This window comes from Rhodococcus sp. WY5, assembly GCF_018588185.1.
GTDB lineage: Bacteria > Actinomycetota > Actinomycetes > Mycobacteriales > Mycobacteriaceae > Rhodococcus_F > Rhodococcus_F qingshengii.
In genome coordinates, this window is record NZ_JAAMPR010000001.1 from 3,494,480 (window position 1) to 3,552,150 (window position 57,671).

Annotated in this window: 49 protein-coding genes and 2 tRNA genes (2 of these 51 running past the window's edge); 30 read left to right on the forward strand and 21 right to left on the reverse strand. The window is 63.2% G+C overall.

Going from position 1 to position 57,671, the window contains the following annotated elements:
- The 3 genes from G4D79_RS16320 to G4D79_RS16330 form a co-directional block, all read left to right on the forward strand.
- On the forward strand, position 1 holds a 1-nt sliver of the coding sequence (locus tag G4D79_RS16320) for an HNH endonuclease (protein WP_003944465.1). Its footprint begins 698 nt before the window's first position; a 1-nt sliver of its 699-nt coding sequence is all that appears in the window; the start codon falls outside the window, past its left edge; the stop codon is cut by the window's left edge — 1 of its three bases falls inside, at position 1.
- Positions 2–119: 118 nt separating this feature from the next.
- The gene (locus tag G4D79_RS16325; RefSeq protein WP_007730943.1) at positions 120–383 is read left to right on the forward strand and encodes a hypothetical protein; all 264 of its coding nucleotides are present in this window, start codon (positions 120–122) and stop codon (positions 381–383) included.
- On the forward strand, positions 370–849 hold the full coding sequence (locus tag G4D79_RS16330; RefSeq protein WP_003944512.1) for a DUF5130 domain-containing protein: 480 nt from the start codon (positions 370–372) through the stop codon (positions 847–849). Before G4D79_RS16325 ends, G4D79_RS16330 begins: the two co-directional genes overlap by 14 nt.
- Positions 850–920: 71 nt before the next feature.
- Here G4D79_RS16330 and pepN read toward each other — a convergent pair whose 3' ends face one another.
- Together pepN and G4D79_RS16340 are read right to left on the reverse strand one after the other, a co-directional pair.
- Positions 921–3,500 carry an aminopeptidase N gene (gene pepN, locus G4D79_RS16335; protein WP_099698199.1) on the reverse strand — a complete coding sequence of 860 codons (2,580 nt, stop codon included), beginning with the start codon at positions 3,498–3,500 and terminating at the stop codon, positions 921–923.
- Between the two features lie 65 nt (positions 3,501–3,565).
- Complete coding sequence (locus G4D79_RS16340) at positions 3,566–4,801, reverse strand: NAD(P)/FAD-dependent oxidoreductase (RefSeq protein ID WP_099698200.1); 1,236 nt, start codon at positions 4,799–4,801, stop codon at positions 3,566–3,568.
- Positions 4,802–4,967: 166 nt separating this feature from the next.
- On the opposite strand from G4D79_RS16340, the gene G4D79_RS16345 reads away from it, so the two are divergent.
- Entirely contained in the window at positions 4,968–5,591 is a 624-nt protein-coding gene (locus G4D79_RS16345; RefSeq protein WP_003944541.1) for a DsbA family protein, read from the forward strand.
- Here G4D79_RS16345 and G4D79_RS16350 read toward each other — a convergent pair.
- Positions 5,579–6,415 carry a M48 family metallopeptidase gene (locus tag G4D79_RS16350; protein ID WP_228232720.1) on the reverse strand — a complete coding sequence of 279 codons (837 nt, stop codon included), beginning with the start codon at positions 6,413–6,415 and terminating at the stop codon, positions 5,579–5,581. The two genes, G4D79_RS16345 and G4D79_RS16350, sit on opposite strands and share 13 nt — an antisense overlap.
- Before the next feature lie 142 nt (positions 6,416–6,557).
- Between G4D79_RS16350 and G4D79_RS16355 the strand changes: the two genes are divergently transcribed.
- Both G4D79_RS16355 and G4D79_RS16360 read left to right on the forward strand, forming a co-directional pair.
- Complete coding sequence (locus G4D79_RS16355; RefSeq protein WP_003944571.1) at positions 6,558–7,031, forward strand: ribose-5-phosphate isomerase; 474 nt, start codon at positions 6,558–6,560, stop codon at positions 7,029–7,031.
- 15 nt (positions 7,032–7,046) lie between these two features.
- On the forward strand, positions 7,047–7,844 hold the full coding sequence (locus tag G4D79_RS16360) for an Fpg/Nei family DNA glycosylase (RefSeq protein ID WP_050654623.1): 798 nt from the start codon (positions 7,047–7,049) through the stop codon (positions 7,842–7,844).
- Here G4D79_RS16360 and G4D79_RS16365 read toward each other — a convergent pair.
- The gene (locus tag G4D79_RS16365; protein ID WP_050654637.1) at positions 7,841–8,617 is read right to left on the reverse strand and encodes a hypothetical protein; all 777 of its coding nucleotides are present in this window, start codon (positions 8,615–8,617) and stop codon (positions 7,841–7,843) included. The two genes, G4D79_RS16360 and G4D79_RS16365, sit on opposite strands and share 4 nt — an antisense overlap.
- Positions 8,618–8,811: 194 nt before the next feature.
- Positions 8,812–8,885 (reverse strand) — tRNA-Gly (locus tag G4D79_RS16370).
- A 408-nt stretch (positions 8,886–9,293) separates the two neighbouring features.
- Between G4D79_RS16370 and G4D79_RS16375 the strand changes: the two genes are divergently transcribed.
- The 5 genes from G4D79_RS16375 to clpX all read left to right on the forward strand — a co-directional run bounded on the left by G4D79_RS16375 (position 9,294) and on the right by clpX (position 14,001).
- Positions 9,294–9,367 (forward strand) — tRNA-Pro (locus G4D79_RS16375).
- 132 nt (positions 9,368–9,499) lie between these two features.
- The gene (tig, locus tag G4D79_RS16380; RefSeq protein ID WP_007730958.1) at positions 9,500–10,873 is read left to right on the forward strand and encodes a trigger factor; all 1,374 of its coding nucleotides are present in this window, start codon (positions 9,500–9,502) and stop codon (positions 10,871–10,873) included.
- Positions 10,874–11,089: 216 nt separating this feature from the next.
- Positions 11,090–11,677 (forward strand): ATP-dependent Clp protease proteolytic subunit, encoded by a 588-nt coding sequence (locus tag G4D79_RS16385; RefSeq protein WP_007730960.1) that lies wholly within the window; start codon positions 11,090–11,092, stop codon positions 11,675–11,677.
- Between the two features lie 48 nt (positions 11,678–11,725).
- Complete coding sequence (locus G4D79_RS16390) at positions 11,726–12,388, forward strand: ATP-dependent Clp protease proteolytic subunit (RefSeq protein ID WP_003944539.1); 663 nt, start codon at positions 11,726–11,728, stop codon at positions 12,386–12,388.
- 332 nt (positions 12,389–12,720) lie between these two features.
- Positions 12,721–14,001: an ATP-dependent Clp protease ATP-binding subunit ClpX gene (gene clpX / locus G4D79_RS16395; protein WP_003944582.1), complete on the forward strand. Its 1,281-nt coding sequence runs from the start codon at positions 12,721–12,723 to the stop codon at positions 13,999–14,001.
- A 117-nt stretch (positions 14,002–14,118) separates the two neighbouring features.
- Here clpX and G4D79_RS16400 read toward each other — a convergent pair whose 3' ends face one another.
- The 3 genes from G4D79_RS16400 to G4D79_RS16410 form a co-directional block, all read right to left on the reverse strand.
- On the reverse strand, positions 14,119–15,456 hold the full coding sequence (locus tag G4D79_RS16400; protein ID WP_003944496.1) for an MFS transporter: 1,338 nt from the start codon (positions 15,454–15,456) through the stop codon (positions 14,119–14,121).
- A gap of 190 nt (positions 15,457–15,646) precedes the next feature.
- Positions 15,647–17,869 carry a glycoside hydrolase family 3 C-terminal domain-containing protein gene (locus G4D79_RS16405; RefSeq protein ID WP_099698215.1) on the reverse strand — a complete coding sequence of 741 codons (2,223 nt, stop codon included), beginning with the start codon at positions 17,867–17,869 and terminating at the stop codon, positions 15,647–15,649.
- Positions 17,870–17,940: 71 nt separating this feature from the next.
- Positions 17,941–18,615, reverse strand: coding sequence for a TetR family transcriptional regulator (locus G4D79_RS16410; RefSeq protein ID WP_007730968.1), 675 nt, complete (start codon positions 18,613–18,615; stop codon positions 17,941–17,943).
- Between the two features lie 127 nt (positions 18,616–18,742).
- Here G4D79_RS16410 and aroQ point away from each other — a divergent pair, with 127 nt between their 5' ends.
- Genes aroQ through G4D79_RS16425 form a run of 3 tightly spaced genes read left to right on the forward strand, consistent with a single transcriptional unit; the run spans position 18,743 to position 21,980 of the window.
- Positions 18,743–19,192, forward strand: coding sequence for a type II 3-dehydroquinate dehydratase (gene aroQ / locus G4D79_RS16415; protein ID WP_007730969.1), 450 nt, complete (start codon positions 18,743–18,745; stop codon positions 19,190–19,192).
- Positions 19,192–20,070: a shikimate dehydrogenase gene (locus G4D79_RS16420; protein WP_054187687.1), complete on the forward strand. Its 879-nt coding sequence runs from the start codon at positions 19,192–19,194 to the stop codon at positions 20,068–20,070. The genes aroQ and G4D79_RS16420 overlap by 1 nt, the downstream gene beginning before the upstream one ends.
- Positions 20,067–21,980, forward strand: a complete 1,914-nt coding sequence (locus tag G4D79_RS16425) for a sugar phosphate isomerase/epimerase and 4-hydroxyphenylpyruvate domain-containing protein (protein WP_073512179.1) — start codon at positions 20,067–20,069, stop codon at positions 21,978–21,980. The genes G4D79_RS16420 and G4D79_RS16425 overlap by 4 nt, the downstream gene beginning before the upstream one ends.
- Here the strand turns inward: G4D79_RS16425 and fdhD are convergent.
- Together fdhD and G4D79_RS16435 are read right to left on the reverse strand one after the other, a co-directional pair.
- Positions 21,931–22,800: a formate dehydrogenase accessory sulfurtransferase FdhD gene (gene fdhD / locus G4D79_RS16430; protein ID WP_054826986.1), complete on the reverse strand. Its 870-nt coding sequence runs from the start codon at positions 22,798–22,800 to the stop codon at positions 21,931–21,933. The genes G4D79_RS16425 and fdhD overlap by 50 nt on opposite strands.
- 1 nt (position 22,801) lies before the next feature.
- On the reverse strand, positions 22,802–25,111 hold the full coding sequence (locus G4D79_RS16435; protein WP_030536640.1) for an FdhF/YdeP family oxidoreductase: 2,310 nt from the start codon (positions 25,109–25,111) through the stop codon (positions 22,802–22,804).
- Between the two features lie 121 nt (positions 25,112–25,232).
- Between G4D79_RS16435 and G4D79_RS16440 the strand changes: the two genes are divergently transcribed.
- From G4D79_RS16440 to G4D79_RS16450, 3 genes are all read left to right on the forward strand, one after another.
- Positions 25,233–26,240, forward strand: a complete 1,008-nt coding sequence (locus G4D79_RS16440) for an iron-siderophore ABC transporter substrate-binding protein (protein WP_030536639.1) — start codon at positions 25,233–25,235, stop codon at positions 26,238–26,240.
- A 63-nt stretch (positions 26,241–26,303) separates the two neighbouring features.
- Positions 26,304–26,918: a GNAT family N-acetyltransferase gene (locus tag G4D79_RS16445; protein ID WP_030536638.1), complete on the forward strand. Its 615-nt coding sequence runs from the start codon at positions 26,304–26,306 to the stop codon at positions 26,916–26,918.
- A 12-nt stretch (positions 26,919–26,930) separates the two neighbouring features.
- Positions 26,931–28,964 carry a S9 family peptidase gene (locus tag G4D79_RS16450; protein WP_214514247.1) on the forward strand — a complete coding sequence of 678 codons (2,034 nt, stop codon included), beginning with the start codon at positions 26,931–26,933 and terminating at the stop codon, positions 28,962–28,964.
- Between the two features lie 71 nt (positions 28,965–29,035).
- Here G4D79_RS16450 and G4D79_RS16455 read toward each other — a convergent pair whose 3' ends face one another.
- Positions 29,036–29,737 carry a hypothetical protein gene (locus G4D79_RS16455; RefSeq protein WP_019749074.1) on the reverse strand — a complete coding sequence of 234 codons (702 nt, stop codon included), beginning with the start codon at positions 29,735–29,737 and terminating at the stop codon, positions 29,036–29,038.
- 172 nt (positions 29,738–29,909) lie between these two features.
- Between G4D79_RS16455 and G4D79_RS16460 the strand changes: the two genes are divergently transcribed.
- The 9 genes from G4D79_RS16460 (at position 29,910) to proB (ending at position 42,370) form a co-directional block, all read left to right on the forward strand.
- A complete protein-coding gene (locus G4D79_RS16460) occupies positions 29,910–32,591 on the forward strand; it encodes a valine--tRNA ligase (RefSeq protein ID WP_099698216.1) in 2,682 nt (893 codons plus the stop codon).
- Positions 32,588–34,027, forward strand: a complete 1,440-nt coding sequence (locus G4D79_RS16465; protein WP_030536635.1) for a folylpolyglutamate synthase/dihydrofolate synthase family protein — start codon at positions 32,588–32,590, stop codon at positions 34,025–34,027. The genes G4D79_RS16460 and G4D79_RS16465 overlap by 4 nt, the downstream gene beginning before the upstream one ends.
- Positions 34,024–34,464: a DUF4233 domain-containing protein gene (locus G4D79_RS16470; RefSeq protein ID WP_003944448.1), complete on the forward strand. Its 441-nt coding sequence runs from the start codon at positions 34,024–34,026 to the stop codon at positions 34,462–34,464. Before G4D79_RS16465 ends, G4D79_RS16470 begins: the two co-directional genes overlap by 4 nt.
- An 18-nt stretch (positions 34,465–34,482) precedes the next feature.
- Positions 34,483–34,902, forward strand: a complete 420-nt coding sequence (gene ndk / locus G4D79_RS16475; RefSeq protein WP_003944527.1) for a nucleoside-diphosphate kinase — start codon at positions 34,483–34,485, stop codon at positions 34,900–34,902.
- Between the two features lie 448 nt (positions 34,903–35,350).
- Complete coding sequence (locus tag G4D79_RS16480; protein ID WP_099698201.1) at positions 35,351–38,596, forward strand: translation initiation factor IF-2 N-terminal domain-containing protein; 3,246 nt, start codon at positions 35,351–35,353, stop codon at positions 38,594–38,596.
- A 319-nt stretch (positions 38,597–38,915) separates the two neighbouring features.
- On the forward strand, positions 38,916–39,227 hold the full coding sequence (gene rplU / locus G4D79_RS16485; RefSeq protein WP_003944533.1) for a 50S ribosomal protein L21: 312 nt from the start codon (positions 38,916–38,918) through the stop codon (positions 39,225–39,227).
- A gap of 42 nt (positions 39,228–39,269) precedes the next feature.
- The gene (rpmA, locus tag G4D79_RS16490; protein WP_003944532.1) at positions 39,270–39,539 is read left to right on the forward strand and encodes a 50S ribosomal protein L27; all 270 of its coding nucleotides are present in this window, start codon (positions 39,270–39,272) and stop codon (positions 39,537–39,539) included.
- Positions 39,540–39,770: 231 nt separating this feature from the next.
- Complete coding sequence (gene obgE, locus G4D79_RS16495; protein WP_099698202.1) at positions 39,771–41,222, forward strand: GTPase ObgE; 1,452 nt, start codon at positions 39,771–39,773, stop codon at positions 41,220–41,222.
- A 44-nt stretch (positions 41,223–41,266) separates the two neighbouring features.
- Positions 41,267–42,370: a glutamate 5-kinase gene (proB, locus tag G4D79_RS16500; RefSeq protein ID WP_003944552.1), complete on the forward strand. Its 1,104-nt coding sequence runs from the start codon at positions 41,267–41,269 to the stop codon at positions 42,368–42,370.
- On the opposite strand, the gene G4D79_RS16505 is transcribed toward proB, so the two are convergent.
- Positions 42,343–43,200: an NAD-dependent protein deacetylase gene (locus G4D79_RS16505; protein WP_099698203.1), complete on the reverse strand. Its 858-nt coding sequence runs from the start codon at positions 43,198–43,200 to the stop codon at positions 42,343–42,345. The genes proB and G4D79_RS16505 overlap by 28 nt on opposite strands.
- A gap of 50 nt (positions 43,201–43,250) precedes the next feature.
- Here G4D79_RS16505 and G4D79_RS16510 point away from each other — a divergent pair, with 50 nt between their 5' ends.
- Complete coding sequence (locus G4D79_RS16510) at positions 43,251–43,772, forward strand: VOC family protein (RefSeq protein ID WP_081305478.1); 522 nt, start codon at positions 43,251–43,253, stop codon at positions 43,770–43,772.
- A 44-nt stretch (positions 43,773–43,816) separates the two neighbouring features.
- On the opposite strand, the gene G4D79_RS16515 is transcribed toward G4D79_RS16510, so the two are convergent.
- From G4D79_RS16515 to G4D79_RS16555, 9 genes are all read right to left on the reverse strand, one after another.
- Positions 43,817–44,749 carry a D-isomer specific 2-hydroxyacid dehydrogenase family protein gene (locus G4D79_RS16515; protein ID WP_099698204.1) on the reverse strand — a complete coding sequence of 311 codons (933 nt, stop codon included), beginning with the start codon at positions 44,747–44,749 and terminating at the stop codon, positions 43,817–43,819.
- 9 nt (positions 44,750–44,758) lie between these two features.
- The gene (locus tag G4D79_RS16520) at positions 44,759–45,157 is read right to left on the reverse strand and encodes an ectoine synthase (protein WP_003944463.1); all 399 of its coding nucleotides are present in this window, start codon (positions 45,155–45,157) and stop codon (positions 44,759–44,761) included.
- Between the two features lie 15 nt (positions 45,158–45,172).
- Complete coding sequence (gene ectB / locus G4D79_RS16525; RefSeq protein ID WP_099698205.1) at positions 45,173–46,435, reverse strand: diaminobutyrate--2-oxoglutarate transaminase; 1,263 nt, start codon at positions 46,433–46,435, stop codon at positions 45,173–45,175.
- A 48-nt stretch (positions 46,436–46,483) separates the two neighbouring features.
- Entirely contained in the window at positions 46,484–46,999 is a 516-nt protein-coding gene (gene ectA / locus G4D79_RS16530; protein ID WP_003944572.1) for a diaminobutyrate acetyltransferase, read from the reverse strand.
- 160 nt (positions 47,000–47,159) lie between these two features.
- Positions 47,160–49,259, reverse strand: coding sequence for a DEAD/DEAH box helicase (locus G4D79_RS16535; RefSeq protein WP_099698206.1), 2,100 nt, complete (start codon positions 49,257–49,259; stop codon positions 47,160–47,162).
- Between the two features lie 39 nt (positions 49,260–49,298).
- Positions 49,299–50,120: a MerR family transcriptional regulator gene (locus G4D79_RS16540; RefSeq protein ID WP_064113179.1), complete on the reverse strand. Its 822-nt coding sequence runs from the start codon at positions 50,118–50,120 to the stop codon at positions 49,299–49,301.
- A gap of 53 nt (positions 50,121–50,173) precedes the next feature.
- The gene (locus tag G4D79_RS16545) at positions 50,174–51,055 is read right to left on the reverse strand and encodes a ribokinase (RefSeq protein WP_063316234.1); all 882 of its coding nucleotides are present in this window, start codon (positions 51,053–51,055) and stop codon (positions 50,174–50,176) included.
- Positions 51,052–52,494 (reverse strand): MFS transporter, encoded by a 1,443-nt coding sequence (locus G4D79_RS16550; protein WP_099698207.1) that lies wholly within the window; start codon positions 52,492–52,494, stop codon positions 51,052–51,054. The genes G4D79_RS16545 and G4D79_RS16550 overlap by 4 nt, the downstream gene beginning before the upstream one ends.
- Before the next feature lie 243 nt (positions 52,495–52,737).
- The gene (locus G4D79_RS16555) at positions 52,738–53,841 is read right to left on the reverse strand and encodes an NADH:flavin oxidoreductase/NADH oxidase (protein ID WP_063316233.1); all 1,104 of its coding nucleotides are present in this window, start codon (positions 53,839–53,841) and stop codon (positions 52,738–52,740) included.
- Positions 53,842–53,990: 149 nt separating this feature from the next.
- Here G4D79_RS16555 and G4D79_RS16560 point away from each other — a divergent pair, with 149 nt between their 5' ends.
- The 3 genes in view from G4D79_RS16560 to G4D79_RS16570 are tightly spaced (at most 40 nt apart) and all read left to right on the forward strand, a layout consistent with a single transcriptional unit that may run on beyond the window.
- Positions 53,991–55,277, forward strand: coding sequence for a glutamate-5-semialdehyde dehydrogenase (locus G4D79_RS16560; RefSeq protein WP_063316232.1), 1,287 nt, complete (start codon positions 53,991–53,993; stop codon positions 55,275–55,277).
- A gap of 40 nt (positions 55,278–55,317) precedes the next feature.
- Entirely contained in the window at positions 55,318–56,229 is a 912-nt protein-coding gene (locus G4D79_RS16565) for a MoxR family ATPase (RefSeq protein ID WP_003944506.1), read from the forward strand.
- An 8-nt stretch (positions 56,230–56,237) separates the two neighbouring features.
- On the forward strand, positions 56,238–57,671 hold the 5' portion of the coding sequence (locus G4D79_RS16570; RefSeq protein ID WP_064689238.1) for a VWA domain-containing protein. 30 nt of this gene lie beyond the right edge of the window; 1,434 of the gene's 1,464 nt are visible here — the first part of the coding sequence; it begins with the start codon at positions 56,238–56,240; the stop codon falls past the right edge of the window.

Genomic DNA, 57,671 nt, shown 5'->3' on the forward strand with positions numbered 1-57,671 from the left:
AGCAATGTGTCGGCGTGGGCGCAGCCTGAATTGATTTCTAGCGTCACCGAAACGAAATTGCCCGAGAATTTGTGGCCCTGACGCTTTCCTTCCTGGCGTTCTGGGCTACGTTATCTGGTGTGAGCATTCTCGAGGTAGTACTGATATACGTTGGGATTCCGGCCTTGATCACCGCGTTCTTCGCGGCTGCGTCCTTCCTCGGGAAGAAGACGCCGGGACCGGTTCCGCCGGCGTTCCATCTCGGTGAGTCGTGGGATCACGCTCCCGTGCTGTGGAGTGCTGTCGACGAGGTCACCGTTCGCGGTGGCCATCACGGCAGTGCACACGCAATCGAAGCCGGTTCGGCTGATCTGATCGGAGGGTCCGCAAGTGGCAAGTGGTGATCATTCGACCGCGCTCGCAGTAGCGCCCGAGGACCTGCCCGTCGGCAGCGTCGTCACGTCCAGTGGACGCGTATCCGGTGTGCATCGCATTGGCGAGCCGTTCACCGACGATCTTCCGTTCGAGACCATGGATCTGGTCGCGCTCGACGTCGCGATGACCGAAGCGACGCGGGCCACCAAGGTGCGGTTCAACGCGTACGTCGGTGATCTCGGTTCTGATCCGGCAGCGGGTGCCGACGCATTGTTCCCGACCACGCCCGAAGCCGAGCGTTCCGTCCTGATCGCCGTTTCGCCCAACCAGCGCACCGTCGAGGTTCGCAGCGGTCGGGCAATCGCCGATCGGGTCACCGATCGTGTTACCCAGCTCGGAGCAACGGCAGCTGTTGCATCCTTCAGTGAAGGCAACCTGATCGACGGACTGATCAGTGCCATCCGCGTTATGGCAGCCGCAATTTCAGCGCCGTAACTGTTTGTCAGACACAGGCCGGTGCCCGCGTCGATTCGTGAGAATCGACGCGGGCACCGGCCTTTCGCATGTCAGCTCGCGTCGAACTTTCGTGCTGCGAGTGAACGAACCACGCCGGCCTGGCCTTCGACGACCAGGCGACGCAACGCGGGAGGGATGTCGCCTTCGAGGAACCGGTCTGCTGCCGCTACGGATTCGTCCGAGATCGACCACGACGGGTACAGCCCGATGACGACCGTCTGTGCCACTTCGCTCGAGCGTCGTTCCCACACCGCCGCGATATCGGCGAAGTAGCGGGAGACGAAGGGCTCGAGCAATTCGTCCTGGCCTTCGCGAGCGAACCCGCCGATGATCGATCGCGCGGTGATGTTGGGCACGGAGTCGTCGCCGATGACCTTCGCCCAGACCTCTTCCTTGACAGCGGCCTGCGGACGTCCGGCCGCGGCCGCCGCGGCTTGACGAGCGCCCGCAGCGGTCGGGTCACGCTGAGCTTCGGCGTCGATGAACGGAGTTGTGGTTCCTTCGGCGTCGATCTCACCGGCGGCCGCGAGTGCCCCGACGATGCGCCAGCGCAGGTCCGTGTCGACGATCAGGCCGTCGAGCCCAACGGTGGAGGGATCGGCGTCGAGCAATTCGCGCAGTACCTCGGTGTGCCACGGGGAGAGTGCTGCGCCGGTGAGTGCGTTGACGAATGCCAGCTGGTGGTCGGACCCGGCCTCTGCCTCACGTGCGAGTTCGAGCAACCGATTGGCGAAGCTCGCCGCGCCTTCGGCCTCGGCCCAGGCCGGATCTGCGTAGGAGCCGATGGCGGTTTGGGCTTGGAGCAAGAGACGTTGCACCACACCGACTTCGGTCTCCGAACTGATGCCGCGCTCGACCAGCGCGACGAAGTCGCGTGCCTTCAGTTCGGCTTGACGGGTCATTTCCCACGCTGCCGACCAGACCAGGGTGCGGGGGAGTGAGTCGGTGATGTCGCCGACCCGCTCGATCGCCGTCGCCAACGATTCGGGATCGAGTCGCACGGAGCCGTAGGTGAGATCGTCGTCGTTGACCAACACGAGTGCACCGCGGGCGACGCCGACAAGTTCGGGGACATCCGTGCTTTCCACGGCATCGAGGTCGAGTTCGACGCGATGGCTTCGCACCAACTTGCCGTCGACGTCGTCGTAGATTCCGATGGCGATCCGGTGGATTCGACGCTCCCCGGCGCCTGGTGCAGCACCGTCCTGCAGGACGGCGAAGCGGGTGAACTTTCCGTCTGCGTCGACATCGAAGTCGGGGCGCAGGATGTTCAAACCGGTGGTCTTGAGCCACTGCCGACCCCAGTCGGAAAGGTCACGGCCCGAGGACTTTTCGAGTGAGCCCAGCAGATCGTCGAAGGTTGCGTTTCCGAATGCGTGCTCACGGAAGTACTCACGCAGTCCGGCGAGGAACGGCTCGAGTCCGACGTATGCCACCAACTGCTTGAGGACGCTGGCGCCCTTCGCGTACGTGATGCCGTCGAAGTTCACCTCGACGGCGGCCAGGTCCGGAATGTCCGCGGCAATCGGGTGCGTCGACGGCAACTGGTCCTGGCGGTACGCCCACGACTTCTCGACGTTGGCGAACGTCGTCCAGGCGTTCGCGTACTCCGTGGCCTCGGTCTGGCACAGGACCGAAGCGAAGGTCGCGAACGACTCGTTGAGCCACAGGTCGTCCCACCACGCCATCGTGACGAGGTCGCCGAACCACATGTGCGCCATTTCGTGCAGGACCGTTTCGGCACGACGCTCGTACGAGTAGCGGGTCACCTTGGAACGGAAGACGTAGTCCTCGAGGAATGTCACGGCGCCGGCATTCTCCATCGCGCCCGCATTGAATTCGGGGACGAAGAGCTGGTCGTACTTGCCGAAAGCATAGGGAACACCGAAGTTGCGGTGGTAGAAGTCGAATCCCTGCTTGGTCTCGGTGAACAGTCGCTCCTCGTCCATGAACTCGGCCAGCGAAGCGCGGCAGAAGATTCCGAGCGGGATGTCGCCGTGCTCGTCGGAGTAGTTGTCGGTCCACTGCGCGTAGGGACCGGCGATGAGCGCCACCAGGTACGTGCTCATCTTCGGGGTGGTCCTGAAGACGTGCTTGCCTGGATCGGCGGCAAGGGTCTCGACGACCGCGGAGTTGGAGATGACCTTCCACGACGTGGGAGCGGTGACGCGGACGTCGAACGTGGCCTTGAGATCAGGCTGATCGAAGCACGCGAACATGCGCTTGGCGTCGGCCGTCTCGAACTGTGAATAGAGGTAGACGGAGTCATCGGTCGGGTCGACGAATCGGTGCAGTCCCTCGCCGGTGTGGGAGTAGATGCAATCGGCCTCGATGACCAACTCGTTGTCGGCAGCGAGGTCGGGCAGGCTGATGCCCGTCGACTCGTCGTAGCCGGAGACGTCGAGCGCGGTGCCGTTGAGGACCGCGGAATGGACTCTGGCCGCGACGATGTCGATGAAGCTGCTTGCTCCGGCCGTGGCGGTGAACGTGACGGTGGTCTTCGAGGAGAACGTCTCCTCGCCGGGTGCGTCTTTGCCGTCGGTGAGATCGAGTTCGATCAGGTAGTTCTCGACGGTCAGGATTGCTGACCGTTGCGCTGCGGTTTCGCGTGTCAGGTTCGGTGCGACCACAAAGATCTCCTCGTAGATGGTGCGGATCTATTACGTCCATCCCATCACGAAGAGAACGACTTCACTCAAGCGGACACTTCTGCCAGCGGAATCTCCGGGTCGGCCAACCGCTCCGGATCGACGGGACGCGAAGACGCGACCAATTCCTTGATGGCGTCACCGGCATCCCAGATGTTCACGTTCATGCCGGCGAGCACCTTGTTCGCGGAATCGAGCCAGAATGCCAGGAACTCGCGCTTGTCGACGTCGCCGCGAGTGACGACACGGGAGTAGCCGCCGTGCGGTGCGTGACCTACGTATTCCATTCCGAGGTCGTACTGATCGGTGAAGAAATACGGCATGCGTACGTACTCGGCGGGCCGTCCCAACATGGTCTCTGCGGCCGTCTCGGGTTGGTTGAGTGCGTTTGCCCAGTGCTCCACCCGAATTCGTGCATTCAGAATCGGATGCTGTGCGGCCGCGATGTCACCCACTGCGACCACGTCGGGGTCGCTGCTCTGCAGACCGGCGTCGACGAGAACCCCGTTCTCGACGTCGATACCCGCCTCCGATGCCAACTCGGTGTTCGGCAATGCGCCGACAGCGATCAACACGGCGTCGGCCGGAATCACGGTTCCATCGATCAAAGTGACGCCCGAGGCGTGACCGCCGTCGACAGCGATTGCGGTGACGTCCGTGCCGGTGCGTAAGTCCACCCCGTTCTGGCGGTGCAGTGCGGCGAAGACCTCACCCATTTCCGGGCCGAGGGTCGATTCGAGCGGAAGTCCGGCATGCTCGAGCACGGTGACGTCGACGTCGAAACCGCGAGCCGACGCGGCAATTTCGAGGCCGATCCAGCCGGCACCGATCACGACGAGCTTCTTGTCGGCGGCCAGGGTGCGCAGCAGCGCGGCGGCCTGATCGACTGTTCGCACGTAGTGAACGCCCTCGGCGTCGGATCCCGGGATGTCGAGGCGCCGCGACCGCGAACCGGTGGCCAAGGCGAGCTTGTCGTAGCTGATCGTGGAACCGTCCGGAAGTGACACGGTGTGCGCAGCGGGGTCGATGGCCGTTGCCGTCGTTCCCGGGCGAAGATCGACGCGATGGTCGCGAAACCACTCGCCGTCGTGGACGGTGAATTCGGGGAGTGTCTTCTTGCCGGCGAAGAACTCTTTCGACAGCGGCGGACGCTCGTACGGGAGGTGGTCTTCTTCACTCAATACGGTGATCTCACCGTCGAAATCTCTGTCACGCAGGGCTTCTGCGATCTTTGCGCCCGCGAGCCCGCCGCCGACGATCACGAATCTCCGGTTGGTGCTCATTACTGAACCACTCCTTCGTACTCGTTTCTTTTCGACACTACTGCGATCGGGAGGTGGTTCGGGGGAAAGCGCGGGAAGGATTGCGGGTTCATGATTGTTGGCAGAACGGGAGTATGTCCCCGAACTGATATGACCTGACCGACATGAACTGATAGGGAGTTTCTTCGTGAGCGCAACCTCGAGCAAGACCACGGACACTGCTGACTTCTGGTTCGATCCGCTCTGCCCGTGGTGCTGGATCACCTCACGCTGGATTCTCGAGGCCCAGCAGGTACGCGACATCGAGGCCAAGTTCCACGTGATGAGCCTTGCGGTTCTCAACGAGGGCCGTGACCTTCCCGACGAGTACCGGGAGATGATGACCAAGGCCTGGGGCCCGGTCCGTGTCGCCATCGCTGCAGCGCAGCTGAAGGGTGATGAGATCCTGCTGCCGCTGTACACGGCTATGGGGACGAAGATTCACAACGAGGGCAACAAGGACTTCGCCGACGTCATCAAGTCGTCCCTCGCCGAGGTCGGCCTGCCACCTGAACTGGCCGAGGCCGCCGACACCGACAAGTACGACGAGGCTCTGCGCGAGAGCCACCACAAGGGCATGGACGCCGTCGGACCCGACGTCGGAACCCCGACGATCCATGTCAACGGCGTGGCGTTCTTCGGCCCCGTGCTCTCACGCATCCCGCGCGGCGAGGACGCAGGCAAGGTGTGGGACGGCGCAGTAGCGCTGGCCGGCTACCCCCACTTCTTCGAGCTCAAGCGGACCCGCAACGAGGATCCTCAGTTCGACTGAGCGGCAGTGAGCGCCGGATTTCGGTAGAGCTGGCCCGGCCGGAAGAACAGATGCCCTGAGTGCGTGCGGTTGCGAAGCGCAGCCGCACGCCAGGTCAGCACCGGATGCGACGACAAGATGTTGACGAACCACGGGAAGAACCCGGATTCGAGTGTCGCCCGATCGGCCAGTTCGTCGAACCCGACCAGACCCACCAGATACTTTCCCGCGCCGAGGACGCCCATCGCGCCCGGTGCACCCTGCGGACGCATGTGAAAGCCGAAGTTGTCCGCCGTGTACTCCATGGAACGCGACAGCGAAGATCCGATCACCGGAATGTAGTTCGACGCGAACTGTCCCCACTGGCGCCAGTACGACGCATGCCCGGCAGCGATGTGGCCGACCTCGTGGCCGATGATGAATGCGAGCGCATCGGGCTCGCGTGCCTGCCCACCGACTTCGAACAGGTCGCTGTAGACGACGACGAAACGGCGAAATCCGTGCCCCGACGCGAACGCGTTGATCCGTCCGTTCCCCAGCACGACGTAGGCATCCGGCGGAGTTTTCATGCCGAACCGTGCCGCAGCCTCGGCAACGAGCTGATACCCCTCCGGAAACTGTGAAGGCGTCATCTTGATTCCGTTGACCTGTTGCGATCCGTACAGCTGACCTCGCGCAAGGAACAGCAGGATCGGAGCCGCGAGCACCACGAGGATCCACGTCGACAGATCACCCGCAGCGATCAGAACGATCGCCACCACATAAGTGACGACCGTCGTCAGCACCGCGAGCACGAGTAGCGGGATTTCCCACGGGTGGCGAACGGCGTCACTGCCCGGTGACATACGAAGGGCGGGTGCAGCGGCCTGGCCGTTGACGGGGTACATGGGCACCACGATAGGTGTGCTCGCGCGGCGATGCGTGTTCCTGAAAGTGTGACGTCGACCCGGGTGCGCCCGGCTGGTCGGGCCTGAGAGAATTGTCGCCATGCGCGTATACCTGGGTGCCGACCATGCCGGATTCGAACGTAAGAACGAGATCATCGAACACCTGAAAGCGAACGGCCACGAGGCCATCGACTGTGGTGCTCACGAGTACGACGCCGTGGACGACTACCCGGCTTTCTGCATCGAAGCCGCAAAGCGCGTCGTCGCCGACGAGGGCAGCCTGGGAATCGTCCTGGGTGGCAGTGGCAACGGCGAGCAGATCGCAGCGAACAAGGTTCCCGGCGCACGGTGCGCCCTCGCTTGGAGCGTCGAAACGGCGAAGCTGGCACGTGAGCACAACAACGCTCAGCTGATCGGCATCGGCGGACGTATGCATTCCCTCGAGGAATCGCTTGCCATCGTCGACGCTTTCCTCGCCACCGCATGGTCGGGTGAAGAGCGCCACCAGCGTCGTATCGACATCCTGTCCGAGTACGAGAAGACCGGCGTCGCACCGGCTCTGCCGCAAGCCTGATCCGAAAGTTGTTCCGTGCCTGAAGGTCATACCCTGCACCGGCTGGCACGGTTGCATGCCCGCAAGTTCGTCGGTTCACCGGTCCGCGTCCTCAGTCCGCAAGGCAGATTCGCCGAGGACGCGCGCCTGGTGGACGGACACGTACTCACGTCCTCGGATGCCTGGGGAAAGCACCTCTGGCACACGTACGACAACGGTCTGACAGTTCACGTACACCTCGGGTTGTACGGAAAGTTCACCGACGCCACCCTGCCGATGGAAGAACCGGTAGGCCAGGTCCGGATGCGAATGGTCGGTGCCGACTTCGGCACCGACCTTCGTGGTCCCACCGCCTGCGAAGTCCTGCTACCTCCTCAGGTCGCCGCGATCGAGGCCAGACTCGGGCCGGACCCACTGCGCCGCGACGCGGATCCAGAGAAGGCCTGGTTGCGAATCTCCAAGTCCAAGACGGCAATCGGCGCCCTGCTGATGGACCAGGCGGTCCTGGCGGGTGTCGGCAACGTCTATCGCGCCGAACTTCTCTTTCGTCACGGAATCAACCCTGAACGACCGGGGAATCTCGTCTCTCACGGCGAGTGGACCGCCATGTGGGCAGACCTAGTCGAATTGATGAAAGTCGGCGTCAGACGGGGGAAGATGCACGTCGTTCGCGCCGAGCACGACAACGGAGATCCGGCGTACGCGAAGGATCGTCCGCGTACCTATGTCTACAGAAGAGCAGGATCGCCGTGCCGCGTGTGCGGCACACCGATCCTGCATTCCGTCATGAAGGCACGAAACCTGTTCTGGTGCCCGGTGTGTCAGTCGGCTTAGAAGTCGAAGCCGCCGAAGTCCCCGCCGCCCCCGAAATCCATTCCGCCTCCGTCGCCACCAGACCAGTCGCTTCCGCCGTCAGCGGTGTAGTCCGTGTTGTCGATACTTCCTTGGTCGGCGCCGGGATCACCGGCGTCCATACCCTGATCTCCCGAGTCACCGGAGCCTGTGTCGGCGCCGGGATCGCCACCCTGGGCGAAGGCCTCTGCGCCGTAAGGAACCCCGGCCATGCCGGAGAACATGGTCGAGAACAGCATCATCGAACCCAGACCCCAGGCGCCGGCGACGAGTGCAGGCTTCCACCAGGGTTCGGAGTACCAGCCGGCCGGGACCGGGCGTCCGGCGACTCGGCCACCGGGGTAGTAGTTGGGTGTGTGCGACGACGGATTGGGTGATGCGGCGACCTTGCGGCCCTCGAATTCGACCTCACGGTCTTCGGTGACCGAACCGGCAGCCTTCTGTCCGTCGATGGAAGGAACTTCCGGTCCCGGATCCATGCCCATCGCCACCCGTGCCGCGCGGATGTAGTAAAGCCCTTCCAGTGCAGTCTGTTTCGCGAGACGTGCTTGGACCGGCGTTGCGGCCTGATCGATCTGCGAGCCTGCGGCGTTGTACCGTTCGGCCGCGTCGGCGAGGGCTTGGCGCGACGCGTCGTCACTGCCGGTCAGGTTGTAGACCTGACCGCCGAGGCGTTCGATCGCCTGCCGGGCATCGGCTTTCGCATCGTCGAGTTGTGTTGCGCTGTGGCCGGAACCGCGTTGCTGGCTTTTCATGACCAGAAATACGACTACGGCCAGAACGACGAGTATGAGAAGAATCGTGGTCACGAGTGGCCTCCCGAGCAGAATCGATCCGGACAACTCCAGGATACGGACCGCAGGGGAGTGGTCTGAGTGGACAAAGTCGGAATACAAAAAATCCGCACCGGCTGGGCCGATGCGGATCTTTTGTGGAGTTTCCCTCCTGATGGAGGGGATGACGGGAATCGAACCCGCGTGATCAGTTTGGAAGACTGAGGCTCTACCATTGAGCTACATCCCCGTGCATACGACAACTCGGGATCGCCGTGTTCGTCGTCTGCGATACGAAACTGTACCCAATGCCCCACCGGATTTCATAATCGGGGGGTCGGAGAAGTTCGAGACCGTCGTTCACCTGGGGAATTGGCGAATGGCTCGGCGAGTCGGGGTGTCTCGGCCGCAGGCGCGACTTCTGATTCCGGCTCTGAATGGCAGTTGAGGCAAGGCTGTATGTGGCTGCCGTATGTGGCTGCCGTCGGATGACATACTGACGGGGTCGACAGCCGGGCCGTGTACAAATGGCGGTCGGGTTCGTGAGAGAGTAGTGAGCGCGATAGGGTTGTGCGCGGTCACCGATGGTGGCTGCCTTTGTGGCCCGCTGTCTTAGTGGCCTCGGATGGCCGTATCGTGTGTTTCATGTGATCGGAAACGGGATGTAGCGCAGCTTGGTAGCGCATCCGCTTTGGGAGCGGAGGGTCGCAGGTTCAAATCCTGTCATCCCGACAAGTACGTACATGGCACTTCACCTCCAGTAAGTCCGGGAGTGAAGTGCCGCGCCAGACAGCAGTACCGAACACACAGCAGTACCGATTCAACACAAGTTGTGAGCAAGACCAGACGAAGGAGCGAAGTTTCGTGAAGAGCACCGTCGAGCAGCTCAGCCCGACGCGAGTCCGTATCAACGTTGAGGTGCCCTTCGCGGAACTCAAGTCTGATTTCGACAAGGCCTACAAGGCCCTCGCGCAGCAGATTCGTCTCCCCGGCTTCCGTCCCGGCAAGGCTCCGGCCCGCCTCCTCGAAGCGCGTGTCGGTCGCGGCGCTGTGCTCGAGCAGGTCGTCAACGACGCTCTGCCGTCGCGTTACTCCGAGGCTGTCACCAGCGCCGGCGTGAAGGCCATCGGCCAGCCCGAGATCGAGGTCACCAAGATCGAAGACGGCGAGCTCCTCGAGTTCACCGCCGAGGTCGACGTGCGCCCGGAGATCGAGCTCCCTGACTTCAGCTCCATCAACGTCGAGGTCGATCCGATCGAGATCACCGACGAAGCTATCGAAGAGCAGCTGCTTTCGCTGCGTCAGCGTTTCGGCACCCTCACCGGCGTCGACCGCGCAGTCGAGGACGGCGACTTCGTCTCTATCGATCTGTCGGCCACCGTCGACGGCGAGAACGTTGCCGAGGCAACCGCGAGCGGACTGTCGCACGAGGTCGGTTCGGGCCAGCTCATCGAGGGCCTCGACGAAGCCATCATCGGCCTCAAGGCGGGGGAGTCCAAGGACTTCACGTCGACGCTGGTCGCCGGCGAGTACGCAGGCAAGGAAGCTGTTGTCACCGTGACCGTGCAGACGGTCAAGGAGCGCGAGCTTCCGGCTGAGGACGACGAGTTCGCTCAGCTCGCCAGCGAGTTCGACACCCTGGAAGAACTGAAGGCTGACCTCCGTGAGCGCGTCGCACGCGTCCGCAAGGTCGAGCAGGCCGGTCAGATCCGCGACAAGGTTCTCGAGCAGCTGCTCGAGACCGTCGAGGTTCCGTTGCCGGAGGCTGTCGTCAAGGCTGAGGTCGACGCTGCACTGCACGACGCCGTTCACGGTCTCGATCACGATGAAGAGGCACTGAACAAGCTTCTCGAAGAGCAGGGCAGCAGCCGCGAAGAGTTCGACAAGGATGCACAGGAAGCCGCTGAGCGCTCCGTCAAGACGCAGCTCTTGCTCGACTCGATTGCCGATGCGGGCAACGTCACCGTCGGTCAGGACGAGCTCACCGAGCGCATCCTGTTCCAGGCGCAGCGTTACGGTATGGCTCCTGAGCAGTTCATCCAGCAGATCCAGCAGGCCAACCAGCTCGGCGCCGTCTTCGCAGACGTCCGTCGTGGCAAGGCTCTCGCGTCCGTCGTCGAGTCGGCCGGTGTCAAGGACACCTCCGGCGCAGTTGTCGACACCGCGGAGCTGTTCGGCAGCAGTGAGGCCGAAACCGAAGCGGACGAGTCTGATTCCGCCGAGAGCGAAGACAAGTAAAAACGCAGGCGGACGGGTGTTTTCACCACGATCGACTGCACTGAGTTTTCCGCTTTGAGCGAAGTAGGGCGGCACCGGGACTCCGGTGCCGCCCTACTTCGTTACTGTCTGTGTCAGTAGAAGTGTTTCGCATAGACGATCCACCGCACAAGTAGATCCACATAGAAGGCAGGTACCGTGACTTCCAATCACCTGGAGACTTTGCAGAGTCCCGCCATGACTTCAGCGACCGCTGGGTTGAACCTCAGCGACTCGGTGTACGAGCGCTTGCTGCGAGAGCGCATCATTTTCCTCGGTACCCAGGTCGACGACGACATCGCCAACAAGCTGTGCGCACAGATCCTGCTGCTCTCGGCCGAGGACCCGACGCGAGACATCTCGCTCTACATCAACTCGCCCGGTGGATCCGTGACCGCAGGTATGGCGATCTTCGACACGATGCAGTTCGCCGAGTGCGACATCGCCACCTTCGGCATGGGCCTTGCGGCGTCGATGGGTCAGTTCCTGCTCTCGGCAGGCACCAAGGGCAAGCGCTACGCGCTGCCTCACGCCCGCATCATGATGCACCAGCCGTCCGCCGGTATCGGTGGTTCCGCCAGTGACATCGCGATCATGGCCGAGCAGTTCAAGCACACCAAGCGCGAAATGGCCGAGCTGATTGCTCAGCACACCGGCCAGACGGTCGAGCAGATCACCGCGGACTCCGATCGTGACCGTTGGTTCACGGCGAAGGAAGCTCTCGAGTACGGCTTCGTCGACCACGTCGTCTCCCGTGCGAATCAGGCCGGCGGCACCGGCAACTGAGCCGGTTCGCCCATCCTTTCGCTGCCCAATTCATACTTTGGAGAACTGATGACCAATCTTTTCGGAGCTAACTCGCTGGGCGGCCAGGCGCCGTCGGGCCCCCAATCGCGTTACATCCTGCCCCAGTTCACGGAGCAGACCAGCTACGGCGTCAAGACGTCCGACCCGTACAACAAGCTGTTCGAGGAGCGCATCATCTTCCTCGGCTCGCAGGTCGACGACGTGTCCGCCAACGACCTCATGGCGCAGTTGCTGGTTCTCGAATCGCAGGATCCGGACCGCGACATCACGATGTACATCAACTCGCCCGGTGGTTCTTTCACCGCGCTGATGGCGATCTACGACACGATGCAGTACGTCCGTGCCGACATTTCCACCGTCTGCCTCGGTCAGGCTGCTTCGGCAGCTGCCGTGCTTCTGGCCGGCGGTACGCCGGGCAAGCGCTTCGCGCTCCCCAACTCGCGCATTCTGATCCACCAGCCGGCTACGGGCGGCATCCAGGGTCAGGTTTCCGATCTGGAGATCCAGGCTGCGGAGATCGAGCGTATGCGTCGGCTCATGGAGAGCACGCTGTCGCTGCACACGGGTAAGGATCCGGAGACCATCCGCGTCGACACCGATCGCGACAAGATCCTCACGGCCGAGCAGGCCAAGGAGTACGGCATCATCGACGACGTGCTGGCTTACCGGAAGCTCAGCGCACAGAAGTAGTCGATTTCCGCCTCGTGTCGAGGATCTGTTACCCGATTCCCGACACGAGGCGGACACGTCGAGAAGTGCCTGGTGGAGCGCTTGCCAGGCTGAAATCTCGACTCTTTTCTTTTTTATCCGCAGACGAAACGCCGAGAACAGGTCGACCCCGTTCGGGATCTGCGGGTACCGTCACTTCACGGGCTGGTTCTCGACCGGCGTTCTGCGATTGTTCGACCAGATTTGTTCGATCAGTTTGTCTGATCTGACAACTACCGAAGTACTGCGGAGCGTCTCGACCGATCGAGTGGCGGCGAGTGCACGTACATGATGGAAAGTAGGGACCTCACGAGATGGCACGCATCGGCGACGGCGGGGATCTGCTCAAGTGCTCTTTCTGCGGTAAGAGTCAGAAGCAGGTCAAAAAGCTCATTGCAGGACCCGGGGTGTACATCTGCGACGAGTGCATCGACCTCTGCAACGAGATCATCGAAGAGGAATTGGCCGAATCGAGCGAGGTCAAGCTCGACGAGCTTCCCAAGCCTGCGGAGATCCGAGAATTCCTCGAGAACTACGTCATCGGTCAGGACTCCGCCAAGCGGACGTTGGCCGTGGCCGTCTACAACCACTACAAGCGCATTCAGGCCGGCGACAAGGGCCGTGACGCGCGGGGTGAGACGGTTGAGCTCGCGAAATCCAACATCTTGATGCTCGGCCCCACCGGCTGTGGCAAGACGTATCTCGCTCAGACTCTCGCGAAGATGCTCAACGTCCCGTTCGCCATCGCTGACGCGACGGCGTTGACCGAGGCCGGTTACGTCGGTGAGGACGTCGAGAACATTCTGCTCAAGCTGATTCAGGCAGCCGACTACGACGTCAAGCGCGCCGAGACCGGAATCATCTACATCGACGAGGTCGACAAGATCGCCCGTAAGAGCGAGAACCCGTCGATCACGCGTGACGTGTCCGGCGAAGGTGTTCAGCAGGCGTTGCTGAAGATCCTCGAAGGTACGCAGGCAAGCGTCCCGCCGCAGGGTGGCCGTAAGCATCCACACCAGGAATTCATTCAGATCGACACCACGAACGTGCTGTTCATCGTCGCGGGCGCTTTCGCAGGTCTCGAGCGGATCGTCTCCGATCGTGTCGGTAAGCGCGGTATCGGATTCGGTGCCGAGGTTCGGTCGAAGGCCGAACTGGATACGGTCGATCGTTTCGCCGAGGTCATGCCGGAGGATTTGATCAAGTTCGGTCTGATTCCGGAGTTCATCGGCCGACTGCCGATGATCGCGTCGGTGACCAACCTCGACAAGGAATCGCTCGTTCAGATCTTGTCGGAGCCCAAGAACGCTCTCGTCAAGCAGTATCGTCGCCTGTTCGACATGGACGGCGTCGAACTCGAGTTCACCGAAGAAGCGCTCGACGCTATCGCCGATCAGGCGATCTTGCGTGGAACCGGCGCTCGTGGCCTGCGCGCCATCATGGAAGAGGTTCTTCTTCCCGTGATGTACGACATTCCCAGCCGTGACGACGTCGAAAAGGTGGTCGTCACCGCGGAGACCGTCAACGACAACGTACTTCCGACCATCGTTCCGCGTAAGCCGGAACGTGGCGAGCGTCGCGACAAGACGGCGTAGAACTTCAAAACGACTGTGGCCCGGTATCTCTCGCGAGATGCCGGGCCACAGTCGTTCGCGCAACACAGTGGTTCGCGCAACACAGTGGTTCGTGCAGGGTGTCTGTGGGGTGGTCGGTTAGATCGGGTTGCCGAGCTCCTTGAGGGGGGTGCGGAACGTCTCCTTGGCGGTGAACGCCGAGATCGCGCAGATGACGCAGGCCACCGAAGTCAGAATGGCAACGGGCATCCAGTGTGTCTTGTCGCCGCCCATGAGGGCGTTGCCGATGGCGGGGGCAAAGCCTGCGAGGGCGAAGCCGACCTGGGTGCCGATCGCAATGCCCGAGTAGCGGACCTTGGTGTTGAACATCTCGGAGTAGAACGACGGCCAGATGGCATTCGGGGCAGCGTAGAAGACGGACATCAATCCGATTGCGGCGAGGAAGATCAGGGGAACGTTGCCGCTGGCGATTGCGCCGAAGTACACGTAGATGAACACCGCGCTACCGAGGGCGCCACCGATGAACAACGGCCTGCGACCGATCCGGTCGGAGAGCATCGCCCAGGCGGGCTGACTGAGCAGGGCTACGGCGTTGGCTGCGATGGCAACCCAGAGCATGGTCGACTTCGGAATCCCCACTTCTTCGGTGGTGGCGAAAGCGAGACCGAAGACGGAGAAGATGGTCGAGACGACGGCGATGAAAGCGCAGCAGATCACGCGAATCAGATTTGCGCTGTGGGTGCGAAGAAGATCGGCAACAGGCAATTTGGCGACGGTCTTGGATTCCTGCTGCTCGGTGAACTCTTCGGGCTCTTCGAGCTTGAGACGCATGATGTATGCCGCGACCAGAACGATCAGGCTGCCCCAGAACGGGATTCGCCAACCCCACGTGTAAAGGATGTCGTCGGGGAGCGCGGCGATGGGCAGGAATACGAGGCTGGCGAGGATGAAGCCGGCCTGGGTGCCGTTGAGGGTCCAACTGCAGAAGAACGCGCGTCGGCCTTCGGGGGCGTGTTCGAGCGTCAGTGAGCTGGCACCGCTCTGTTCACCGGCAGCGGAGATGCCCTGGGCGATTCTCATCAGGACGAGAAGGATCGGTGCAAGAACTCCGATCGAATCGGCGCTGGGAATACATCCGATGAGGAAGGTGGCTGCGCCCATCAGAATGAGCGTGAGCAGCATGATCTTCTTGCGGCCGACGCGGTCACCGAAATGGCCGAGGACTACAGCGCCGAGGGGACGCGCGACGTACGCGACACCGAAGGTGGCCAGCGAAAGTAGAGCCGCATGCCCGCTGTCCGGGAAGAACACCGTGGGGAAGATGAGCGCAGCGGCGGAGGCGTAGATGTAGAAGTCGTAGTACTCGAGCATGCTGCCGAGAAACGACGACGTTGCGGCGCGCTTGACCTTGGTCGTATCCGGCCTTGCCAAGGATCCCGCCTCGGGCCCGGACGGTGTAACCGTGCTAGCTGACATGCTCATCTCCTGGGTGGAAGCGTCGTGGAGGCTCTACATCCGCCGATTGTGTTCGTATAAAGAACGTCTGTGCGGAGAGCGATACAAGGAATGTAACCGACGCCACAGCAACTACACAAGATTATTAACCAAATAGTTCATAAAAATCTACTGGCGGTCACGCTGCTCGTCGAAACCGCAGTTCAGAGAGTTAGGAGGCCGGCTGTGCTGCGGCCGCCACCAACTGCTCCACCTGTTCCTCGGTGATCCCGAGGCCGAAGGTGGCGAGTTTTCCGAGCGGCATCGAGCCTGCGAGTGCCATCATCTCGGGGCCGACCGCCTGTGCACCGTCGCCCGCTGCGGCAGCCATGGCGGCGCCGAGAACTGCGCTGCCGACGGGATGGGCGAGCCATTCGCCGATGGTCGACATGGCGTCGAGCGTGCCGACGCCGACGTTCCCGGCCAGGGTGATCGTGTCGGTGGTTGCGATGTCCCGAGACGAGAAGCCGACGCGGATCTCGTAGTCGCCAGGTTCGATCGCCCAGTCCTGCGCCGCGACGGACCAATAGGCAAATGCCCTGGTGTCGAGCGTGATGGTCACAGTCGCGGATTCGTCGGGGTCGAGGTGGACCTTGGCGAAGCCCTTCAATTCCTGCGCGGGTCGATCGATGCTTGCCGAGGCGTCGTGGACGTAGACCTGAACGACGGTGCTGCCCGATCGGTCGCCGCTGTTGCGCACGGTGACGGTCACTTCGGCGGAGTTCTCACCGGCCTCGACGGAGGTATCGGTGATGTCGAAGGTGGTGTAGCTCAGCCCGAACCCGAACGGGTACGCCACTTCACGCAGTGCGGAGTCGTAGTAGCGGTATCCCACGTACAGGCCTTCGCCGTAGCGGACGTGCTGCTGTGATCCCGGGAAATGCAGATACGACGGATTGTCTTGGAGGCGAAGCGGAATGGTCTCCGTCAGGCGGCCGGACGGATTCGTGATGCCGAACAGAAGATCGGCAATCGCCGAGCCGCCCGCCTGGCCGAGTAGCCAGCCCTCGAGGATTGCGGCGGCATGATCCTTCCAAGGCTCGATCGCAACCGCACCGCCGTTGGCGAGCACGACGACCGTGTTCGGGTTCGCGCCGTGGACCGCTTTCAGCAGGGCGATCTGGTCAGCCGGCAGTTCGATGTCGGTTCGGTCGAATCCTTCGGATTCCGTGGCGGACGGTAGTCCGAGGAACAGCACCGCGACGTCGGCGCGGCGTGCGGCGTCGACAGCCTCGGTGACCATGTCGTCGTCCGGAGTGCCGTCGAAGGTGAAGCCCGGTGCGAAAGTGACGCGGTCGGCGCCTTCGAGGTCGAGGATCGCGTCCAAGGCATTGTCGAGCTTGGTCGGGACCACCTGTGAACTGCCGGCTCCCTGGTACCGCGGGCTGCACGCGAATTCGCCGATCACCGCGACGGTTTGCCCGCCGGGGGTCAGCGGCAGTAGTTCTCCGTCGTTGGCCAGCAAGACAGCGGACTCCGCTGCAGCGGTCCGCGCCAGTTCGTGGTGACGCTCGACGTCGTACGTGTGGCCCTCGGTGCGCGCGGCGGCGGTGCGTGCCACCAGCGTCGCCAGGCGCTCGGCGGCAGTGGTGAGCACTGATTCGTCCAGGTCGCCGCCGCGCACGGCGTCGACGATCTGGGTATCGGTTCCGGTCGGCGGCATTTCCAGGTCGAGGCCCGCGGCGAGTGCCGCCACGCGGTCGTTGACCGCTCCCCAGTCCGAAACGACGAGGCCGTCGAAGCCCCACTGTTCGCGGAGTACCTCGGTGAGCAGCCAATGGTTCTGGCTCGAGTACACACCGTTGATCTTGTTGTACGAGCACATGACCGTCGTCGGGGCCGCGGTCTTGACGGCGTATTCGAAGCCGGCCAGATAGATCTCGCGCAGCGTCCGTTCGTCGACGTCGGCACTGACTCTCATCCGGTCGTGTTCTTGGTTGTTGGCAGCGAAGTGCTTGAGCGAGGTTCCGACGCCGCGAGACTGGATGCCGGTGATCAGCGCTGCCGCGACGCGGCCGGAGAGGAATGGGTCCTCGGAGACGTATTCGAAATTCCTGCCACACAAGGGTGATCGTTTGATGTTGATGCCTGGGCCGAGGAGGACCGAGACCTGTTCGGCTTTGGCCTCGTCGCCCAGAGCCTCACCGACCTGGCGGATGAGGTCGAGGTTCCACGACGAGCCCAACCCGACCGCCGGTGGGAAACATGTCGCTGGAATGCTGTGGCCGAGTCCGAGTGCGTCGCCGCCCTCGGGTTGTTTCCGGACTCCGTGCGGACCGTCGGTCAGGAGTATCGATTCGATTTCGGGAACGGACTGGCTGTGCCAGAAATCCGAGCCCGACGTCAACGACGCCTTCTCCTCGAGTGAAAGCCCGTCTACGTAATTCTCGGTCACGTCATTCCTCCCGGTGGCAGCTGTGAGTTCCACTCACCACCGTAGGGGGATTTTTCGGACTTCGGGGTGGGTCAGGACGGCGCCTTCGAGGTCAGGAAGGCAACAACCATGTCGCCGAGCATGGTTCGAAGATGCTCACGATGCGTCGAGTCGGTCAGGTCGCGGTCGAAGAGCGCTTTGAAGGTGTAACGATTGGCGATACGAAAGACGCAGTAACTGCTGATCAACATGTGAATATCGAGAGCATCTACGTCGGAGCGGAATGCTCCCGACTGCTGTCCGTCGTGGAGGATCTGCGAGACCAGGTCGGCGGCGGGGGCGCCGAGACCGCTGAGTAGCTCGGATTTCTCGATGTGCTCACCGCGGAGCATGTTCTCGTTGGCTACCAGCCGAATGAAGTTCGGGTGTTGTTCGTGGTGGTCGAAGGTGAGTTCGGCCAAGGCGCGGACTGCTGCCGTGGGTTTCAATCCCTCGAGGTCGAGTTCACGTTCCTGCGCACGAATGACGCTGTACGCGTGTTCGAGGACGGACTTGTACAGCCCTTCCTTGTCGGTGAAGTAGTAGTAGATCATGCGCTTGGTGGTGTGAGTCTTGGTTGCGATCTCGTCCACTCGGGCGCCGGCAAAGCCTTTGTCGGCAAACTCCTCGGTGGCGACGGCGATGATGTTCACCCTGGTCAGATCGCTGTTTCGGCGTCGTTTCTCCGGCTTCGACACCACGGAGTTCACTGACTGCTCGGAAACCATGTGCTCACTCTATCTGTCAGCAGTTTGTCGACTTTGCTTGTCGAGTCCGCGTCGGGGGAGTAACGTCCAGTGAACTAACTCACTAGTTCGTACATTAGTTTCGAGCGTCAACCCCGAGGTGCCCCTGATGACTTCATCTCTACCGATTCTGGTCCTCAACGGGCCCAACTTGAATTTGTTGGGCCAGCGCCAACCGGAGTTCTACGGGAGAGACACGCTGGACGACGTAGTTTCCCGCTGTGAAGCGGCGGCCGCGAAGTTCGGAGCGGTGGTCGAGGCAAGGCAGTCGAACCACGAGGGCCAACTGATCGATTGGATCCACGAGGCCAGGGGAAACGTTGCGGGCATCGTCATCAATCCCGGTGGGTACTCGCATACCTCCGTTGCGTTGCGTGACGCTCTGGTCACACTCGATGCCCCCGTCGTGGAGGTGCACATCAGCAACATCCACAGTCGCGAAGAATTCCGTCACCACTCGTATGTCTCCGGGATCGCCGACGCTGTCATCTGCGGATTGGGAATCGACGGTTACAGCGCCGCAGTCGAATTCGTCTGCGTCCGAGAAGGGAAGAACTGATGAGTGATTCGATGCTCTGCGGTCTGATCGGCACCGGAATCGGAGCCTCTTTGACTCCGATCATGCACGAGGAAGAAGGGCGCAGACAGGGTCTTCCGTACGTCTACCGCATCCTCGATCTCGACGTGATGGGCATGGCGCCGTCGGACATCGGTGAACTTCTCACCTATGCACGACGTTTCGGGTTCCGCGGCCTCAACATCACTCACCCGTGCAAGCAGTTGGTGATCGAGCACCTCGACGAGCTCTCGCCCGATGCGAGCCGGCTCGGCGCGGTGAACACGGTCCTCTTCGACTCCGGCAAGGCGATCGGACACAACACCGATTGGTCGGGCTTCGGCCGAAATTTCGACGACGGACTTCCCGGAGCACAGCTCGATCGTGTCGTGCAGCTCGGTGCCGGCGGAGCCGGTGCGGCGGTTGCCTATGCCGCGCTCACCCGTGGCGTCGGGACACTGACGTTGGTCGATTCGAGCCTGCCTCGCGCGCAGGAACTTGCACAAACCTTCGCGCAGCAGTTTCCGGCGCAGGTTGTCGAGGCGCGGCATACGAGCGACCTCGCCGAAGTGCTCGGCAAGGCAAACGGATTGATCCACGCGACGCCGATGGGAATGGCGGCTCATCCCGGAATGGCGTTCTCGCCAGATCTGCTTCGCCCTGATCTGTGGGTGGCCGAAATCGTCTACCGTCCACTCGAAACCGAACTGTTGCGTCAGGCAAGGTTGATCGGAGCCCCGACGCTCAGCGGAGGCGGAATGACTGTCTTCCAGGCCGTCGACGCGTTCCGGATCTTCACGGGCATCGAGCCCGACAGTAAGCGCATGCTCGCGCACATGACGGAACTTGTACACGGCGAACAGACTGCGGCAGCGCTGTGAGTGCCCCGGTCCGGACGTCGATCGCGACGGTATCGCTCAGTGGCACTCTCGAGGAGAAGCTCGACGCCATCGCTGCTGCCGGCTTCGACGGCTTCGAGGTGTTCGAGCCGGATTTTGTTGCTTCGCCGTGGTCCCCGAAGGAATTACGAACGAGGGCTGCGGATCTGGGCTTGACCCTCGATCTGTATCAGCCGTTCCGTGACTTCGACACGGTGGACGAGGCCCAATTTGCTCGGAATCTTGTTCGAGTGCAACGCAAATTCGAGCTCATGGATCAACTGGGGTGCGAGACGCTCCTGGTGTGCTCCTCGCCCCTGCCGACCGCAAGTCACGATGACGGTCAGTTGACAGAGCAATTCGGAGCTCTCGCCGAACTGGCGTCCGAGCACGGCAAGAAGGTTGCCTATGAGGCGCTCGCGTGGGGTGCCCACGTCAACACGTACGGCCATGCGTGGCAGATCGTCGAGGGCGTCGACCATCCTTCGCTCGGTACCTGTCTGGACAGCTTTCACATCCTCTCGCGCGGTGACGATCCCGCCGGAATTCGCGAGATTCCCGGCGAGAAGATCTTCTTCCTCCAGTTGGCGGACGCTCCGTTCTTGGCGATGGACATCCTCCAGTGGAGCCGGCATCACCGAAACTTCCCGGGGCAGGGCAGCTTCGATCTCAATGCGTTCGCTCAGCATGTCTACGCCACCGGTTACGACGGACCGTGGTCGCTCGAGATCTTCAACGACGTATTCCGCCGCGCCGACACCCAGCGGACGGCAATCGACGCTCATCGGTCGCTCCTGCATCTGGAAGAACAGGTCGCCGCCGCGAACCCTGCCGCCGGTGGACCCACGCTGTTCACCGCCCCGGAGCGCACACCGCTCGAAGGAATCGTGTCTCTGCGAATCGCGGCGGGTCCGGCGAAACAGGACCAGGTGCACTCGATGCTCTCCCGCGTCGGTTTTCATCTTGTCGGACGGCACCACGATCACGATTTGCAGTTGTGGCGGCACGGACCGCTCACCGTTGCCGTGGATGCGACTGCGGGCACGGTGTGGACGGCGCCCGGGCTGCCTGCGGATCTACCGGTTCTCACTCAGATCGGCATCCGGGCAACCGAACCCGAGGTGTGGGGAGAGCGCGCTCTGGCTCTCGAAGTGCCGGCGACGCGCGTGCAGTTGCCCGGTTCGAGCGACGAGAACTCCGAGGTACCGGACGTCGTACGCCTGAAGGTCACCGATGCGACATCGATCGACCTTCGTGGCCCCGGCAGCGCTGCAGCGTGGGAATCGGCATTCGAGATCTACCCGCTACCCGCCGAGCGCAATCGTGAACAGGGCGCAGTGTTCACCGGGATCGACCACGTGGCACTGGCAGTTCCGGCGGAGAGTTGGGACGGCATCATGCTGCTCCTGCGGTCCGTGTTCGAGATGCAACCGCACGAGGGGCAGGACGTCACCGATTCGGTCGGACTCATGCGGAGCCAGGCACTCACGCTCGTTCAGGACGGTGACGGACATACCCTGCGGATCTCACTGAACATGGTGGAGGGCAGTCGAAGCGGGCTGCCGACGGTCCGCCGCGGCGGCGTCAGCCACGTCGCTTTCGCGTGTGAGAACATCTTCGGTGCCGCTGCGTCCATGCAGGACTGGGGCTTTGCTCCGCTACCCATTTCCCCGAACTACTACGACGATCTGGACGCACGTTTCGGTCTGAATTCAGAACTGCTCGACCGGATGCGCAGCGCCGGAATCCTTTACGACGCGGACGCTCACGGCGAGTTCTTCCACCTGTTCACCCCGACCGTCGGGGGAGACCTGTTCTTCGAGGTCGTGCAGCGGGTGGGTGGATACGAGGGCTACGGGGAAGTCAACTCCGCTGTGCGACTGTCGGCTCAGTTGCGCGCGAGTTCGACGTGACCTCGACTCGGTGCGGGTGCGAGTAGACGTTCATCGAATCGCCGCGGATGAAACCGGCGAGAGTCAGCCCGGACTCCTGCGCTAGTTCCACGGCCAGCGACGACGGCGCGGAGACAGCACCGAGGATCGGAATGCCGGCCATGACGGCCTTCTGGACGAGTTCGAACGACGCCCGACCGCTGACGATCAAGATCGTGTCGTAGAGGGGCACTCGGCCGTCGGTGATGGCCCAACCGATCACCTTGTCGACGGCGTTGTGACGGCCGACATCCTCGCGCAGTGCCAGGAGTTCGCCGGTGGCGGTGAACAATCCGGCCGCGTGCAGGCCACCGGTGCGCTCGAAGATCCGTTGGCTCTCCCGCAGTGTGACCGGCATGGCCGACAGGATGGTCGAGGTGACGGAAGTCGTGTCACCGACCAGCGGATGTCGCGTCGTGGTTCGGACGGCGTCGAGCGAGGTCTTGCCGCACACTCCGCACGCGGAACTGACGACGGTGTTGCGGTCGGTGGTGTGGTCGGGCAACGGCACTCCGGGAGCGAGAGCGATGTCGAGGACGTTGTACGTGTTCGCACCGGATTCGTCGACGCCGTCGCAGTAGCGGACGACGCTCACGTCGTCGCGGGTGGCGATGACACCTTCGCTGAGAAGGAATCCGTGCACGAGATCGACGTCGTTGCCGGGGGTCCGCATCGTCACTGCCAGCACCTGACCGCCAACTCTCATTTCGAGTGGTTCCTCGACGGCCAGCGTGTCGGGGCGCGTGACGACCCGATCACCCGAGATTCGAACGACCGGTGTTCGTGCGGTGACTCGTCCCATCTCAGGCGCCCGATGCTTCGAGTCGAACGGTGACGGCCTTCGACACCGGCGTGTTCGACTTGGCTGCAACGTGTTCGAGGGGAACGAGCGGATTTGTCTCGGGGTAGTACGCCGCAGCATTGCCGCGCGGGGTGTCGTAGGAGACGATGCGGAATTCCGTGACCCGACGCTCTTCGAGTGTGCCGTCGGGTGTTGTCCACTCGGACACGATGTCGACGAGATCGCCGTCACGGAATCCGAGCGCGGTGATGTCTTCGGCGTTGACGAGGATGACTTTGCGTCCGCCCTTGATGCCGCGGTATCTGTCGTCGAGGCCGTAGATCGTGGTGTTGTACTGGTCGTGGCTGCGCATCGTCTGCAGAATCAGGCGCCCACTCGGAGTGGGTATCCAGTGCAGGTCGTTCACGCCGAAGTTGGCTTTGCCGGTGTGCGTGCGGAACTCACGCGAGTCACGCGGCGGGTGGGGGAGTTGGAATCCGTCTGGCTCTCGAACGCGGGAGTTGTAGTTTTCGCAGCCTGGCACTACCCGTGAGATGGAATCGCGGATCAGATCGTAGTTGCCCTCGAAGGCCGACCAGCGGACGGAGTGATCGTTGCCGAGTAGTTCGCGGGCGAGTTGGCAGATGATGGCGACTTCGCTACGCAGGTAGGGGCTGACCGGTGTGAGGCGTCCGCGCGACAGGTGCACCATGGACATCGAATCCTCCACGGAGACAAGCTGCTTTCCGCCGGCTTGGACGTCGAGGTCGGTGCGTCCGAGGGTGGGGAGGATGATCGCGGTCTGCCCGTGGACCACGTGACTGCGGTTCAGCTTGGTGGACACCTGCACGGTGAGTTCGCATTGACGCAACGCTGTTTCAGTCGCTGCGGTGTCCGGGCTTGCCTGGATGAAGTTGCCGCCCATCGCCATGAAGAAGCTTGCCTTGCCTGCGTTCATGGCGCGGATCGCGTCGACGGTGTCCCATCCGTGCTTGCGGGGACTCGAGATCGAGAACTCGGTATCGAGCGCGGCCAGGAACTCTTCCGGCATCTTTTCCCAGATGCCCATCGTGCGGTCACCCTGGACATTGGAGTGTCCTCGCACCGGACAAACGCCGGCACCGGGTTTGCCCATCATTCCACGCATGAGCAGCAGGTTGACTGCTTCTTCGATGGTGGCGACTCCGTGTGTGTGCTGAGTGATCCCCATGGCCCAGCAGGTGACGGTTCGCTCGGATCGGGCAAGTGCGGCAGCCGTTTCCTCGAGCTGTGCCATCGACAGACCCGTTGCCTCGAGTACCGTGTCGAGATCGACCGCGCGGATGTGCTTCTCGTATTCGTCCCAACCGGCGCAGTACCGGTCGACGAAAGCGCGGTCGACGACCGTCCCGGGAGCGCGATCTTCCTGCTCGAGCAGCAGCTTCCCCAGGCCTTGGAACAGCGCCATGTCGCCGCCCAGCCGGATCTGCAGGAACTCGTCCGCGATGTCGACTCCGTGCCCGATCACGCCGGACACCTTCTGTGGATCCTTGAACCTGCGCAATCCCGCCTCGGGCAGAGGATTGATGGCAATGATCTTGGCGCCGTTGCTCTTTGCCTTCTCCAGCGTCGAGAGCATTCGAGGGTGGTTGGTGCCGGGGTTCTGTCCGGCGATGAGGATGAGATCGGCGTTCTCGAGGTCGGGAACCGTCACCGAGCCTTTGCCGATGCCGATGGATTCGGTCAGTGCGCTTCCGGACGACTCGTGACACATGTTGGAACAGTCGGGCATGTTGTTGGTGCCGTAGCTGCGAATCATCAACTGGTAGAGAAACGCGGCTTCGTTGGACGTGCGACCGGAGGTGTAGAACACCGCTTCGTCCGGCGATGCGAGGCCGTTCAGATGTTCGGCGATCAGTGCGTACGCGCCGTCCCAGTCGATCGGCCGGTAATGGGTTGCTCCCGGCGTCAGGACCATCGGGTGCGTCAGTCGCCCCTGCTGTCCGAGCCAGTAGTCGGTCTTGCCTTCGAGATCGGCGATCGAGTGCTCCGCGAAGAATTCGGGTGTGACGGTGCGAAGCGTTGCTTCCTCGGCAACAGCCTTCGCTCCGTTCTCGCAGAATTCGGCGGGCTTGCGATGTCCGGGAGTCTCCGGCCACGCACACCCCGGGCAGTCGAAGCCGTGTCGCTGGTTGAGTCTGGTGAGCGTTCGGGCGGTCCGCAAGGCTCCCATCTGCTCGATTCCTCGTTGCAGCGACACCAGAACGGCCGGAACTCCGGCGGCGTAGTCCTTGGGGTGCGTGACTTCGAGATCCGATTCGTCGATGTCCTTCGAGGGGCCCTGGCGCGTCATGTCTCCATAGTGGCCCGAACGGCGCGGTACTGCCATCGAATGGGCCGGTCGAACTAGCCGGAATGAAGCTTTCATCGGCTAGCCTTACCTACCGAACCAGCAGACTTTAAGGGGTAGGAACATGGATCGAACGGACGCAGGTCGGCTGACCCGGCGCGGATTTCTGATCGGCACGTCGGGAGCGTTGCTGGCATTCGCCGCAGCCTGCTCCAGTTCGAACGACGAGGACACACCTCCCAGCGGTGACTCTGCGGAATCGATCACCCACAAGTTCGGGGCTACGGAGTTGCCCAAGGATCCGCAGCGGATCGTCAGTGTCGGATACAACGATCAAGATGCGATCCTGGCGCTCGGTGGGACCTTGGTCGGAACCTTCGACTGGTACGGCGATTACCCCTACGGAGTGTGGCCCTGGGCGCAGCCGCTGCTGAACGGGGCGACTCCCGAGATCATCGGAACTGCGGGCACCACCATTCAGATGGAGAAGGTCGCTGCCACGACACCCGACCTCATTGTCGGCACCTACTCCGGGCTCACTCAGGCGCAATACGACAAACTCAGTGCCATTGCGCCGACGGTGGCGCAGCCCAAGGAGTTCGCGGATTACGGAATCCCCTGGCAGAACCAGACGACCATCATCGGCGAAGCGTTGGGGCAGCAGGGTAAGGCCACCGAGCTGATCGCCGGCGTCGACCAGAAGTTCGCCGACGTGAAGACGGCCAATCCGGCGTTTGCCGGCAAGACCGTTCTGGTCGGCGCGTTGAAGGGGCCGGGGCAGTTCGGGGTCTACGGACCGGAAGACCCGAAGGTGCGGTTCTTCACCGAACTCGGATTCGTGAATCCGCCTGTCACCGATCAGATCACGGGTAACTTCGCCGAGATCAGCACCGAGCAACTCTCGCTCGCGGACGTCGACGTACTCGTCTGGTACGCCGGTGGCGGCTACGGCGACAAGCTTCGCGCGGAGCTGGACAAGACCCCGATCTACCAGGAACTCGACGTCGTGAAGGACGGCCGCGCGATCATTCTGGAAGACGCTGCTGCCGAAGCCATGACGTGGAGCACCGTACTGAGCTTGCCGTACGCGCTCGAACAGATTCCGCCGCGGATTGCGGGCTTGCTCGTCTGATCGGTTCAAGGACAGCGCTGTTCAAAGTCCAGTGATTCGGACAGTCGGCGGTACTCTCGCCTCATGGGTGTACACGTACGGCCGGCTGTCCGATCCGATATTCCGGCACTGTCGGCAGTGTTGGCCGAGGCGTTCGAAGATGATCCCTTGATGGCGTGGATGTTGCCGGACGAGGCCACCAGGGCTGATCGCCTGACGAAACTGTTTGCCGCAGAAGCTCGTTACCACCACCTCGCCGGGGGCGGCGTCGAGGTGGCCACCGACGACAACGGCCTGATCGGCGGGGCAACTCTGTGGGATCCGCCGGGGCGGTGGAAGCAGTCGTGGATTTCCGGGCTCGTGAGCCTGCCCGCAATGGTGCGTGTCTTCGGCAGGGGGCTACGACACGCGGCCGAGGTCAGCTCCGTTCTCGAAGGAGCACACCCGAATTCGCCGCACTGGTATCTCGCGACCGTCGGGACCGGCAGCGCGGCGCGCGGTGGGGGATACGGCAAAGCGCTGCTGAACTCTCGGTTGGAGCGTTGTGACCGTGAACATGTCGACGCTTACCTCGAGAGCAGCAAGGAATCGAACATCCCGTACTACAACCGCTTCGGTTTCGAAGTGACCCGTGACATCGTCATGCCAGGCGGCGGGCCGACGATCTACGCAATGATGCGTCAACCGCGGGGCGCGTGATACGAACTAGTGGTGACCCAGATTCCCGAGCTCCACGCAGGCACACCGTTCGACGAACTCGACGACTACATCGCTCTGGCCAGGTTGTCCGGCCTGGTGTTGTCACCTGACGGCTCGCTGCTGATCTGCGCGCGCGCCGTTCTCGACGACAAGAGCGCCGAATACGTGTCCTCGTTGTGGGAGATCGACCCGGAAGGCCGGCGTCCTGCGCGTCGGTTGACCTGGGGTTCGACCAGCGAGTCCGGTGCTGCCTTCGCGTTCGACGGCGACGTGCTCTTCACTGCCACGCGAGCCGTGCCGGGCGAGAGTGATCCGCAACCAGCACTCTGGCGCCTACCAGCGGCGGGCGGAGAAGCTCAGCTGCTGATCTCGCGTCCCGGTGGTGTCTCGTCGGTATCAGCGGCGAAGGCGGCGCCGACGTTCGTGGCCCAGACGTCGGTCATGGCTTCGGCGATCAGCCTCGACCAGGACGATCAGGTGCGATCGGCGCGCAAGGACAAGAAAGTCACGGCGATGCTGCACACCGGTTATCCGGTGCGCCACTGGGACCACGACCTGGGCCCCGATCATCCGCATCTGGTTGTGGCCGAGACGGATTCGAAGGAATCCGTCGAGTTGCGGGACATCACACCGACGGCAGGCGCAGCGCTGCGGGAGACGTCGACCACGATTTCCGACGACGGTCTCTTCGTCGTGACCACGTGGACTGTCGGCGATGCGAGTGCCGCCCGCCGATCGACGTTGGTTCGGATCGACACGGTGACCGGTGACCGAGTCACGCTTGTCGACGAGGCCGACGCGGACGTCTACAACCCGGTGCTCTCGCCGGACGGAACCAAGCTCGCGTTCATCCGGGAGACACTCACCACACCGGAGTTCGCACCACGAATGACTCTGCAGCTCTACGACTTCGGATCCGGTGCCGTGACCGGCGTCGCCGACGGCTGGGATCGCTGGCCTACCTCACTTGCCTGGCTACCCGACGGATCCGGGCTGGTCGTCACCGCTGACGACGGCGGCCGCGGTCCGATCTTCACCATCGACCTGTGGGGCCAACCAGTGCGCCTGACAGCCGACGACGCGGCGTACACCGACCTTCGAGTGGCGCCGGACGGTGAGTCGATCTACGCGTTGCGAGCCTCGTACGAAGCGCCCCCGCACGTGGTGCGGGTCGATCTGCGATCAGGTGAGATCACCGCACTTCGTGGGCCCGACACTTTGCCGGAGCTGCCGGGAACACTGACCGAGATCACCGCGCGTGCCGAGGACGGTTCGACGGTGCGTAGCTGGTTGGCGCTGCCGACGGGCGCCGCGCCGCATGCACCGGTGCCATTGCTTCTCTGGGTCCACGGCGGCCCACTCGGTTCGTGGAACACCTGGTCCTGGCGGTGGAATCCGTGGCTGCTCGTCGCCAAGGGCTATGCAGTACTGCTACCAGATCCCGCGCTCTCGACCGGATACGGCCAGGACTTCGTCCAGCGGGGGTGGGGTCAGTGGGGCAAGGCGCCCTTCACCGATCTGATGGCGATCACCGATGCTGCTGTCGCCCAGCCCGAGATCGACCCCAAGCGAACCGGCGCGATGGGTGGTTCGTTCGGTGGTTACATGGCCAACTGGATTGCCGGACATACCAACCGTTTCGACGCCATCGTCACCCACGCGAGTCTGTGGGCACTCGATCAATTCGGCCCGACGACGGACGCTGCCTGGTACTGGCAGCGCGAGATGTCGCCTGAGATGGCCGTCGAGAATTCGCCGCATCTGTACGTCGCGGACATCACGACTCCGATGCTGGTCATCCATGGCGACAAGGACTACCGGGTTCCGATCGGTGAGGGCTTGCGACTCTGGTACGAACTGCTTGCCGAGTCAGGTCTGCCCGCCGACGACGACGGGAAAACGGACCATCGCTTCCTCTACTTCCCCGACGAGAATCATTGGGTGCTCAAGCCGCAGCACACCAAGATCTGGTACGAGGTGGTCACCGCGTTCCTCTCCGAGCACGTTCTCGGCGAAGATGTCGCGCTACCGGAGATTCTGGGCTGAACCCGCGCGTGCCTCGTTCGGATGAAACACCGAACGAGGCACGAGCGTCTTCGCGTGGATCCGGACCGGAATCAGGCGCCGGGGCAACGAACGGTGTACGACCACTCGGTGTGGTCAGGGCCCGTGACGCGAACCAGAACGGACGACGCCCCACCGGCGGGCACGTTGACGACAGCTGAACCAGTTCCCTCGTTGATGTTGTCGCCGATGTATCCGGTGCTGTGGATCAACCGACCTTCGTAGTACACCTCGATCAGGTCCGGGACGTTTTCGGTCTCGTAGCCGAGCACGAACGAGGTCGGGCCACCGCGGCCGAGTTCGTGCTTGGTGCTGGTGATTCCTGCGCCGCCCGAGACGGTCGAGGCGTCGCAGCGCTGCGTGGGCGCAAACGATCCGCCGCCGCCGCTGCCGCTGGCCAGGCCACTGAGAATGTCCCTGACGTTGCCACTGGCCAGGCCGTTGACGATGTCCGTCGCGCTGGTCGAGCCGGCGTTCAGGCCGCCGAGGACGTCGTTGAGGTTCCCGGTGGCGATCCCGCCGACGATGTCACCCACGCTGCCGCTGGCGATGCCGTTTGCGATGTCGTTCCCGATATCGCCGACGCTTCCGTTGATCGTGGCGCTGCCACTGTCGATGCTTCCTTGCACACTTTCTTCGATGCCGGGGGCAGCGGACGCAGTCGCCGGAAGCACGAGGGCAACCGCCGCTCCGATCGTCGCGGCCGCCGCCAAGGTTCGAACGCCGGGACGGCGAGAACTCCAGTTGTTCAACATATTTGCTCCACGGGTAGTTGGTCGGTCGTCCTTCAGAGCGATCCTGTCAGCCGAGCGGATCGGTGAATATCGTTTGTTCGGCTGACCCCGGACCGCGGGGCAGTCGTTCGTGTGCGCTGCGGCGGCCGACGGGCGAATTCGTTCACGACGGGGGAGTCATTAGGATCAAGTGGTGACCAGTGCAGCTCCAGAGAACCCCCAGACCCCCGCCGATGCCCTACCCAAGAGCTGGGACCCCAGCGCGGTAGAGGCCGATCTGTATCAAGGCTGGGTAGACGCCGGGTACTTCCAGGCCGACGCGACCAGCGACAAGCCCGGCTACTCCATCGTGCTGCCGCCCCCGAACGTCACCGGCAGCCTGCACATGGGCCATGCCCTGGATCACACCCTCATGGACGTGCTCAGCCGTCGCAAGCGGATGCAGGGCTACGAGGTGCTGTGGCTGCCAGGCATGGACCACGCCGGTATCGCCACGCAGTCCGTCGTCGAGAAGCAACTCGCTGCCGACGGAAAGACCAAGGAAGATTTCGGCCGCGAGCTGTTCATCGACAAGGTCTGGGACTGGAAGCGCGAATCCGGTGGAACCATCGGTGGCCAGATGCGGCGCATCGGTGACGGCGTCGACTGGAGTCGTGATCGTTTCACGATGGACGAGGGCCTCTCCCGCGCCGTCCAGACCGTCTTCAAGCGCATGTTCGACGAGGGCCTGATCTACCGCGCCGAGCGTCTCGTGAACTGGTCGCCGGTGCTGCAGACCGCGATCTCCGACATCGAGGTGAAGTTCGAGGACGTCGAGGGTGAGCTGGTTTCCCTGCGCTACGGCTCGCTCGACGACAACGAGCCGCACGTCATCGTCGCGACCACTCGCGTCGAGACAATGCTCGGTGACACCGCAGTAGCGGTCCATCCCGAGGACGAGCGCTACAAGCACCTCATCGGCACCACTCTCGATCATCCGTTCACCGGGCGTCAGATCCCGATCATCGCCGACGACTACGTCGACCCCGAGTTCGGAACCGGCGCTGTGAAGATCACGCCGGCTCACGACCCCAACGACTTCGACATGGGCCTGCGGCACAACCTGCCGATGCCCACCATCATGGACAAGACCGGCAAGATTGCCGACACCGGAACCGAATTCGACGGAATGGACCGCTTCGAGGCTCGCGTCAAGGTTCGCGAAGCTCTCGCCGAGCAGGGACGCGTCGTCGCCGAGAAGCGTCCGTACCTGCACAGCGTCGGGCACTCCGAGCGCAGTGGCGAGGCCATCGAGCCTCGTCTCTCGTTGCAGTGGTGGGTCAAGGTCGAGACGCTCGCCAAGGCTGCGGGTGACGCGGTTCGCAACGGGGACACCGTCATTCACCCGGCGAGCCAGGAGCCACGCTGGTTCGACTGGGTCGACAACATGCATGACTGGTGCATTTCCCGTCAGCTCTGGTGGGGTCACCGCATTCCGGTCTGGTACGGCCCCGAGGGTGAAGTTGCGTGCTTCGGTCCTGACGAAACGGCGCCGGAAGGCTGGGTCCAGGATCCCGACGTCCTCGATACCTGGTTCTCCTCCGGACTGTGGCCCTTCTCGACGATGGGCTGGCCGGACAACACGCCCGAACTCGAAAAGTTCTATCCCACCAGCGTTCTCGTCACCGGCTACGACATCCTGTTCTTCTGGGTCGCCCGCATGATGATGTTCGGCACCTACGTGTCCGAGGACGAGTCGATCACCGCCGGTTCGGGTAAGTCCGGCGCGCAGATGCCGTTCAAGGACGTGTTCCTGCACGGACTGGTCCGCGATCAGTACGGCAAGAAGATGTCGAAGTCTCGCGGCAACGGTATCGACCCACTCGACTGGGTCGATCGTTTCGGCGCCGACGCCCTGCGATTCACACTTGCACGCGGCGCCAACCCGGGCAGCGACCTGTCCGTTGGCGAGGATTCGGCGCAGTCCTCGCGCAACTTCGCGACCAAGTTGTTCAACGCGACCAAGTTCGCTCTGATGAACGGCGCTGCCCCCGCGCCGCTGCCCGCTCGAAGCGAACTGACCGACGCCGATCGTTGGATCCTCGACCGTCTCGACACGGTCCAGGCCGAGGCGGACGCCGCATTCGATCGCTACGAGTTCAGCAAGGCGTGCGAAGGCCTGTTCCACTTCGCGTGGGACGAGGTCTGTGACTGGTACCTCGAACTCGCCAAGGTGCAGTTCGCCGCCGACGAGGCCGTCGCCGCGAACACCCGCGCCGTGCTCGGCAATGTTCTCGATGCACTGCTCCGCCTCCTGCACCCGGTCATTCCGTTCGTGACCGAAACCCTGTGGAAGGTGCTCACCGGCGGCGAGTCCGTCGTCGTCGCCGAATGGCCCGTGTTGTCCGGTGAGGCAGTCGACGCCCAGGCCGCAACCAGGATCGAAGACACGCAGAAGCTGATCACCGAGGTGCGACGATTCCGAAACGATCAGGGACTCAAGCCTTCCCAGAAGGTCCCGGCTCGTGCGTCCGGGCTATCGGAGGCCGGCATGGACGGCCAGTTCGCCTACGTGGCGGCGCTGGCCAAGCTGACCGAACCCGAAGAGGGATTCACCGCGTCGATCTCCGTCGAGGTGCGCCTGAGCCAGGGCACCGTCACTGTCGACATCGACACCTCGGGCACCATCGACCTCGGCGCGGAGAAGAAGCGGCTCGAAAAGGACCTCGCGGCAGCGCAGAAGGAGCTCGTCACCGCTGACAACAAGCTGGCGAACGAGGCCTTCCTGGCGAAGGCGCCCGACGCCGTCGTGGACAAGATCAAGACACGTCGCCAGATCGCCGTCGAAGAGATCGAGCGCATCACGGGACGTCTGAAGGAGTTGGCCGACAAGTGAGTTCGTACGAGCCGTCCCAATTCGACGCTCAGAGTTCGGTTCCGACTCCGGTCGACATCGCCGAACTGGCGCTGGTGGAAGCAGAACTCGACAAGCGTTGGCCCGAGACCAAGATCGAGCCGTCACTGACTCGTATCGAGGCGCTCATGGATGTCCTGGGCTCGCCTCAGCACAACTATCCGTCGGTGCACGTCACGGGAACCAACGGTAAGACGTCGGTAACGCGCATGATCGATTCGTTGATGACGGCTCTGCATCGTCGCACCGGGCGAACCACCAGCCCTCATCTGCAGATCGCGACCGAGCGGATCAGCATCGACGGTCATCCGATCTCGCCGCGGCTCTACGTGGACACGTTCCGCGAGATCGAGCCGTACGTGCAGATGATCGACGCACAGTCGGAGGAAGCCGGGGGACCGGCGATGAGCAAGTTCGAAGTGCTCACCGCCATGGCCTATGCGGCCTTCGCGGAGGCGCCGGTCGACGTCGCCGTGGTCGAGGTCGGCCTCGGCGGACGCTGGGACGCCACCAACGTGATCGACGGGCAGGTTGCGGTGATCACCCCGATCAGCCTCGATCACGCCGAGTACCTGGGCACCGACCTGGCCGGGATCGCGGAGGAGAAGGCCGGGATCATCAAGAAGGGCCGCGAGGACCTGGTTCCGGTGGACACCGTCGCGATCATCGCCGAGCAGACTCCCGAAGTCATGGAGGTATTGCTGCGGCGTGCTGTCGAGGTGGAGGCCGCGGTCGCTCGTGAAGGCTCGGAGTTCAAGGTGCTTGCTCGCCAGATCGCGGTGGGCGGACAGCAGCTCGAACTTCAAGGCTTGAGCGGTGTGTACACCGACATCTTCCTCCCCCTTCACGGTGAGCATCAGGCGCGCAACGCCGCGCTCGCGCTCGCTGCCGTAGAAGCGTTCTTCGGTGCCGGTCCGGATCGACAACTGGATCAGGATGCAATCCGCAACGGGTTCGCCTCGGTCGTCAATCCCGGTCGCCTCGAACGTGTTCGGAGTGCGCCGACGGTCTTTCTCGACGCCGCCCACAATCCAGACGGTGCTCGCGCTCTCGCGGCCGCACTGTCCGCCGAGTTCGACTTCCGCAAGCTCGTGGGAGTGGTCAGCGTCATGGCGGACAAGGACGTCGACGCCATCTTGACTGCATTCGAATCCGTCTTCGACGAGATCGTCGTCACCCACAACGGGTCACCCCGGGCGATGGACGTCGAAGAACTGGCGAACATCGCCGTCGCGAAGTTCGGCGACGAGCGCGTCGTCGTTGCGCCGGTGCTTGCCGACGCCTTGGAAGTCGCGATCGAAATCGCCGAGCAGGTCGCCGAACCCGGTGAGGCCGTATCAGGGGCGGGTGTGGTGGTGACGGGATCCGTCGTGACCGCAGGCGCCGCCCGCACGCTGTTCGGAAAGGACCCCGCGTGAGTACCCCGTCAGATGCCAATCCCGAGTCCGGAGACCACGAGCCCGGAGACACTGCCGGCGAGTTCGGGCCGCCGACCAAGGACCCGTGGAAAAGCTTCCGCGGAGTGATGGCCGGAACCCTGATCCTCGAGGCGATCGTCGTGCTGCTGGCTTTGCCGGTTGTCGCGGTCGTCGGCGGAGGCCTCACCGCGGCCTCCGCGGGATTCATCATCGGGTTGGCGGTACTGATGATTCTGGGTGCGGGCATCCAGGGCAAGCCGTGGGCGATGGGGTTCAACGTCGCGCTGCAGGTGATTCTTCTGTTCGGTTTCTTCGTCCACCCGTCGATCGCCGGTGTGGCGATCACCTTCGGGATCGTCTGGGGATACCTCGTCTACCTGCAGAGAGACATCAAGCGCCGGATGGACAAGGGCCTGCTTCCCGGTCAGCGGGACTGACCATTTAGGCTGTCCGCTGTGACTGAGCGCACCCTCGTACTGATCAAGCCCGACGCCGTTGCCCGTGGATACGTAGGAGAAATCCTCAGCCGTATCGAGCGCAAAGGCCTGACAATTGCAGCACTCGACCTCCGCGTAGCTTCCGAAGAGGTGGCTGGTAGCCACTACGCAGAACACGCCGAGCGTCCGTTCTACCCGAGCTTGTTGGAGTTCATCACCTCCGGTCCGCTGGTGGCCGCAGTGCTCGAAGGCCCCCGAGCCATCGCTGCTTTCCGTCAGTTGGCCGGCGGAACCGACCCGGTCGACAAGGCTCTTCCGGGTACAATCCGCGGCGACTTCGGACTCGAAGCGCAGCAGAACCTCGTTCACGGCAGCGACTCCGTGGAGTCGGCAGAGCGTGAAATCGCTCTGTGGTTCCCCGCGCTGTCGTCCATCTGAATCTCCGATCGGGCCTCTGGCCCACATGAACGGGCCTTCGGCCCACATCTCCACAGCGAATTCTCGGCACGTATCCCACATCGGTGCGCCCTTTGCAGTTGCAGGCGCGTTGGTGTGGGATACTGCTTTCAGTTGAACCGCAATTTGTTTTACGCACGTTCAACCGGATGACACCTAGGTTCGATGCCCTTTCATCGCTGCTCCAGGTCAACAGGAAATCCCTGGACCTCTGCACGCTGGATGATCAGGCGCTCGCGCACAGGACAACGGCCATCCAGCCAGGCACTTCATGTGCTCGCAGTGAATAACGGGCATTGCGGACCATGCGGAGCGAGACCTTACAATCTCGTACTCACTTCTGAGTGCGAGTACACACAGCACGCTCCCGCGTGGCCGCGTGACAACTCGACTTCTGGGTTGGACGCGCCCGGGGGCTGAGGAGACTTACGTGGCCGATCAATCCCCAACCGAATCAGATTCCAGCACCACCCCGGAATTTCCCGACAAGATGCGCGTACACGCGCTGGCGAAGTTGCTCGGCGTCACCAGCAAGCAGGTCCTTGCCGAAGCCGCAGCGCTCGGTACCGAATTGCGCAGCGCGCAGTCGAGTCTCCACCGTGACGTCGCTCAGCGGATTCATGCCTCGTTGGCTTCCGCGGCCGAGGCCATCGAGCCCGTCGTCGCCGAGCTCGACACCCTCATCGACCCGGTTGTCGAGGCGCCTGTTGTCGAGGAGCCTGCTGCAGAAGCTCCCGTGGAGGCTCCTGTTGCAGAGGCTCCGGCCGAGAAGCCTGTCAGGGCTCGTCGCACCCGCAAAAAGGTCGTCGTCGAAGAACCTGCAGCAGAAGAAGCAGTGGATCCGGCTGTCGCCGAGATCAGCGCTGGACTCGACGCCGCTGCTGCGCTGCAGAGCAAGGAAGCCGAGCAGTCCGATCTGTTCACTTCCTTCGAGGCGCCGCAGACCCATCAGCCCGAGGTGGCTCCCGCCGCGCCGCAGGTCCCGCTGTTCCTGCAGCCGGATCTCGAAGCCGCCGAGGTAGCTCCGCGTCGCCGTCGCGCACGCCGCGAGCCTGCTGCACCGTCGGTCGTCGAAGAGAAGCAGACAACCGCGGAAGCCGAAACCGTCGTTCCCGAGGCAGCGCCGGTTGCAGTTCCTGCCGTCGAAGAGCCGGCTGTGACCGCACCGCAAACCGAGGGCGAGAGCGCCGAGTCCGAGGACGAGGACGACGATCAGCCGCGTCGCCGTCGTCGTGGACGCCGTGGACGTGGACGTGGTCGCGGTGAACAGGGTGGTGAGCAGGGTTCGGACGAAGAGTCGGATACCGCTACCGAATCGGAGCAGGAATCTGCCCCTGCGGCAGTCGAGAAGCAAACCGACGACGCTGCCGGCGAAGAATCCGGTGGTAAGTCCGAGTCCACCGCTGATGCGGATTCCGAGAATGCCGACGATTCCGATCTCGATGCCGACGGATCGAGCCGCCGTCGCCGTCGTCGTCGTCGTCGCAAGACCGGCACCGACGGCGCCACCGACGCGACTGCGACGTCCGAGGACGATCCGCCGAACACCGTCGTTCACGAGCGCGAGCCGCGCAACAAGACCCGCGTCAAGGACGAGGTCCAGGGCATCAGTGGTTCGACACGTCTGGAAGCGAAGCGTCAGCGTCGCCGCGACGGTCGTGACGCCGGCCGACGTCGCCCACCGATCCTGACCGAGTCGGAGTTCCTCGCGCGTCGTGAGGCCGTCGATCGCGTCATGGTCGTGCGCGATCGGGCAGACAGCGGTCAGCCGCATGCGACTACACAGGTAGCAGTCCTCGAAGACGGAGTGCTGGTCGAGCACTTCGTCACCAACTCGGCGTCCGCGTCGATGGTCGGCAACGTGTACCTCGGACGTGTCCAGAACGTGCTCCCCAGCATGGAAGCTGCGTTCATCGACATCGGACGTGGCCGCAACGGTGTTCTCTACGCCGGTGAGGTCAACTGGGAGGCTGCCGGTCTCGGTGGCAACTCGCGCAAGATCGAGCAGGCTCTCAAGCCTGGCGATCAGGTGCTCGTTCAGGTCAGCAAGGATCCGGTCGGCCACAAGGGTGCTCGACTGACGACACAGATTTCGCTTGCCGGTCGTTTCCTCGTCTACGTGCCCGGTGGTACGTCCACGGGTATCAGCCGCAAGCTTCCGGACACCGAGCGCAAGCGTCTCAAGGAAATCTTGCGCGACATCGTTCCCGCCGACGCCGGCGTGATCATTCGCACGGCGTCCGAGGGCGTCAGCGAAGAAGAGTTGGCGCGCGACGTGACTCGTCTGCAGGCTCAGTGGGCCGGCATCGAGGAGCAGGCTGCGGCTGCGGACACCGGTAAGTCCGGCAACCCGCAGGCGCTGTACGAAGAGCCTGACATGCTGGTCAAGGTCATTCGTGATCTGTTCAACGAGGACTTCTCCAAGCTGGTCATCGAGGGCGATAAGGCGCACACGACGGTCGAGAACTACATCAACTCCGTTGCGCCCGACCTGCTTCCGCGGCTCGAGAAGTACACGCCGAACAACGGTATCGACGTCTTCGCGGCTCGCCGTATCGACGAGCAGTTGGCCAAGGCACTCGATCGCAAGGTGTGGCTGCCGTCCGGCGGCACCCTGGTGATCGACCGCACCGAGGCCATGACCGTCGTCGACGTCAACACCGGCAAGTTCACCGGAGCCGGCGGAAACCTCGAAGAGACCGTCACCCGTAACAACCTCGAAGCGGCCGAGGAGATCGTTCGCCAGATGCGCCTGCGGGACATCGGCGGAATGATCGTCGTCGACTTCATCGACATGGTTCTCGAATCGAACCGGGACCTGGTCCTGCGTCGGCTCACCGAATGCCTGGGTCGCGATCGCACGCGCCATCAGGTGTCTGAGGTCACGTCACTCGGGCTCGTGCAGATGACGCGCAAGAAGTTGGGCACCGGATTGGTCGAGGCCTTCTCGACCACCTGTGAGCACTGCCACGGCCGCGGCATCATCGTCCATTCCGAGCCCGTCGAGGTGAAGTCCTCGGACGACGGAGGATCGCGTTCGGGCTCGCAGCGCAGTGATTCCGGTACCTCGCGCAAGAACAAGCGTGGCCGCGGAGACAAGTCGGCTTCGACCGAGTCCAACGGACAGGAAGCTCCGGCGCCGGAGGTTCCGGCCGTCGACGCGACGGTCAAGCGGGCTCATCCGGTGGCATTGGCGATGGCCTCGCATCACCACGACGACGACGAGACCGTCGCGGCCGACTCGACCGAGTCTGATTCCGCCGGTGTGTCTTCGGGGGACGATGCATCCAAAAGTGCCGATCGGCAACAAGATCGGCCGATCGATACTCCTGCTGCTGCTGAGCACCATGACGTTCCTGTTGTGGACTCTGCTGCGGAAGAAGTATCCGCAGTGGACAACGAGTCGGCCGCAGCTTCGACCGAAGCAGCTCCGCGCGGTCGTCGGCGTAGTCGCCGGGCGTCGCGGGCAGCGTCGGCACCGGTTGCCGAGGCAGCTCCCGAGGTGGGCACGGTCTTCGTGATTCCGACTCCGGAACCCGTGGTGGACGCGGTCGCGGAAAACGTTCCGGCTCCGGCCACCGAAGCTCCGGCTGAGGAAGAAGTTGTCGTCGTCAAGCGACCCCGTCGCAGGCGTGCAGCAGCACGTCCCGCAGGGCCTCCGGTAGACGGAGAGTAAGAACTACTGGCTTTCGGTCGGTTGGATGACTTCGCGATGAGCGAGGACATCCAACCGTTATCCGAAGTTTCAGCTGGTAGAAGCAGTGCAGAGTAGTAAGCACCACCCCTCGGCGGGGCGGTTTGACCCTGACGGTTGCTTTCCCGTAACCTTGGAGGGTCGCCACCCGGCGGTAGAGATTCCGTGTGCCTAGAGTGCGCGTGAATGTCCCGGTACGTCAGTGCCGAGCCGAGGTGACATAAACCAGACCAGTCGCGATGCATTTGAAGCCTCAGGCAGCAGCGCGAGCAAGTTCGAAGAAGCAAGGGGTAGCCCTCCGATGGCAACGTACGCGATCGTCAAGACCGGCGGAAAGCAGTACAAGGTCGCTGTTGGTGACCTCGTCAAGGTCGAGAAGATCGAGGGTGAGCCCGGCACTGCTGTCTCGCTTGCTCCCGTTCTCGTGGTCGACGGATCCGACCTGACCACCGACGCGGCCAAGCTGGCCAAGGTCGCAGTCACCAGTGAGATCGTCGAGCACACCAAGGGCCCGAAGATCCGCATCCACAAGTTCAAGAACAAGACCGGTTACCACAAGCGTCAGGGCCACAGGCAGCCGATCACGGTGCTCAAGGTCACGGGCATCAAGTAACCAGTTCTTTCTAGCTAATTTCACCCGAGGAGGGTCAATAGCATGGCACATAAGAAGGGTGCATCCAGCTCCCGTAACGGTCGCGATTCAAACGCCCAGCGCCTCGGCGTGAAGCGCTTCGGCGGCCAGTCGGTCAGCGCAGGCGAAATCCTGGTTCGCCAGCGCGGCACGCACTTCCACCCCGGCGTCAACGTCGGCCGTGGCGGCGACGACACCCTGTTCGCTCTCGCTGCCGGTGCAGTCGAGTTCGGCCAGAAGCGTGGACGCAAGACCGTGAACATCGTTCCGGCCGTCGTTGCGGCTGAGGTCTAGTCTTTCTCGCTAGTTGTGCGTCATCGGTTCTACTTCGGTAAGCCGGTTCTGCTTTCGGTAAGAGAGTGACGCGTTCCAAGCTCCCGATAGGGGCGGACCAGGGTTGAAATAACCCGGTCCGCCCCTATCGTTTGTTTAAGCAGTACCCGTTTTGCCCCGAGCAACCCTGCTCACCAGAAGTTCAGCTCATCGCGTGAGACCCGCAATTGACTGAGGAAGGATCCGGCAGTCATGTCCCGATTCATTGACCGTGTTGTGCTGCACGTCAGCGCTGGAAAAGGCGGCAATGGTTGCGCCTCCGTACACCGCGAGAAGTTCAAACCGCTCGGCGGTCCGGACGGTGCCAACGGAGGTCGCGGTGGCGACGTCATCCTCGTGGTCGACGAGAACATCCACACCCTCCTCGACTTTCACTTCCATCCCAACGCGAAGGCGACCAACGGCAAGCAGGGCGCCGGCAGCAACCGCGAGGGTGCAAACGGTGAAGACCTCATCCTCAAGGTTCCGGATGGAACTGTGGTTCTCGATACCGACGGCAACGTGCTTGCCGACCTCGTGGGTGTCGGTTCACGCTTCGACGCCGCTCAGGGCGGCCGCGGCGGACTCGGCAACGCAGCACTGGCCTCGAAGGCTCGCAAAGCTCCCGGTTTCGCACTCCTCGGTGAGGACGGTGTCGAGCGTGACCTGGTTCTCGAACTCAAGTCGGTAGCCGACGTCGGTCTGCTCGGATTCCCCTCCGCCGGTAAGTCTTCGCTTGTGTCCGTTCTCTCTGCGGCCAAGCCGAAGATCGCCGACTACCCCTTCACCACTCTGGTCCCCAACCTCGGCGTCGTCTCGAGCGGTGACACCACCTTGACCGTCGCCGACGTGCCCGGGCTGATCCCCGGTGCCAGCGAAGGCCGCGGTTTGGGCCTGGACTTCCTGCGCCACATCGAACGCTGCGCCGTATTGGCGCACGTGATCGACTGCGCCACCCTCGATCCGGGACGTGACCCGATCTCCGACATCGACGCCTTGGAAGCAGAGCTGGCTGCGTACACGCCTGCGCTCTCCGGCGATTCGGGACTCGGTGACCTCGACAAGCGCCCGCGCGTCGTCATCCTCAACAAGACCGACGTTCCCGAGGCCGCCGAATTGGCCGAAATGGTCACGCCTGAGATCGAAGCTCGCGGATGGCCGGTCTTCACCATCTCGGCGGTGAGCCGAGAAGGATTGCGACCGTTGACATTCGCGCTGGCGAAGATGGTCCGCGACTACCGCGAAGCTCATCCGAAGCCCGAGCCGAAGCGCCAGGTCATTCGCCCGGTCAAGGTCAAGGATTCCAGCTTCACCATCGAGAAGGATCCCGATATTCCCGGTGGGTTCGTCGTCCGAGGCACCCGCCCGGAGCGGTGGATTCGTCAGACCGCCTTCGACAACGACGAGGCCGTTGGTTACCTCGCCGACCGTCTTGCTCGATTGGGCGTCGAGGACGCATTGGTCAAGAAGGGCGCTCAGCCAGGAGCTTCCGTCACCATCGGCGACGTCAGCTTCGAGTGGGAGCCGATGACGCCGGCCGGTATCGATCTGACCCGCACGGGCCGTGGAACCGACCCGCGTCTCGATCAGGTGGAGCGCATCGGCGCCGACGAGCGCAAGCACGCGCGTCGTGTCCGCCGCGGCTTGCTCGACGAAGACGCCTGACCCACGCGATTTCAGGACGAAAACCGAAGAGAGGGAACGGGACTGTGCTCGGGTCCACCAGGGAGTCGATAGCGTCGGCTCACAGTATCGTCGTGAAGATCGGGTCGTCTGCGCTCACCAGTCTGGTGGCGGGACTCGATACTCACCGACTCGATCTGTTGGCCGATGCCATCGAGGCTCGCATGCGTGCGGGTTCCGATGTCGTCGTCGTCTCGTCCGGTGCCGTCGGCGCCGGACTGGCGCCGCTGGGACTGACCAAGCGGCCTCGCGATCTCGCGACCAAGCAGGCTGCGGCCAGCGTCGGTCAGTTGGCTCTGGCTCACGCCTGGGGTACGTCGTTCGCCCGTTACGGCCGTACCGTCGGGCAGGTTCTACTCACGGCTGACGACATCGCTCGACGGACGCAGCACCGCAACGCCCAACGGACACTCGATCGTCTACGGGCATTGCACGCGGTGGCGATCGTGAACGAGAACGACACCGTTGCCACCACCGAACTTCGATTCGGTGACAACGATCGGCTGGCTGCTCTGGTTGCTCATCTGGTCGGCGCCGACGCGTTGATCCTGTTGTCGGATGTGGACGGACTGTACGACGGGGATCCCCGAAAGGGCGATGCCACACTGATTCCCGAGGTCAACAGTCCCGAGGATCTCGACGGTGTGGTTGCCGGTTCGGGTGGCGCCCTCGGTACCGGAGGCATGGCGTCGAAGCTCTCAGCAGCACGCCTGGCCGCTGATTCCGGCGTGCCGGTTCTGCTCGCGGCAGCATCGGACGCTGCGCAGGCACTCAGTGGTGCCGATGTCGGAACGGCATTTGCGCCGCGGCCGACGCGATTGTCGGCACGCCGATTCTGGGTTCGTCACGCCGCTGACACATCGGGTGACCTCCACCTCGACGAAGGCGCCGTCCGCGCGGTCGTGTCCAAGCGTCGAAGCCTTCTGTCCGCTGGCATCGTCGGTGTATCCGGTGACTTCCACGCCGGCGACGTCGTGTCCCTGATGGGGCCGGGGGAGAAGCCCGTCGCCCGGGGTGTCGTTGCGTTCGACGCTGCGGAGATCGAGGAGATCCTGGGGCGCTCCACCACCGATCTACCGGCCGACATGCAGCGTCCTGTGGTTCACGCGGACGACTTGGTGGCGCTGTAGCTTTCGTGCTCAACGAGGGCGGAAAGTGCTTCAGCGCAACCGACTTCGAGCTTGAGGTCGGCGAATTCGTCGCCGCGAGTCGTGCCTCGATTGACGATGGCGATCGGCTTCCCGGTCTTGGCGGCATGCCGGACGAAACGTAGGCCGGACATCACGGTCAACGACGACCCGGCTACCAACAGTGCGTCGGATTGGTCGACAAGGCTGTATGCACGGGCGACGCGTTCCTTGGGGACGGATTCGCCGAAGTAGACGATGTCCGGTTTGAGTAAGCCACCGCACACGGCGCAATCCACGACGCGAAAGTGTGCGGTGGATTCGATCACGGCATCTGCGTCGGGTGCGATTTCGACTCCTGTTGCAGCAGCGACTGTTTCGGCGAATCCGGGATTGGCTTCTTCCAGCCTCTCTGCGAGAGTGGTGCGGGAGATCAGCCGCTGGCAGCTCAGGCATCGAACCTGCGCGTAGGTGCCGTGGAGGTCGATGACGTTTCGCGCGCCGGCCTTGGTGTGCAGGAGGTCGACGTTCTGGGTGATCACGCCGACGGCTCGCCCTGATCGTTCCAGTGCCGCGACGGCCCGGTGGCCCTGGTTGGGGCGGGAGCTGTCCATGTATCGCCAGCCGATGTGGTTGCGCGCCCAGTAGTGCCGCCGAAACGCCGGATCGCCGATGAACTGTTGGAACGTCATCGGATTGCGCGGGGGTGAATCAGGTCCGCGGTAGTCCGGGATTCCGGAGTCGGTGGAGATGCCGGCGCCCGTCAGAACTGCCAGGCGACGGCCGGCCAGGAGCTCGGGGAGGGCGTCGAGGCGGCTGTTGTCGGTAGGCACCGTTCCAGGATAGGCGCGTGTGCGAGACGGAGGCGCGGAGGAAGTCCGAAATGTTCAATAGAACACGTGTGCGATCGCCAATACTCGTACACATGAACACAGTGAACCCGATCCCTGCTGGTTACCGCACGATCACTCCCTACCTTGCGGTGCCGGACGGCCATGCCGCACTCGACTACTACAAACGAGCACTTGGAGCTGAGATAGTCGATGCGATGAACGCACCTGACGGCTCCCTCATGCATGCGGAGATCCGGATCGGCGATTCGATGCTGCAGCTTTCGCAGGAGATGCCGGACTTCGGTCTCAAATCACCGCAGGACGGCTGGGTGCATTCGTCGATCGTCGTCTACACCGAGGACACGGACGAGTTTGTCGCTCGGGCAGTCGCCGAGGGAGGCACGCTGGTCACGGCTGTGGCCGATACATTTTCGGGCGACCGGCATGGAGTGTTTCTCGATCCGTTCGGCCACAGGTGGGCAGTATGCACGAAGGTCGAGGATGTACCTGCCGAAGAGGTCGCTCGCCGGGCGCGGGCGCTTTTCTTTCCGGAGACGCAGTCGTCACAGTAATTTGTGGCAACCGTCGTCCGAGCATTCGAGCTTCGGCGGCGTGCTCAGTATCCGGCTACGGGGTCCACGAGGGCAGCCAGCGCCTCACCCTTCGCGAAGCGGGTCACGTTCTTGGAGACGTGATCCGCGAACGCGGCGGGGCGAACGCCTGGCGGATTGGAATCGTGGGGTGTGATGATCGCATTCGTCAGATCCCACAGTGGGTGACCGTCCGGGAGGGGTTCGGGATCGGTGACGTCGAGACCGGCGCCGCCGATCTGTTCCGACTCGATGGCCTCGACCAGTGCGTCGGTGTCGACCAGTGATCCGCGCGCGACATTGATCACCCAGGAATGGGGTTGCATCGCCGCCAACTGCGTACGGCCCACGAGGTGACGGGTGGCCGGGGTGGCGGGCGCAGCAATCACGAAGTGATCTGCGCGAGAATAGATTTCATCCATCCTGGATGCGGGGTACGTCGAGATCGCCCCGGGGACCGGGCTACCGGAACGATTGACTGCGATGCTGTCCGCCCCCTGCGCGGCCAGCATCGGAATCAGCGCGCGGCCGATACCGCCTGCGCCGATGATCGTAACCGTCGAGCCACGAAGGGTGCCGATCTTGGGAAAGAACTCGAACTGACGCCACGTTCGAGCCTCGATGTGTGCAGGCAAGTGGCGAACTCCGGCCAAGAGAAGCATGAGTGCATGCTCGGCCACCGACGCCGAAAACGCACCGGCCGCCGAGGTCCACGTGATTTCTGTGTCCTTCGGAATCACACCGGAGTCGAACCAATCCTCGATTCCCGCCGACGGAAGCTGCACCCACCTGACCGACGCCGGTAACTCCGACGGAAAGGTCTCGGGTGAGCCCGCCCAGATCAGGGCGTCCGCAGTGTCGATCGGACTGATCAGACCACCGCCCCGAAGCACCGCGCTGTCGAGCAGTGCATCGGGGACGGGGCCGATCGCTACGCGTGGAGAGGTGTCAGTCGCCATGACTAGACGCTACGCGGGGACCTCCACCAGTGGGTAGACACCGTTCTCGTCGTGCACCTCACGCCCGGTGACCGGCGGATTGAACACGCACAGCATGCGCATCTGCGTGTCCGGCTCGACGCGGTGACGCTCGTGGCCGTTGAGCAGGTACATCGACCCCGGTGCGAGATCGTATTCCTTGTTGTTGTCGAGGTCGATCAGCTTGCCGGTGCCCTCGACGAGCCAGACAGCCTCGACGTGGTTGGCGTAATGGAACTCGTTGACCGAACCCGCCTTGATGGTGGTCTCGTGGAACGAGAACCCGACGCGGTCGCCGCCGAGGACGATGCGCTTGCTGCGCCAGTTTCCGTCCTCACTCGTGATGTCGCGGTCGGTGTCGGTGATCTCGGTGGTGGTGCGAACGATCATGGGAGAGTCCTTCCTCTAGCTGCAGACCTTGAGTGTCGCCTCGGCCAGGATGGAGAGGCCGTGCTCGAGCTCGTCGTCGGTAATCGTCAGTGCGGGAAGCAGTTTCACAACCTGGTCGGAGGGTCCGGAGGTCTCGGCGAGCAATCCCTCGTCGAATGCCAACTGGCAGACCTTGCCGGCACGCTCGGGCTGTTCGAAGACGAGGCCCTGAACCAAGCCACGCCCGCGGTGCGAGACCTCGCCGGGGAACTGATCGGAGAGGTTGGCGAAGCATTCGCTGATGCGTGCGCCCTTCTTCAACGTCATCTTGGTGAGGGCGTCGTCGGACCAGTAGTGGTCGAGTGCCACCTTGGAGGTGACGAACGCCGGGTTGTTGCCGCGGAAGGTGCCGTTGTGCTCGCCCGGTCCCCAGACGTCGAGTTCACGCTTGAACAGCGTGAGCGCCATCGGCATTCCGTAGCCGCTGATCGACTTGGACAACGTGACGATGTCGGGAACGATTCCGGCCTCTTCGAAGGAGAAGAACGGGCCGGTACGGCCGCAACCCATCTGGACGTCGTCGACGATCAACAGGATTCCGCGATCCGAGCACAGTGTTGCCAGCGCCCGAAGCCATTCGGGGCGAGCGACATTGACGCCACCTTCACCCTGCACGGTTTCGACGATCACTGCCGCGGGGCGGTTGATTCCACTGCCGGAATCATCGAGAACGCGGGAGAACCACTGGAAGTCCTCGGTGACGCCGTCGAAGTAGTTGTCGAAGGGCATCGGTGTCGTGTGCACGAGGGGGACACCGGCGCCCGCGCGCTTCATCGAGTTACCGGTCACGGAGAGTGCACCAAGTGTCATTCCGTGAAATGCGTTGGTGAAGTTGATGACTGCCGAACGTCCGGTGACCTTGCGGGCCAGCTTCAGTGCAGCCTCGACGGTGTTCGATCCGGTCGGGCCGGGGAACTGGACCTTGTAGTCCAGGCCGCGCGGCTCGAGGATGTTGCGCTGAAAGGTCTCGAGGAATTCGCGTTTGGCGACTGTCGACATGTCGAGGCCGTGCGTGATGCCGTCGCTCATGATGTAGTCGACCAGTGCGGACTTGAGCACCGGGTTGTTGTGGCCGTAGTTGAGGGCGCCGGCACCGGCGAAGAAATCGAGGTAGTCGCGTCCGTTCTCGTCACGAATCCAGGATCCGGATGCGCTGGTGAACACTGCGGGCCAGTCACGGCAGTAGCTGCGAACCTCGGACTCGAGGGTTTCAAAAATGCTTGCTTCGTTGATATTCATATCTTCTTTGTTCCTCCGGGGCATGCTGTATGCCGAGCGCGAAGTGCGCTAGGCGCCGATCGTGTAAAGATCTTCGGCTTCGTGTCCATCGGGAAAATCGTTGGGCGAGAACAAGGTCTGCCTGGTTATCGGTACTTCGCGCCGACGTGCGAGCGCGGTGAAGAGTGCGATCGAAGCCTCGTTGTCGGGGCTGATCGTGGTCTCCAGATGTGTAACACCCAGCGGGGCAGTGCGATCCATCAAGTCGGACAGCATGCGGGCAGCAATTGCCTTGCCGCGCTGGTCTTCGTCGACCGCCACTTGCCACACGAACAGGGTTTCCTGAGCGCTGGGACGGGTATAACCGGAAACGAATCCGACTACGCGGCCGTCTACCTCCGCGACGATGGACGTCGCGCTGAAATCCCTGCACCACAACAGGTATGCATAACTCGAATTGAGGTCGAGCACCTTCGAATCACGTGCGATCTCCCAGAGCCGGACTCCGTCATCGATCTGTGGGCTTCTGAACAACACCGCGTCCGGCGCGGTGGTCGGGATAGCTCTCGTATCAACAGGCTTCATCGGTCATCTGAACGTAACAATCATTGCTGGCGAAGTCATGCAGATGTCCGTTTCGGGCCGTGTGGAACCCGTTGCGCCCCAGGTGAGGACATGAATGTGATGGTGCTCACATTATGTAACTTTTGCCGTTGTCCGAGCGACTATTTCGGGCAAAAACTCGCTATTTCGGGCTCGCGAGTGCCAACGGAAGTACCGAGTGCGCACCAGCCTGTCGAAGTGCGCGTGCGGCCATCGTGAAAGTCCAACCGGTATCAGCGATTGCGTCGACAAGAAGTATTGGTCCCTGATGGATACTCATGTCCGGGACTTCCCAAACATCGACCAGTCCGGACACGCGGTAGGCGGAGTTCGCTGCCGACACCGGAGGGTGGTCGGGCCGCAAGCGAAGGGTGCCCAGGTCGGTCAATCGCCCGACCTCGGCCAACTTGGCAGCCAGGCTCGACACCAACAAAGGATGCGTCGTGGATTCGAGGGCCATGACACCGGTGGGTCGCTCGGCCCAATTCCAGGCGGCCAGAACGCTGATACACGCGCTGACCACCGCATCGGGTACCTCGGCGTCGGGACCGTCGAAAAGCGCGCGGAGACGTTGACCCCAGCCCAGGTCCGACATCCGTCCGAGAATGCGCCCGGTTTCGGGCCCCTCGGTGATCTTCCCGGACAGCTTGACGCCCAGCTTGCTCAGGCCGGTCGGCCACATCTTGCGCGGTTCCAGGTCGAATCCGGGGCGCTGCAAGCGCGCCCGAGTCTCGTCGAGGGCGGCGGTGTCGACAGTGGTGTCGTAGCGATTGCCTGTGCAGTTGTCACAGCGACCGCACTGTGAGTTCTCCGAGGTCAGACCAGGATCGTCGAGTTGTTCACGCAGGAAGGTCATTCGACACGTCGTGATGCTCTGGTACTCGACCATTGCGGCCTGCTCGGCCTGGCGAGCGTCGTCGAGTCGGCCGTAGCGCTCGGCGTCGTACACCCAGGGTTCGCCGGTGCTGATCCACCCGCCCTTGACGCGTTTGACCGCGCCGTCGACGTCGAGGACTTTGAGGACCATCTCGAGACGCGTGCGATTGAGCTCCACCAGAGGTTCGAGTGCCGGTGTCGACGTGGCCTTTTCGGTGTCGAGGTGTTCGATGACGCTGCGGACTAGGTGCTCGCGGGGGAAGGCGACCGAGGCGAAGTAACTCCAGATCTGCTTGTCCTCGGCCCCCGGCAGGAGGATCACGTCTGCCCTGTCGGTGGAACGACCGGCGCGGCCCACCTGCTGGTAGTACGAGATCGGCGACGACGGTGCGCCGAGGTGGACGACGAACCCGAGATCAGGCTTGTCGAAGCCCATCCCGAGTGCCGAGGTGGCCACCAGAGCCTTGACGCGATTATCCAACAAGTCCTGCTCGAGAGATTCACGTTCAGTGGGATCGGTCTGGCCCGTGTAGGCGGCGACGGTATGGCCGCGCTCGGAGAGCAGGCTTGCGAGGTCGCGCGCGGCCGAAACCGTCAGCGTGTAGATGATGCCCGAACCCGGCAGCGTCTCGAGCATGTCGGCAAGCCAGGCAGCGCGCGCCGTCGCCTCCGGAATGTGGACTACAGAGAGGTGAAGCGACTCGCGTTCGAGCCCGCCGCGAAGGACGAGGGTTTCCTCACCGCCGACGCCGAGTTGGGCGGACACGTCCTCGACGACGCGGTTGTTGGCCGTCGCCGTGGTTGCGAGGACGGGAATGCCCTCGCCGAGTTCGGCGATCAAGGTCCTGATGCGGCGGTAGTCGGGACGGAAGTCGTGGCCCCAGTCGGAAACGCAGTGAGCCTCGTCGACTACGACCAGGCCGGCATCAGCTGCCAGGGCCGGGAGCACCTGATCGCGGAAGTCAGGGTTGTTCAGGCGCTCGGGGCTGACCAGAAGGACGTCGAGATCATTGGCTGCGACGCGGGCATGGATGTCGTCCCATTCGGTGACGTTGCCCGAATTGATGGTTGCGGCGCGCACTCCGGCACGTTCGGCAGAACTGACCTGGTTTCGCATCAGGGCCAACAACGGAGAGACGATGACGGTGGGGCCGTGGCCCGTTGCCCGGAGCAGCTTCGCCGAGATGAAGTAGACCGCAGATTTGCCCCAGCCGGTCCGCTGTACGACGAGCGCGCGTTTGCGCTGCACCACCAGCGCCTCGATGGCCGTCCACTGGTCCTCGCGTAGGCGGGCATCCGGCCCCGCGAGTTCGCGGAGCAGCCGCTCGGCTTCGTCGCGCATGGCTGGGGCAGTGGCGGTGGTCATGGACCCCATGGTGCACGACCCTGCCGACACGTGCGGGCTTCAGGCCTTGGCAACAGGTTCCTGCAGTTCGGTGACCCAGCCGTCGACATCCTCCGGGCACGCCAGCGTCACCTCACGGCTGGGGCCGGCATTGAGGTATCCCGCTGCGTCGATCCATTGGGCCAACGCCTGATAAGCGGGCAGGCAGTTGTCCATCGAACCCTTGTGCAGCAGCGAGGCCACGTGCTCTTCGGCCCGCAGGTCCACCACAGCGAACTCGTAGTCGCCATCGGGATTCGCGTCTACCGGTAGCGCCGCATGGACGACGACGTTCTCGTCGTCACCGGCATCCTCGTAGTAAGCGACAGCGGGTCCGATCGCGGCGATACCGGCACGATCCAAACCGGTACAAAGGCGCTCGTACAACCCGCGAACCACCGGGCCGATCGACGACGGATCCATCGTCTTGGCGGTACCGGTCAACTCCGCGACCCGCAGCGCCGGAACTGACTTGATCACAACCTCGTATGCGGACATCTGTCCCTCACTTTCGATGATCCGTAGGCGCGCCTGTACATGCGCCAGTCGCGCGGTGTCTTCCTGGATTCGGGTTTCGAGTTCTGCTCGGCGAAGCGTGAGCATCCCGCGGATCTCGTCGACGGTGACCGCCGACTCCACCACTTGCTGGACCTGGGCCAGAGTCAGGCCCAACTCCTTGAGAGCGACGATGCGGTTGAGCAGCGCCAACTGGCCCGCGGTGTACGAGCGATACCCGGTGGATGCGTCGACCCTCGCGGGTCTGAGCAGACCGATGGCGTCGTAGTGGCGGAGCATGCGCACCGACACACGACCTGCTCTCGCGAAGTCTCCGATGCTCAACATCCTTGCTCGCCCCGTTTCTCTCTCACAAACCCGATACCTACAGGTTTACGACCTCACACGGTGTCAGAGTCAAGCTGTCGGTTCAGGACTTTTTCGATCGCAGCGCGAGTGGGTGACGACACCGACGCGCCGCGGACCGTCGTCGCCAGACTTCCCGCCGTGGCAGCGAACTGCAGGGCGCGGTCCTGGCCCTGCACCCACTCCACGGCGAAGGCGCCGGTGAAAGCATCGCCTGCGCCAGTTGTATCCACGGGTGTCACGGCCGGGGAGTCGGCGTGGATTGTCTCCTCGCCCGACCGGAGATCCGCGCCGCCGGCCCCGAGCGTCGTGACGAGGTATCGGACGCGACCGGTGACCGCGGCCAACTGCTCCGACTCGGTCTGGTTGACGATCAGGATGTCGACAGACTCGATCAGGGCGCCCGGAAGGTCTTGTACCGGTGAAGGATTGAGGATGACAGTTGTTCCGTTGGCACGCGCGTGCCGGGCCGCTGTGGTGACCGTGTCGAGGGGTATTTCGAGTTGGCACAGGAGAACGTCGGCGTGTGCGATCGCGTCGAGGTCTACTTCGGACAACGAGGTGACCGAGGAATTGGCGCCCGGGACGACGATGATGTTGTTCTCCGCGTCCTCGCTCACGGTGATGGCGGCAACGCCGCTCGGGCCGTCGACACTACGAAGCAACGCGGTGTCGACCCCGGCGTCTTGCAGGGTCTCGCGCAATTGGGTGCCGAAACCGTCGTCGCCGACCGCGCCGACGAACGACACGTCCCCACCGGCCTTCGCGGCGGCGATGGCCTGGTTGCTGCCTTTGCCTCCCGCCGCGGTGGCAAAGGCAGTGCCGAGCAGCGTTTCTCCCGGAGTTGGGAATCTGGACACTGACGTGGTCAGATCCATGTTGATACTGCCGACGACGACGATTCGAGGCGTGCTCATACCTCGAGGTTATCGGCCTTCATTCTCTTTCGACGAACCTTGCGGATGATCCGACGTGCTTCCTCGTCGGTGGCGACGGAGGGCGGAGAGCCGTCGAGTGGCTTGCGTGCGGTCTCGGGGATCATCAGGACTGCGATACCGCCGATCACGGCGGCGATCATCATGTACATCGGTGCGACCAAGTTGCTGCCCGTTGCACTTTCGAGGGCGGTGAGCACCAGGGGAGTGGTCCCGCCGAAGATGGAGACCGCGAGGTTGTATCCGATTGCCAAGCCGCCGTACCTGATTCCGGTCGGAAACAGTGCGGGAAGCACGGACGGGAACACACCGACGAACAGCAGGAGCAAGCCGCCGAGAATTGCGAGTCCCAGGAAGACCGTCACGTAGTTGCCGACGCCGATCAGAAGGTAGGCAGGCAGGGACAGGACGAAGAATCCGATGAAACCGCTGAGCAGCAAGGGTTTACGCCCGACGCGGTCCGAGAACTTTCCGACGTAGCTGATTCCCATCATCATCACGATCATGACGATGATCATCAGAACGAGTCCGTGGGATTCGTCGTAACCCAACGTGTTGGTCAGATACGTCGGCATGTAGCTGAGCAGTCCGTAGTGAGCGATGTTGTACGTGGCCACCAGGACGATGCACAGAACAAGCGGACGCCAGTTGTCGACGAGAGTTTCGCGTAGTTTCTTGCCTGTGGATTCATCTGCGAGGGAGCGCTCTTCGGCCTGCTCCATCATCTGGAATGCGGGGGTTTCCTCCAAACGCAGACGGAGGTACAGGCCGATGAGACCCAGAGGTCCGGCAATGAGGAAGGGGATGCGCCAGCCCCACTGGAGTAGGTCCTCGGCACTGACGACGGTCTGGATGATCGTCACGATGCCCGCTGCCGCCACATATCCTGCCAGAGTCCCGAATTCGAGGAAGCTGGCGAAGAAACCGCGGCGCTTGTCCGGTGCGTATTCGGCGACGAACGTACTGGCTCCGCCGTATTCGCCGCCGGTGGAAAAGCCCTGCAGTAGGCGTAGGAGTACCAGCAGGATCGGGGCGGTGATACCGATGGATTCGTAGCTCGGGATGAGGCCGATGGCGAAGGTGCTGCCCGCCATCAGAATGATGGTGGTGGCCAGGACTTTCTTGCGTCCGATGCGGTCACCGAGTGGACCGAAGAACAATCCGCCGAGTGGGCGGACGATGAAGGCTGCCGCAAAAATTGCAAAGGTAGAGAGGAGTTGAGCGCTGCCGCTCGCGTCCGGGAAGAACACTTTTCCTATAGTGGTAGCTAGATATGCGTAAACGCCGAAATCGAACCACTCCATGGCATTTCCGAGCATCGTTGCCTTGACAGCGCGCTTGACGGACGCATTGTCGGTGACGCAGACATCGGGTGATTCGGCCACTTCGAGAGCGCTTATCGAGTTCTCTGGTGTAGTCATGACATGCGCTCCCCAGCGCAATCATCGAACCGAGCGGGGCACGTACCTGATGCACGCATCTTTTCGTTGCCCACTCGCCGATGAGCCGGTCGGGAAATCGAGCGTCCGCGTGCCCTGTGGCTCGTTGCGACCCCCGTCGCACGGCTCTGGCCCGCGGCAGTGTCCGGAGCCCACAGGGCTCCGGACTACCGGCAAGTAAGACGCTTACGCTATCAAAGTTGTGCGCGGGAGCCGATTTTCGGGCTAGAAGGCGCGGGCGTACTGCGACGGGATATGCGGTCCTACCTCGGCGTTCAGTTCACGGGCCGCCCGGCGCGCCCAGTAGGGATCACGCAACAGTTCGCGGCCGAGGAGCACCGCCACTGCGCTTCCGTCTTCGACGATCTTCTCGGCCTGTTCGGGTTCGGTGATGAGGCCGACGGCGGCGGCCGGTAGCAGGCTCTCGTTCTGCAGGCGACGGGCGAACGGAACCTGGTATCCCGGCTCCACCGGAATCTTGGCCGCCGGTGAATTACCGCCGGTGGACACGTCGACGAGATCGACGCCGTAGTCGGAGAGGATGTTGGCGAGGGCAACGGTCTGATCCGCGGTCCAGCTGTCGACGTCGAGCCCACGTTCTTCCGTGAGCCAATCGGTCGCCGAGACCCGGACGAAGAGCGGTAGCTCGGCCGGCCACACCTCGCGGACTGCGCTCAGGATTTCGAGGAGCAATCGGATGCGGTTCTCGAAGCTGCCTCCGTAGCGGTCCGTTCGCTTGTTGCTCTCGGGGGAGAGGAACTGATGAATCAGGTATCCGTGGGCCGCGTGAATTTCCACGACCTTGAATTCGGCCTTCAATGCGCGGGTAGCCGCCGCTGCGAAGTCCGCGACGACCTTCTCGATGCCTTCCGTGGTGAGCTCGACCGGATCGGCAAGGTGACCGAACGGAACCGCGCTCGGGGCAACCGTCTGCCACGAGAGTCGGTCGTCGGCGGGCAGACTCTTGCCGCCGCGCCACGGAACCTGCGTCGACGCTTTGCGTCCGGCGTGGGCCAGCTGAATTCCGGGCACTGCGCCGAAGTACGCGAGTTGCGCGTTGATCTCGGCGAAGGCTTGCGCCTGCGTGTCGTTCCAGATCCCCAGATCAGCTACCGATATGCGGCCTTCGGGATTGACGGCCGTCGCCTCGGTGAGAATCAGGCCGGTGCCGCCGATTGCACGGCTCACCAGATGCGTGCGATGCCACTCGTTGGGCACTCCGACCTGGTCGCCGATGACGTCAGCGGAGTACTGGCACATCGGTGCCATCCAGACGCGGTTCGGGATGGTGACGCCGCGCAGGGTCAAAGGCTCGAACAACACACTCACGGATGGCTCCTGACTCGAAGAAGAAGGTCGGTGGGTGCAACAGCGCCCCGCATCGGAATTGTTCCCCGGCGGTCCGCCGGAATGGTCCCGGGTGGTCACAGCCTCGTTCCGCCGAGCAGGCCGTCACGGTGGGTGGTTAATGTGTATTCATGACCGCTGTGACTTCCAACGCAGAAACCGTCGACTCGAACGCGTCCGACACCAAGTCCGTCGTGCACGACGCCGCACGCCGAGCCCGTAAGGCTTCGCGCGTCCTGGCTCTGCTGACCACCGCGCAGAAGGATGCTGCGCTCAACGCCGCAGCCGACGCGGTACTCGCGGCAAGTGATCGGATTCTCGCGGCCAACGCTCTCGATATCGACACCGCGAAGGCGGGCGGCACCGAGGAATCGCTGCTCGACCGTCTTCGTCTGACCGCTGAGCGGATCGAGGGCATCGCGTCGGGTTTGCGTCAGGTTGCCGGACTACCCGATCCGATCGGTGAAGTGCTTCGTGGATCTACTTTGCCGAACGGTTTGGAGCTACGCCAGCAGCGCGTTCCGCTCGGTGTCGTCGGCATGGTGTACGAGGCTCGCCCCAACGTTACCGTCGACGCTTTCGGGCTCACTCTCAAGTCGGGAAATGCTGCGCTGCTTCGTGGTTCGTCCTCGGCGGTCAAGTCCAACGAAGCGTTAGTGGCGGCTCTGCGCGCGTCGTTGATTGACCAGGGACTGCCCGAGGATTCCGTTCAACTTCTGCCGAGTGCGGATCGGTCGACGGTCACGCACCTCATCCAGGCCCGCGGCCTCGTCGACGTCGTCATCCCGCGCGGCGGTGCCGGCTTGATCAGCGCCGTCGTGCGTGATGCCACCGTGCCCACCATCGAGACCGGTGTCGGTAACTGCCACGTCTATGTTCACTCGGCCGCCGATCTACTGATGGCCGAGAAGATTCTTCTCAACTCCAAAACCCGTCGGCCCAGTGTGTGCAACACGGCAGAGACGGTGCTGGTCGACGCCGCTATTGCCGAGACGGCCGTGCCGAAGCTGCTCCAAGCGCTTCAGATGCACGACGTCGTCGTGCACGGTGATCTGCCGGGACTGGTTCCCGCGACCGAGGACGACTGGTCGAAGGAATACCTCACCCTCGACGTCGCCCTCAAGGTCGTCAAGGACCTGGACGCTGCCGTCGAGCACATCGACCAGTACGGGACCGGCCACACCGAAGCCATCGTGACGTCCGATCTCTCGGCTGCCCGCGAGTTCACCGCTCGAGTCGACGCTGCGGCAGTGATGGTCAATGCGTCGACTGCCTTCACCGACGGTGAGCAGTTCGGGTTCGGCGCCGAGATCGGCATCTCCACCCAGAAACTGCACGCGCGTGGCCCCATGGGGCTACCGGAACTGACGTCCACCAAGTGGATCGTCTGGGGCGACGGGCATACCCGACCCGCCTGAAAAGTTCACCAGACTTGCCCCACCTCTCAAGGAGTTAACCGTGGACCGAGCACTTCCCGACACGACGCCGTTCTTCTCGACCGTCGACGACGTGATCGAACGGCTGGCCGAAACCGGCTATCTGTCCGACAAGGCCACCGCGACGGCAGTCTTCCTGGCCGATCGTCTGGGCAAGCCGCTGCTCATCGAGGGCCCGGCCGGTGTCGGAAAGACGGAACTCGCCCGCGCAGTCGCCCAGACCACGGGCGCAGAACTGGTGCGTCTGCAGTGCTACGAGGGCGTCGACGAGGCTCGTGCGCTGTACGAGTGGAACCACGCGAAGCAGATTCTTCGGATTCAGTCGGGCGGGGCGAGCGGAGCGAGGGGTGATGTCGCGGTCGACCACAGCTGGGACTCGACGAAGGCGGATGTCTTCTCGGAGGAGTTCCTGCTCGCACGTCCACTGCTCAAGGCCATTCGCCGCGAGGACCCGACGGTGCTGTTGATCGACGAGACGGACAAGGCAGACGTCGAGATCGAAGGTCTGCTCCTCGAAGTGCTCAGCGACTTCGCGGTCACGATCCCCGAGCTCGGAACGATCACCGCCACCCGCAAGCCGTTCACGGTGTTGACCTCGAATGCCACTCGTGAACTCTCGGAGGCTCTGAAGCGTCGTTGCCTCTTCCTGCATCTCGATTTCCCGGACGCCGACCTCGAGCGTCGCATCCTCGCAAGCCGTGTGCCGGAGCTTCCTGAAGCGATTGCCGAGCAGCTGGTCAACACCATTCGTGTTCTTCGCGGAATGCAGCTCAAGAAGGTCCCTTCGGTATCCGAGACCATCGACTGGGGACGCACCCTTCTTGCTCTGGGCATGGACACTCTCGACGACGATGCCGTTCGCGCCACGCTCGGCGTGATCCTCAAGCACCAGTCGGACCAGGTGCGTGCTGCCGCTGAACTTCGGCTGAACTGAGGTCTGACATGGCTCCCGCAGCATCGACGTCGCCGCTCTCACCTGGCGGCCTGGCAGCGCCGCACGGGATTCCCGGTCACCTCGTCGATTTTGTCGAGGCTCTGCGACGACGCGGAATCATGGTCGGCCCGTCCGAGACAGTCGACGCCGGTCAGGTCATGTCTGTTCTCGACCTGCTCGATCGTGAAGCGCTTCGTGAAGGGCTGGCATGCTCGCTCCTGCGCAGGCCGACCCACCGGGCGACGTTCGACGCCGTCTTCGACCTGTGGTTCCCCAAGGCGATCGGTGACCGTGCGGTCGGCGACGTCGACGTCACACTGCCGCGCAAGCCAGACGGCTCGATCGACCTGCAGGCATTGCGTGAGCTGATCGCCGAACTGCTGACAGACGGCAGTGACAAGGCGATGGAGATGACCGAACTCCTGACCGCCGCGATGGTCGAGGAACTCGGGCAGTACCAGTCGAGCAACGGCCCGTCGTTCTCCGCCTACCAGGCGCTGCGCGACGTCGCCCCGGAGACGTTGCTCAACAAGATCCTGCAGGGCCTGCTCGGCAACCAGGAGGGTTCCGGGTCAGAGGGCAAGGACAACTCCGACTATCAGTCCGAGGTCGCCAAGCGCACGGCAGCGCAGCGCATCGCGGACTTCCGCAAGATGGTCGAGAAGGAAACGCGTCGACGCACAGCCGAGAATTTGGGCAAGGAGCGGGTCGCCACGTACGGCGTTCCGAAACTCGCCGAGGAAGTCGACTTCTTGCGAGCGTCCGATGCCGAACTCACCACGCTGAAGAAGAACGTCGCACCCCTGGCTCGCTTGTTGGCCAGTCGTCTCGCCGTGCGTCGTAGCCGCTCTCGCGCGGGTTCGATCGACCTACGTCGTACGTTGCGCAAGTCCATGTCGACGGGCGGAGTGCCGATCGATCTGGTGCAGCGCAAGCCGAAGCGGGCGCGGCCCGAACTTGTGGTGATGTGTGACGTATCCGGCTCGGTGGCGGGGTTCAGCCATTTCACTCTGCTGCTCGTGAACGCTTTGCGTGAGCAGTTCTCGCGCGTGCGGGTGTTCGCGTTCATCGACACGACCGACGAGGTCACGCGGTTCTTCGACTCGAACGCAGACCTCGGATCAGCGATGTCACGGATGGTGCGTGAGGCCGAACTGATCACCTACGACGGCCACTCAGACTACGGACACGCCTTCGGAGTGTTCCAGGAGAAGTTTGCGCAGTCGATCACCAGTCGCACGTCGCTACTGGTACTCGGCGACGGTCGCAACAACTACCGCGATCCCAACCTTCAGTCGCTGTCGCAGATGGTGGCAGTAGCCAAGCACGCGCACTGGCTCAACCCCGAGCCGAAGGGGCAATGGGGAACGGGTGACTCCGCGGCGAAGGTCTACAACGAGGTCATCAGCATGCACGAGTGCCGCTCGGCCCAGCAGCTTGCC

Bases quoted from the DNA above. Each gene is read 5' to 3' on its own strand.
- G4D79_RS16340 (WP_099698200.1), bottom strand. From the start codon at position 4,801: ATGAGCACCAACCGGAGATTCGTGATCGTCGGCGGCGGGCTCGCGGGC.
- G4D79_RS16350 (WP_228232720.1), bottom strand. From the start codon at position 6,415: ATGTCACCGGGCAGTGACGCCGTTCGCCACCCGTGGGAAATCCCGCTA.
- G4D79_RS16355 (WP_003944571.1), top strand. From the start codon at position 6,558: ATGCGCGTATACCTGGGTGCCGACCATGCCGGATTCGAACGTAAGAAC.
- G4D79_RS16365 (WP_050654637.1), bottom strand. From the start codon at position 8,617: ATGAAAAGCCAGCAACGCGGTTCCGGCCACAGCGCAACACAACTCGAC.
- G4D79_RS16385 (WP_007730960.1), top strand. From the start codon at position 11,090: ATGACTTCAGCGACCGCTGGGTTGAACCTCAGCGACTCGGTGTACGAG.
- G4D79_RS16390 (WP_003944539.1), top strand. From the start codon at position 11,726: ATGACCAATCTTTTCGGAGCTAACTCGCTGGGCGGCCAGGCGCCGTCG.
- clpX (WP_003944582.1), top strand. From the start codon at position 12,721: ATGGCACGCATCGGCGACGGCGGGGATCTGCTCAAGTGCTCTTTCTGC.
- G4D79_RS16400 (WP_003944496.1), bottom strand. From the start codon at position 15,456: ATGTCAGCTAGCACGGTTACACCGTCCGGGCCCGAGGCGGGATCCTTG.
- G4D79_RS16410 (WP_007730968.1), bottom strand. From the start codon at position 18,615: ATGGTTTCCGAGCAGTCAGTGAACTCCGTGGTGTCGAAGCCGGAGAAA.
- aroQ (WP_007730969.1), top strand. From the start codon at position 18,743: ATGACTTCATCTCTACCGATTCTGGTCCTCAACGGGCCCAACTTGAAT.
- G4D79_RS16420 (WP_054187687.1), top strand. From the start codon at position 19,192: ATGAGTGATTCGATGCTCTGCGGTCTGATCGGCACCGGAATCGGAGCC.
- fdhD (WP_054826986.1), bottom strand. From the start codon at position 22,800: ATGGGACGAGTCACCGCACGAACACCGGTCGTTCGAATCTCGGGTGAT.
- G4D79_RS16435 (WP_030536640.1), bottom strand. From the start codon at position 25,111: ATGACGCGCCAGGGCCCCTCGAAGGACATCGACGAATCGGATCTCGAA.
- G4D79_RS16440 (WP_030536639.1), top strand. From the start codon at position 25,233: ATGGATCGAACGGACGCAGGTCGGCTGACCCGGCGCGGATTTCTGATC.
- G4D79_RS16445 (WP_030536638.1), top strand. From the start codon at position 26,304: ATGGGTGTACACGTACGGCCGGCTGTCCGATCCGATATTCCGGCACTG.
- G4D79_RS16455 (WP_019749074.1), bottom strand. From the start codon at position 29,737: ATGTTGAACAACTGGAGTTCTCGCCGTCCCGGCGTTCGAACCTTGGCG.
- rplU (WP_003944533.1), top strand. From the start codon at position 38,916: ATGGCAACGTACGCGATCGTCAAGACCGGCGGAAAGCAGTACAAGGTC.
- rpmA (WP_003944532.1), top strand. From the start codon at position 39,270: ATGGCACATAAGAAGGGTGCATCCAGCTCCCGTAACGGTCGCGATTCA.
- obgE (WP_099698202.1), top strand. From the start codon at position 39,771: ATGTCCCGATTCATTGACCGTGTTGTGCTGCACGTCAGCGCTGGAAAA.
- G4D79_RS16510 (WP_081305478.1), top strand. From the start codon at position 43,251: ATGTTCAATAGAACACGTGTGCGATCGCCAATACTCGTACACATGAAC.
- G4D79_RS16515 (WP_099698204.1), bottom strand. From the start codon at position 44,749: ATGGCGACTGACACCTCTCCACGCGTAGCGATCGGCCCCGTCCCCGAT.
- G4D79_RS16520 (WP_003944463.1), bottom strand. From the start codon at position 45,157: ATGATCGTTCGCACCACCACCGAGATCACCGACACCGACCGCGACATC.
- ectB (WP_099698205.1), bottom strand. From the start codon at position 46,435: ATGAATATCAACGAAGCAAGCATTTTTGAAACCCTCGAGTCCGAGGTT.
- ectA (WP_003944572.1), bottom strand. From the start codon at position 46,999: ATGAAGCCTGTTGATACGAGAGCTATCCCGACCACCGCGCCGGACGCG.
- G4D79_RS16535 (WP_099698206.1), bottom strand. From the start codon at position 49,259: ATGACCACCGCCACTGCCCCAGCCATGCGCGACGAAGCCGAGCGGCTG.
- G4D79_RS16540 (WP_064113179.1), bottom strand. From the start codon at position 50,120: ATGTTGAGCATCGGAGACTTCGCGAGAGCAGGTCGTGTGTCGGTGCGC.
- G4D79_RS16545 (WP_063316234.1), bottom strand. From the start codon at position 51,055: ATGAGCACGCCTCGAATCGTCGTCGTCGGCAGTATCAACATGGATCTG.
- G4D79_RS16550 (WP_099698207.1), bottom strand. From the start codon at position 52,494: ATGACTACACCAGAGAACTCGATAAGCGCTCTCGAAGTGGCCGAATCA.
- G4D79_RS16560 (WP_063316232.1), top strand. From the start codon at position 53,991: ATGACCGCTGTGACTTCCAACGCAGAAACCGTCGACTCGAACGCGTCC.